We start from the raw sequence: 48,998 nt of genomic DNA, 5'->3' as shown, positions 1-48,998 counted from the left end.
CGGCTAAAGCCGGTCCCACTGAATGCACGCGATCCCACAGTGGGACCGGCTTCAGCCGGGAAGAGGCCTGTGCTGGCGCCTCAATTTTGCAGTGTGCCCACCGACGCCTTTCCGGCTGAAGCCGGTCCTACAATGGCGCAGGCATCAGCGACGGCGTCGGCAACGGCATTAGCGGTTGCAACGTTGCTCGGCGGTGACGTCTGCGGGTGGCAGTTCGTTTTCGGTGTAGCCGTATTTCTGCAGGATCTTCAGCAAGTCGCCGGAAGCGCGCAGTTTCGCCAGTTGCTCGTTGAACGCCTGGGTGAACGCCGGATCGTTTTTCGGCAGGCCGTAGGCGTGGTAATTCCAGGTCGGTTTGCCGTCGGCGTCCGGGATTTGCTGGAACGGCAGTGCCCGTTCAACCGGCGTGCCTTCGGCTTTCTTCAGCAGGCCGATGATCTCGGCATCCGGGAAGTACACCACGTCGACGCGATCGGCCTGTAGCGCGGCGAGGGCTTCGGTGTCCTTGTCGAACAGCACGACGTTGCTGTTGCTGATGCCGCTGTCCTTGGCTTCCTGCACCTGATTGCTGCCGGGCTGGGTCGCCAGGCGTGCCTTGCCGTTGGCCGCGACGTCCTTGAGGCTGTGCAGCTTCAGCGGGTTGCCGGCCTTGACCAGAAACGCACCGCCCGAGCGGGTGACCGGGTTGGAATAGCCAATCACTTTGCAGCGGGCAGGGTTGATGAACAGGCCGGCACCGATCAGATCGAAACGACCCGCCGCGAGGCCCGGCACCAGCGAACCGAACTCGGTGATCGGCAGTTCAACCTTGCTGATGCCCAGGGGCTCCAGAATGGCCCGGAGGATTTCGACGTTGGCGCCGACGATTTTCCCGTCGGTGCCCACGTACGCATAGGGTTGCTCGTTGGCGATGCCCGCGGTCAGGCCCTGGCTGCGGCCCTTTTCCAGCAAGCCGGCGACAGCAGAGAAGGAGAACACGGCGTTCAGCAACAGGGCGGAGCCGAGCACGGCTGACAACGACAGGGATTTTCCAGCGATTGTGCGAGGGAAGGGCATGGCTGACTCGTGACGTGGATGAGGCGCAGGAGGCGCAAGCCACGAATCATAGGGTTACAAAAAGGATCGGATAAATATCGTTTGGTTATTAGGTTATGCGCAGTTGAAAGGACGTGGGCGGTCTTCGACAAAAACCGGTGATGTGTAAGGGACCGCTCTGGCACGCGGTCCCCCACTCAAGTGACCTCAATCAGGCGGTCGTAGCTTTGTCCCGCGCTGGCAATGTCCAGTTCGGGCGAATGAAGTGGCAGGTGTAGCCGTTGGGGATGCGCTCCAGGTAATCCTGATGCTCGGGCTCGGCTTCCCAGAACGGGCCGGCCGGGGCGATTTCGGTGACAACTTTACCCGGCCACAGTCCCGACGCATCGACATCGGCCACGGTGTCCAGCGCCACGGCTTTCTGCTGTTCGTCGAGGTAGAAAATCGCCGAGCGATAGCTCACGCCGCGGTCATTGCCCTGGCGGTTCGGAGTCGAAGGGTCGTGAATCTGGAAGAAGAATTCCAGTATTTTGCGGTAAGAAATCTGCTCGGGATCGAAGACGATTTCGATGGCTTCGGCGTGGGTGCCGTGGTTGCGATAGGTGGCGTTGTCAACGTCGCCACCGGAGTAGCCGACTCGGGTCGACAGCACGCCGGGGTAGCGGCGCAGCAAGTCCTGCATGCCCCAGAAGCAGCCTCCGGCAAGCAGCGCAGTTTCGGTGTGGGTAGTCATGGGCAAGTCCTTCCAGCAAGTGAACGGTGTGTGTCAGCCAAGCAGTTCAATGCTTGTCTGCGAGCGTGTTTGCGAGTTTGTTGCGAGTGTGCGGCGCAACGCTCGCCTTGAAGATCAGATGATCAACGTGCGCACTCGTTCACTCGCCGCCGAACTGTTGCCGGTATTGGCCGGGCGTCACGCCGATGCGCTCATTGAACGCCTTGCGCATGTGCCGCGCGCTGCCGAAGCCGCAGCGACTGGCGATGACCTTGAGGGGCAGGTCGCTGCCCTCGAGCAGTTTGCGCGAATGATCGATGCGCGCGTTGAGCAGAAACTGCATCGGCGTCAGGCTGACTTCGCGCTGGAACGCCCGGGCGAAATTGCGCGGACTCATCGCTGCCAGGTCGGCCATGCGCTGCACGGTGTACGCCTCATCGATGTGATCGACGACGTAGGCCTGCACCCGGGCAATTGCGCTGTCATCCCGGGGCACCGCCGCCAGCAGCGGGCCATAGGGCGTCTGGCCGCCCTGACGTTTCATGACCACCAGCAGCACCTTGGCGACTTCCAGGGCGATCTCTTTGCCGTGGTCTTCGGCGACGATGGCCAGCGCCATGTCGATCCCGGCGGTAATCCCCCCGGAGGTGATCAGGTTGCGATCGACGACGTAGATGTGTTCGTTTTCGACCCGGCAGGCAGGAAAGCGCCGGGACAGACGTTCGAGGTAGTTCCAGTGGGTGGTGCAGCGGCGCCCGTCGAGCAGGCCGGCGTCACCCAGCAGAAACGCGCCGGTGCAGATCGCGCCGAAACGCCGGGCGGCCTGAGCGGCGGCGGGCAACCAGGCAGTGATTTGAGGGTGGCTGACGCCGTAGGCGCCTGGTCCGCCGGGGACCAGCAGCAGATCGATGTCGGCTGGCAGATCGGCCAGCGCCAGGTCCGCCTGGACCTTGAGCCCGCAGGAGCTGCGGATCAGCAGCGGGGGCTCGGCCACGGTGATCAGTCGGTACTGTTTTTCCGGTGCCAGCAGTCGATTGGAGATCGAAAAGACGTCCATGGGACCGGTTACGTCGAGCATGAGCACGTCGTTGAACAGCACCACCGCCACTGTTTTCTGCCCTGGAGTATCGCGCATGCCTTGATCGCCTTTCTGTTGCCGCCACTGTCAGCGCAGGGGGGGCACGTGCCTGAAACCAGGCGGCATTCTAGGGGATTGTGCGAACGAATGTGAACGAGGCGCGCGCTTGCCCGCGAATGGGCGTTCGATACCGTGCGCCCTGTTTATCGACGGTGAGCGGACAGGGGTGGCCAACGCGTTGTCGGGATTGCGGGTTGAGGGACAGCTTGACGGCAGCGGGTCAGTAACAGCAGGTCGGCAGCTGAAAGCGAATGCGTGCGCCACCGCTGGCCGAGGCTTGTGCCCAGATGCGGCCGTGATGCGCGTCGACCACCGAGCGACAGATCGCCAGCCCGACGCCGAGTCCGCTGCGCTTGGTGGTGTAAAACGCGCCGAAGATCTGCTCGCGACGCTCCGCTGGAATGCCGGGGCCGTTGTCCTCAATGCACACTTCGACGCCGTCATCGAGGGTGAACGAGGTGATGCGCACGACAGCCGCGTCGCGGCCAGCACCGGCCATGGCTTCCACGGCATTGGTGATGAGGTTGACCAGCAGCTGCTGCAACTGCACGGCGTCGGCGACGATGGATTGATCGACGAACAGCCCGGTGTCGAGTCGCACGCCCTGGGCTGTGAGCGCAGGTTGTGTGAGCCGAATGGCGTCGCGAATGACGTCGTCAATCTTGAGGATCTGCAGCTTCAAAGGCGCCTGACGGGCCAGCGCGCCCAAGGCCTTGACGATGTTGGCGGCACGTTCGCAGCCGGCGCGTATGTCCGTCAGACCGGCGATGGCTTCTTCGATATCCGGTACGTCGCGCTGCAGCCAGCGCAGGCTTGCGGCGGCGTTGGCGGCGATGCCCAGCAGGGGTTGGCAGATTTCATGGGCGATGGAGGCGCTGAACTCGGCCATCTTTCGGGCGTGAAGGCTGTGGGCGTAATCGCTTTGCGCGGCGGCGTCCTGATGGCAGGCGCTGGCGAGACAGGCTGTCGGGTGCCCGAGGGCGGGCAGAGAAGGGTGCCGAATCGCATCCGGCCAGTGTTGTTCCGCTGGCTGCGGGAAGCGGGTGTAGAGAGGAGATTGATGTTCGTCCAGCATCGTGGCCCCCGGTGGTTCGACGTCCTGTGCTGCGTCGCGCTTGAGTATACGCAGCGTGCCAGACCGGGAATGGCGGGGAGGACGCTTTGGCAGAAACAGACACCCTGATGTCTGTCAGGGCCCCCACACGGGGTGAACTGAAGGCCGACGATGCCGACGGGCAAGCGCGAAACCTGTAGTGACCGGCTTGCTGGCGAAGGCGGTGTGTCAGGCGATGGATCTGTCACAGACACACCGCCTTCGCGGGCAAGCGCGCTCCTACAGTGGATCTCGGCAAGCCACAAATTTTGTGGAGGACACAGAATCCGTAGGAGCCGGCTTGCTGGCGAACGCGGTGTGTCAGTCACCCTTGCAGCGCCTGGACGGCCGCATTCGCCAGCAAGCCGGCTCCCACAGAGTTAAAGCGTCAGGCTGCTTTCTCTCTCAAACGCTGCCCTCGCTTTCGATCACCAGAATGCGAGCCTCACCCAGCGGATGGGCGACGTGGGCCGTGCCGATGGAGGCGTAGAAAATATCGCCGGTCTGCAGCACGGTTTTCTCCTCGACGCCGTCTTGCTTGAAGCGCATCTCCACTTGCCCGTCCAGCACCACAAAGACTTCTTGACCGTCGTTGACGTGCCATTTGTAAGGCTGATCCGTCCAGTGCAGTCGCGTGGTGATGCCGTTCATGTTGGCAATGTCCAGCGCGGCCCAAGGGCGGTCACCGGTAAAGTCTTTGCTGCGGATGATGTTCATTGGGGTGCCTGCTCAAGTGCGGGTGGGCGACGATGAACCGCGTTGTTGCGGTACCAGCGCCTGACGTTCGATGCGCGGAATCATAAGCGCGCGATGGCCGAGTGCAACGGGTTGCCAGGGCAGGACGGATCAAAACCGCAAGATTCTGCAAGTGGCTGTGTGTGCGGCGATGTCCGGAATCATTGCGGATCTGACATTGCCGGGTCCGCAGGTGCGCTTTAGACTCGCGGCCATTCACTAGACGACTGGTCTACGCCAGTTGATCTGGTCACCACTCTTAATGCCTTGATCGGAGTATTACCCATGTCCACACAACCCTTGCTCACCCACGTCACGCTGGGTCGGCACGTGCTGAAAAACCGCATCGCTTTCCCGCCATTGACCCGTCAGAGAAGCCTGCAACCGGGCGATATCGCTTCGGACCTGATGGCGACCTACTACCAGCAGCGTGTGTCCGCCGGTTTCATGATCACCGAAGGCACCCAGATCGAGCCGCGTGGTCAGGGTTATGCGTGGACGCCGGGCATCTACAGCGCCGAGCAGGTTGAGGGCTGGCGCAAAGTGACTGAGGCGGTGCACGCGGAAGAGGGCGTCATCTTCGCCCAACTCTGGCACGTGGGCCGTGTGTCCGACCACGCGCTGCAGCCCAACGGCGAAGCACCGGTTGCACCTTCGGCGATCCCGGTGGCCAACGCCAAAGCATTCATCGAGACCGCGCCGGGCGCAGGGCAACTGGTGGTGCCGCCGACGCCTCGCGCACTGACTGTCGAGGAAATCCGCGAGCTGGTGAAGCTGTACGCCCAGGCGGCGAAAAATGCCATCGAAGCGGGTTTTGACGGCGTGGAAATTCACGCGGCGAACGGTTACCTGGTCAACCAGTTCATCTCCGAACACGCCAACCACCGGGACGACGAGTACGGCGGCTCGCTGGAAAATCGCCTGCGTTTCCTGCGCGAGATCGTCACTGCCGTCGCCGAAGCGGTAGGCGGGGACCGTCTGGGTGTGCGCTTCTCGCCACTGTTCGCCAGCACCGATGAAGAACGCGTCTACATCGGCCTGGTGGAAAGCGACCCGCACCACACCTACGTCGAAGCCATCAAGGTCCTGGAAAACGCAGGCGTCGCCTACGTCTCCATCGCCGAAGCCGACTGGGACAACGCCCCTGAACTGCCGGAAACCTTCCGTAAAGCCATCCGCGAAGCCTTCAGTGGCCGCATCATGTACGCCGGACGCTACACCGCCGAACGCGGCAACCGCCTGATTGACGCCGGCCTCGCCGACCTCATCGCCTTCGGCCGCCCCTTCATCGCCAACCCCGACCTGCCCGCTCGCATCGCCAACGGCTGGCCCCTCAACCCTGTCGACCCGGCCACGTTGTATGGCGGGACTGAAGTGGGCTATGTCGATTACCCGGTTTATAAGGCGGGTGAGTAAAGGCTGACCGGCCTAGCTGGTTGGGGCGACGCGGAGCGTCAGATCCTGCATTCCCACGCGGAGCGTGGGGAACGATCAGCGCGTGCGGTTAGCGGGATAGGGTTTGAAGATCAAAATGCAGTGGCGCCTGAACTGGCCCCTTCCCGGCTAAAGCCGGTCCTACAAGGGAAGCGTCTGCTGTGCCTTTGATTTTCGTACACAGGAGGTCAAGTCACCGCCGAACGCGACTTGGGTGCAGGCTGAACGCAGGTCTCGCGCAGTGGGCCGAGCGGCATGGATGCCGCGAGAGCTGCCCCCCGCCATGGATGGCGGATGGCAGCGGGCCCACGGAGCGGGACCGGAGTGAAGGAACCCTGACGAAGGAAGGGCCAAACCAGGAGCAGGCACTTTTGCTTACTTTTGGTGCTTTTCAAAAGTCAGTCGCCGAAGGCGAAACAGTCTGCCCCCAGGCAGACGCCCTTGATCTTGATCTTGATCTTGATCTTGATCTTGATCTTAAAAAAAGCTGCAAAGCTACTCGCGCGTAGCGATCTCATCAAGGTGGTTGAGCAACGCCAGCGGATCCTCATATACCCGCAACGCCCCGGCCCGCTCCAACTCGCTCACGTCATACCCTCCGGACAACAGCCCGATGCCCGTCGCCTTGCACCGCCGCGCCGCCAACATGTCCCAGATCGCATCACCGACCACCAGACAATCCTCGATCCTCGCGTCAATCCTCTTTGCAGCCGTCACAAACAAATCCGGGTCCGGCTTGCCGTTTTTCACATCATCCCGCGTAATCAAATTGATCTTCTTCGGGTCCAGCCCCAACGCCTTCAAATTGATTTTCGCCGTCGACATCTCCCCACTGGTCGCGATGCACCAGGGAAAGCCCTCGTCATCCAGTGTCTTCAGCAAATCAACAGCGCCCGGCAAGGCGATGATCTGATCCTGTGTTCTCTCGTACGCCTCGGCGTGCCGTTTACTCAAACGCTTGGCCTGCGCCTCACTGATCTCCATCCCGGTTTCCCGGGACAGCATCTTCAGCATCAGGCCGCCGCTCATACCGATCTTGCGGTGGATCCGCCACATCGCCAGCGGAATGTTCTCCGAATCGAGGGCTTCTTTCCACGCCGTCACGTTCTGATAAACGCTGTCGGTCAAGGTGCCGTCGAGGTCGAAAAGAAAGGAAGTATTGGATCGCATGGTGTGGCTCCGTTGGTCAACCTGTCATCCGCTGACAATGGCTAAAAAGTAAAAAGGGGTGCGCCCGGCGCACAGGCAAGCTGCACAACGTCGGCTCAGGACAACCCGAGTGTCAGCCGCTTCAACCGCGACGCCACGACAGCGTCGTAGAACTCGGAAAGCTGCTCGGCCTGCTGCGCGTCAATCCCGCCGCAGCAACGCAGACCAAGCACGAACCCATTGGCCTGAGCGCCGTTCTTGACCACATCGATGGTCGAGCGAGAGGCGCGTATGTCGGCCAGGATCATTTCGCTTTGCGGTCGCAGTACGGGGGGCAAGTGATCAAGGATGTCGGTCATGGGGAAGGCTGCCTTTCAGTTCTCTGTCCGCCTGTCAGTGCCTGCACAGAAGCGGGCGAATGCTCATGCAAGACCTGACCGGGAGAGGGACGCAGCGGTTCCGACAAATTTGCCGAAATGGCCGCGAACGGCAGGGGATACTGTCGCGGCCATCTGTTTGGATAAGTGGCTGTCAATCTATACGCGGGTGCTGCTGAACCAATGTCTCGCGTTTGGCTTGCAACTCGGCAATCTGCGTGTCGATGTCTTCGATCTTCTGCTCAATGTTGTCGTGATGCTCCTGCAGCAGCTCACGGGCTTCGTTGAGGTCCGATGCCGCCGGCGCAGCGCCACGCAGAGGCTTATTGGCGGTTTCCTTCATGGTCAGGCCGGTGATCAGGCCCACCACAGCGACGACCATCAGGTAGTACGCCGGCATGTACAGGTCCTGAGTGGTTTCCACCAGCCAGGCGACCACGGTCGGGGTCAGGCCGGCGATCAACACCGACACGTTAAAGGCACTGGCCAGCGCGCTGTAACGGATGTGGGTGGGAAACATCGCCGGCAGGGTCGAGGCCATGACACCGATGAAGAAGTTGAGGATCACCGCGATCATCAGCAAGCCGGCGAAGATCAAGCCGAGCTGGCCGCTGTTGATCAGTTTGAACGCCGGAATCGACAGCACCAGCAAGGCGATGCTGCCGGCGATGATGAAGGGGCGACGGCCGATCTTGTCGCTGAGGAAACCAATCAGCGGCTGCACGAACAGCATGCCGACCATGATGGCCACGATGATCAGTACGCCGCGGTTCTCGCTGTAATGCAGGTTGTGCGAGAGGTAGCTGGGCATGTACGTCAGCAGCATGTAATACGTGACGTTGGTCGCCGCAACCACGCCGATGCAGGTCAGCAGGCTGCGCCAGTGTTTGGTGGCGACTTCCTTGAACGAGACCTTCGGGCCGTGGGCCAGGCCTTCGCGGTCGCCTTGTTCGAGTTTTTCAACGTGCTGCTGGAATGCCGGGGTTTCCTCCAGCGCGTTACGCAGGTACAGGCCGATCATGCCCAGGGGTAGGGCGAGGAAGAACGGCAGACGCCAGCCCCACTCGAGGAACTTCTCCTCGCCGACCACCGACGAGATGAGCACCACGACGCCGGCACCGAGCACGAACCCGGCGATCGAGCCGAAGTCCAGCCAGCTGCCGAGGAACCCGCGTTTGCGGTCAGGCGCGTATTCAGCCACGAAGATCGATGCGCCGGTGTATTCGCCACCAACCGAAAAACCCTGAGCCATTTTCGCCAGCAGCAGAAGGATCGGCGCCCAGATGCCGATCGATTCATACGAGGGAATCAGCCCGATGGCAAAGGTGCTGAGGGACATGATGACGATGGTGGCGGCGAGGACTTTCTGTCGCCCGTACTTGTCGCCGATGGCGCCGAAGAACACGCCGCCGATGGGGCGAATCAGGAAGGGCACGGAAAAGGTCGCGAGGGCCGCAATCATCTGCACGCTGGGGTCGGCGCCGGGGAAGAAGATCTTGCCCAGTGCGTAGGCCACGAAGCCGTAGACGCCGAAGTCGAACCATTCCATTGCGTTGCCCAGGGCAGCGGCCGTGATGGCCTTCTTCATCTTGGCATCGTCGACAATAGTGATGTCTTGCAACCCGATCGGGTTGACGGTTTTCTTGCGTGATCTCATAAAAGTCTCGGCAGCTGTAAGTGTGACGTTGCGACATTGTGGCGATCAGGTCTCTGGCCTCGGCAGCGGGCACACTCGTCTGGAGGGGCCGTACTGTCGTAATAGTGGCAGGCTCATCAGCATCAGATAGGCGCAGAGCCTGAATAATTCAGAAACATCTCTAATTTATTCAAAATCCATACAAATGAGTGTTTCATAGATCAGATCGATCAATTGATAGATCCATATAGATTGGATCCAATAACCTGAGTGCATTACCGCTAGTCAGGCGGTAGTTACACTCTATTGCCAGAGTGATGGCGCAATGACATATTCGCTTCCGTCATCCACCCTCATACACGGAAAACCAGATGCGCCCCTTCAAGTCACTTGTTGCAGCCTCAGTGCTGATCAGCGGGTGCAACGGAATGCCCACCGCTTTTAACCAAGATCCTGTCTTTGACCAAGCCTTCGTCGTCCACTCCGGTGCGCCGCTGCCCTATCTGTTGATGGGCACCGCGATCCAGTGGAATGAAGATTACGCTGTGACGGTCAAGCACATTCCCTACATCTCGGGCGCGGTATTCCAGGGCCAGGGCGACGTACAGTTCTTCAAGCACAAGGCCGATTCCGTGCCCGTGTGGCGCTCGTACCAGCCGGGTGAAGAACTCACCTCAGTGGGCTACAACTCCGCCTACATGTCGGTGAAAGGCACTGGCCATGCGTTGCCGGCGATGATTCGCCTGGACGCGAAGGAAGGCAACGTGATGTACGGCACCCATGATGGCCCGGTAGCCAAGGGCATGTCAGGGGGACCGGTGTTCGCGGCAGACGGCAAGGTGGTGGGCATCACCGTGGCGTTGCTGACCTCCAGCGACCTGGCCAAAATCAAGCGCCCGGACCTGGCCAACCAGCCACGGGTCAGCATTTTCATGCCGTACAACGAAATCAACCGCGAGTGGACCCGGTATATGGCTCAAGCCAAGCCGGGCACGCCCGCGCATGTGAACCTCGCGGTCAACTGATCAACGCTCGCGCAGCGCTTCCCGGGCGCGGTTGAGGGGCTTGATGAGGTAATCCAGCACGGTCTTCTCACCGGTGCGGATGTCCACGGTGGCGATCATCCCGGGAACGATGGCAAAGGTCTTGCCCGCTTTGTTGCGCAGCACATCAGCGTCCGTGCGGATGAAGACGCGGTAATAGAAAATTTCCGGCTTCACCTCATCCTGAATCGTGTCCGGCGAGATGGTCACCACTTTGCCGTCGAGGCTGCCGTAGATCGAATAGTCATAGGCCGTGATTTTCACCTTGGCCTGCTGCTCGGGGTGAATGAAGGCGATGTCCCGGGGCGAGATGCGGGTTTCGATCAGCAGTTGTTCATCCAGCGGCACGATCTGCATCAACTGCCCGTTGGGCGGCACGACCCCGCCGATGGTGCTGACTTTGATGTCCTTGACGATGCCGCGCACCGGCGAGCGCAAGGTCAGGCGTGACAACGAATCGCTGCGCCCGCGGATCACCGCCGACAGCATCTGCGCCTCGGCATTGGCCTTGGCCAGGTCTTCGCGGGCATGCACCATGTATTCGGAACGTGCCTCGGTGGCCTTTAGCTCAAGCTCGGAGCGCTGACGGTTCAGGCGCAATACTTCGACCCGGCTCGACGCGCCGATCTTCGCCAGGTTCTCGGTGATGGTCAGTTCGCTGCGCACCAGCTTCAGCGAGCTTTCGATGCCGGTCAGCGTTTCGCTCAGGCCCCTGCGCCGGGCGTTGAACAAATCGGTTTCAGCGCGGCGCAGCTCCGGGTACTTGTCCAGCGACCCATCAAAGGTCAGCGGCTTCTCGCTGACTTCGGCCTGCAACCGATTGACGCTGGCGAGCGCCGCCCGGTATTTCGCCTCGCTCTCGCCAACGTTCGATTCACTCTTCACCGCATCCAGCTGGGCCAGCACCTGGCCGCGCTCCACCAGCGTGCCTTCGCTGACGTTCAGCTCCTTGATGATCCCGCCCTCCATGGACTGGATCAGTTGCTCCCTGGAACTGGGCACCACCTTGCCGGTGCCGGTAGACACTTCCACCACCTGAAACCAGGCGGCCCAGGCAAGAAAGCACGCCAGCATCAGCGCACAGGTCCAGATCACCCGCACGCTTCCGGTGATGCTGCGCTCGTCTTGGCCGTCGAGGTAGGTGATCTGATCGGCAAACCGTGGGGTTTGCTCCGTGGTCAGTGCGTTCATGCCTGCGCTCCTTGCGGCTGTCTGAGTCGGGTGAGGGCGGCGTCACGGTGGTCATCGATGACGATGCGGCCGTTGTCCAGCACGATGATGCGTTCCACCAGTTGCAGCAGACTGACCCGGTGCGTGGCGACGATCAGGGTGCGGCCCTGGCACCAGGTCGAAAGTTTTTCCAGCAACTGGCGTTCGGTGATGTCATCCAGCGACGCGGTGGGTTCGTCCAGCAGCAGCACCTGGGGCTGGCGAATCAGCAGGCGTGAAAGCAGCAGGCTTTGGCGCTGACCGCCGGACAGGCCCAAACCGCCTTCAAGAATCAGGTGGTCCATGCCCTTGGGCATCTGCCGGACGAACTCCAGCGCGCCGGTCACCGACAGGGCGGCGATGATTTCCTGATCGCTGGCCTGGCCCGCGCCGAGGGTCAGGTTGTCCCGCAACGTGCCGTGAAACAGCCGCGCCTGCTGCGACATCAGGCCGACGTCCCGGCGCAGGTCGGCCGGGTCCAGGTGAGCGAGGGAGATGCCGTCCACGGTGGTCTCGCCGCTGGACAAATCCATTGAGCCCGCCAGTGCCTGCAAGAGCGTCGACTTGCCTGCACCGTTGCGCCCGAGAATGGCGACGCGTTCCCCCGGCCGAATGTTCAAGTTGATGCCGCTCAGGGCAGGCGAGGCTTCTTCGCTGTATTTGAACCCGGCCTGACGCAACACGTAATCCCCGCGAATGGACGGCAGATGCACGCGTTGGCTCCCTTCGGGGTGATCGACCGGCATCTGCATCAGCCGATTGAGTCCCTGCAGCGCGACTTTCGCCTGTTGCCAGCGAGTCAGTACGTGGGTCAGCTGCGCCATCGGCGCCATCATCCGCGAGGCCAGCATCGAGGCGGCCACCAGGCTGCCGGTGGTGAGGTCGCCGGCAATCACCATCGGCGCACCGAACACGATGACCACGGCAAACACCGCGCCCTGCACGTTCTGTGTCCACGCCACCAGGCTGTTGGTCAGCGAGCGCAGTTTCAGGCTGCTGTCGGCGGACGCGGCGTTGTAGTGATTCCACTGCTGCTGGAAACGTTGCTCGGCCTGCAGCGCCTTGATGTCGTCCATGCCCTGAACGGTTTCCACCAGCATGGCGTTGCGCAGTGCGGCCTCGCGCATCGACGCATTGGCCAGCCGCGCCAGCTTGCGTTGGGCGAGGATGCCCGGCAGCACCATCGCCACCAGCGCAACCAGAGGGATCAGCACCAGCGGCCCGCCGATCAGGTAGAACACCAGCAGGAACAGGAAGAAGAACGGCATGTCCGCCAGCGCCGTTGCGGTGCTGGAGGTGATCAGGTCGCGGATCTGCTCCAGCTCGCGCAGCTGCGAAATGAACGATCCGGTGGATTTCGGCCGGGCCGAATTACGCAGGCGCAGGGCGTGGCCGAAGATCAGGTCCGACACCCGCAGATCAGCGCGCTTGCCCAGCACGTCGGTGATGCGCAGCCGCATGATGCGCATGACGAAGTCGAACACCAGCGCCAGCATCACGCCGCCGAACAGCACGTACAACGTCGGCAGAGACTCGGCCGGAATCACCCGGTCGTAGACTTGCATGGAGAACAGCACGCCGGCCATGCCCAGCAAATTGGCGACCAGCGACGCCAGCATCACTTGGCGGTAGGGGCGCAGGTCACTGAGAACGATGCGCCGGAACCAGTGCTCGTCGTAGGGCTTGATGTAATCGTCGGTGCGCACGTCGCTGAGGGGCTGAATCGGCCGCAGGATCACCGTGCGCAGGGCGTGTTCGGCGAGGACGGCAGGGTCGATGCGGCTCTGCAGGCCCTGATCGCCGCTGTAGGCGATGCCCAGTTCGCCTTGCTCGCTGACACTTTCGATCACGCCGACCTGGCCGTCGCGCAGTTGCACCAGCAGCGGCGTGCGCCAGCGCGACAGGCTTTTGCGATCGTAGTGGGCGAACTTGACGCTCAGGCCCGCCTGACGCGCCATGTACCGCACGACTTCTTCAACGCGGCCCTCGCTGTTGGTCGAGGCCAGGCGAATGCTTTCCGGTGACACATCGAGTCGGTAATGCCGGGCGACGGTGAGGATGGCTTCCAGCCACGGCGAATAGTCCGGACGCTCAGGGCCTGCCGCAGGCGCTTCGGGGATGACAATGGTGTCGGTCATGGCAGGATCTCCACGTGCTGAATGGTGCTGTGATCGATGCCGAACGCGCGACGCAGCGCGCCGCTGTTGTACAGGCAGTCGATTTGCAGGCGGCGCAGGTCGGCCTGGGTGTTGGCCAGGTCGAAGCGCGACTGGTGGATTTCCTGCTCGGCGTTGAGCAGATCAAGCAGCGGCCGGGTACCCAGTTCCAGGTATTGCCGGCCGTACAACTCACGGGCTTCGGTGATGCTGCTCTGCCGGGATTCCAGCGAGCCGAGCCGGCGCGTCAGGCCGGACGTTTGCGCCTGTGCTTCGCCCAACCCTTGCCGCGCCTGCAGGCGTGCGGCGTCCTCGGCGGAATCAGCGGCGGTCAGCGCATAGTTGGCGGCGCGGCTGCGGGCACTGGTGGCGCCACCCTGATAAATCGGCACCTCCAGATTGAGAAAGATCCCGGCCTGGGTGCGATTGATCGTCGAGTTCTGGTCATCGTAATGGTCGTCCAGAAACTGGTTGATCGAGGGCTGCAACGACAGCGTGGGATAGGCTTCGGCCTTGGCCTGGGCCAGTTCGGCCTGGGCCTGGGTGCGCTGGGCGGCGGCCTGCAGCACGGCGGGGAGGGCGTCGGTGCTCACTGGCGCGCTGCAGGCGTCGGTCATCGAGGTGCTGAACGTGCTGCTGACCTGGGGCGGGGTCTGCCGACCGAGCAGGTTGGTCAGCGTCGACTGCCAGCGCGCGTACAGCGCTTTGTACTCTTGCAACGTGGCCATGCCGCCCTCGGCGCGGGACTGCGCCTGAACCACATCGGAGCGGGTGCTCGCGCCCATATCGCTGCGCTGTTTGGCCAGTTCGACAATGTCGCCAATGCCGCGGATCTGCTCGCGGGCGATGTCTACCAGACGCTGATAGCGCTGGACTTCAATGTAGGCGAATGCGGTGTCACGGCTGACCTGATCGATCGCCAGCAAAATGCTCGCCTGACTGCGCGCCGCCTTGGCGCGGGCGGCCTCGACCGCGTTCGAGACCTTGCCGAAATCGTAGAGCATCTGTTTGAGGGAAATGCTCACCGACTGGCTGCCGGCGTCGCTGCCGTAGCCGCTGGTGTAACCGCCTTTCACTCCGCCGGAGATTTGCGGGTAGTAACCGGCTTCGGCCACGTTGATGCCCTCGGCCTGTTGATAAAGGGTGCCGATCGCTTCGCTGATGCTGGGGTGCCAGTCAACGGCGAGCCGGACCGCCTGTTCGAGGCCCAGGGTCTGGCTGTCTTCCTTGACCATGACTGCTGCGGGACTCGCGCCGAAGCTGCTCTTGGAAGGGCCACTGCCTGCCTTGCGCCGCTGATCTTCCGGCGTTGCCTGAAGGCGTGAAGGGCTGATGCTGCGCAGGCCTGGATCGATCTGATCCTCCGCCAGCGCAACGGAAAATATCGGGTGACACAGGCCGACGGTCAGGACGACCGCCGGCCATTTCTGCTTGCGAACGCGCTTCACATGGCTTCCTTACTGTACGAATACAGAGCTTCCCTTTTGTTGAATCAACCGGCCGAGCGCATTGATCGGCCGGTTGAACCCCGCCGCTGGCAGCGCCAGGCGGCGGGCTGATCAAACGACGTGAATACCGTTCTGCACCCACAGATGATGGGTTGGATCTTCTTGCGGCGTGTACTGGGTGTAATCGACGCCATCGGCTTGTAGCGCACCGCCGGCAACCCAAGTGTTGGTCATGTGTACGCTGTCTTCGCTGCCTCCCTTGATGATCAGTGTGTTGTTGTCTGCCGAGGTAATGGACACCAGGTCCGCCAGGCTGATGGTCAGCGCGACGGCGCTGGTGTGGTTCAAATCCAGCACCTCGATGTTGTGGATCCTGCTCTGCAGATCGCCCAGGTTGATGGTCGCGTCGCCCCCGGCCCACAGCAGGGTATCGGTGCCCGTACCGCCATCGACCGAAGCGAAATGCTGATCGGCGATGATCAATGTGTCGTTGCCGGCACCGCCTTGCAGCGTGACTGCACCGCCATGGGACCCGTCCAGCGTGTCATTGCCCGCCGTGCCTTGAATCAGCTCGGCACCGGTGGTGGCAACCGCAGTCGCGCTGTGATCATCGACGCTCGCTACGGTGGACAGCGCGGCGAATGAGGTAGTGGCGACGGCACCGGCCTGTTCCAGATCAATGGTCAACGTCGCCGTGTCGGTGGTGCCGTTGGGGTGCTTGAGCTGGTAAGTGAAGACGTCCTCACGGCCGATAACCGCATCGGTCTGCCCCGGCGTCAGCGTGTAGGTATACCGACCGTCAGCCTGGACCAGCAGCGAACCGTAGGTGCCGACAATCGTGGTGCCGTTGTAGCCCGGCGTCACGTAGCTGCCAGCCGCCAGCACGTTGAGCACGGTGTACGCCGACCCCAGCACATCAGCGCCGCCGCCAGCAGTGTCGGTGAGCAGGTTGCCCGCCACCGGGGTGTAGCTGCCGACCACGAACTGATTGGTGTAGGTGGCGTCGTTGATCAGGCTGATGTTGACCGTACTGGCGACACCGATGCCCCCGGCGGCAAGTCTGACCTGATAGCTGCCGGGCCCCTGATCATCGAAGCGCGCGGCGTAATTGCCGCCGCCCAGGTTTGCCAACGAGCCACCGGCATAGCTCTTGACCAGCACGTATTGGCCGGTGGTGGTGTTGAGCTTGTACAGGCCCAGGTTCAGCGACCCGAGCAGGCTGAGCAGGTTAGAGGAGCTGACCACTACGGTGAGGTCACTGATCGCACCTGCCGCCACGCTGGTGCTCCAGGAGCCATTACCGCCCAGCAGCGGCACGAGGAACGGCCCCAGCGTGGAGGTGGTGATGACCTCCTTGTTGACCAGGGTGATATCGCTGACCGCGATGTCGTTGGTGGCGTCGACCAGAAAGGCCGGGCTGGCCAGGTTGGTATTGCTCCACACCTCGGTGGCCTGGGGACTGTCGATGCGCACGTACAGATTGGCCGTGTCGCTCAGGCCATTCGGGTGCACCAGCTGATAGCTGAAGACATCCACTTTACCGACGCTGGCGACAGCTCCGTCGGGCCGATAGCTGTAGTTGCCGCTGGCGTCGATGGTCAGCGTGCCGTACAGCCCTTGCACCGTAGTGCCCGCGCTGGCGGTGACGTAGCTGCCGTTTTTCAGGACCTGCAACACGGCGCCGTTGTCCGGACCGGTCACGTCCGCCTGGCCGTCAATTCCCGGATTGGTGATGACATTGCCGGTCACGGCGGCACCGGCCACCCCGTTGAACTGGGTCAGGCTGGTGACGTCCAGCTGCAACTGCGTGGTGACGTTGGTCACCACGCCGATGCCGGTGCTCGACACGATCAGCCGGTAGTCGCCACCCAGCAGATCACCGATGTTCACCCGCACGCCCTGGCCGGTCAGGGCCACAAGGTCGAGCAGGCCACCGCTGCCGTTGACGTCCAGGGTCACCCAGTTGCCGCTGGCGTTCTTGACCTGCAGCGTATAGACCACGCCATCGAGCAGTGACACCGCGCTGCCCGTGGTCAGCGTCAGGGTCGGATCAAGGCTGGTGCCGCTGTTGACCGTGAACACAAACGCCTTGGAGAACCCGGCCAGCAGCGTGGTGAAGGAGTCCGCGAAGTTCTGCGTGCTCTTCACCGGCACCAGGCTGACCGTGGCGGTGGCCAGGTTGTCGCTGGCGATCACCGGCGTGTTGACGTCGATGTCCGGCGCGGTGACGTTGGCCACCACCGACAGATTGCCCTTGATGTCGGTGAGGCTGACCAGCAGGGTTTCGCCGTTGATCTGCGCGGGGGCGAGGGTGACGTTGAATACTCCCGTGGCCCCAACGGTGCCCGTCCCCAGCACCGCGCCGCCGGTGGATTTGATTTGTACCGTCGAACCGACTTCGCCCGTGCCGCTGACGCTCAGGCCATCGACACTGACCAGCAGAGCAGTGGGTGCAGCGGGTGGTGTCAGGTCAGGCGCAATAGTGCTCGCCGAAAGCGACACGTTACCCGCAGCATCCGCCTGGGTGATGCTCAGCACCTGGTTGTTGATCTGCGCGGCGTTCAATGCCACCGAGAAGCTGCCGTTGGCGGCCACCGTCGTGGTGCCGAGGACAGTGCCGACCGCATTGCGCACAGTGACTGTCGAGCCGGCCACACCGGTGCCGGTCACCACCGAACCGCTGGCATTTACGGTCACCGCTGTAGATGCGCCCGGCGCCGTGGTATCCGGCGCCACAAGGCTACCGGCGGCAGACACGTTGCCGGCGACATCCACCTGACGCACCGTCAACGCCTGGCCGTCCAGCTGCGCGGCATTGAGGGTGACGCTGAACGTTCCGCCCGCGCCTACCGTGGTTGTGCCCAGCAGCGTGCCGCTGGCGTTGACCACGTTGACCGTCGCGCCCGCTTCACCGCTGCCGCTGAGGGTCAGGCCGTTGGCGGCCAGTACCAGCGCGGAAGGGGCGTTGGGCGCCTGAAGGTCCAGGGCAGTGACGGTCGCCACGGCCGAGGCGTTGCCCGCCACGTCCGCTTGCAGGACGCTGAGCACCTGGCCATTCAATTGAGCACTGGAGAGCGAAACGACGAATCCGCCTGCCGCGTTGACAACCGCAGTGCCCAGCACTACGCCTGCCGCAGTTGTCACGCGTACGGTCGCGCCAGCCTCACCGTTGCCGCTGACTTGCAAGCCCGCGCCATTGAGGGTGACGTTGGTCAGAGCGGCGGGTGGCGTGGTGTCGACAGCGCTGAGGTTCGCCAGCAATGAGACGTTGCCTGCGGCGTCCCGCTGGCTCACCGACAGCAACTGACCGTTGAGCTGAGCCGCCGAGAGGTTGGCGTTGAACGTGCCGTCCAGTGCAACGGTTGCCGTACCGAGTACGACGCCCAGGCTGCTGCGCACCGTGACCGTCGCGCCGGCTTCGCCAATCCCGCTGAGCACAGTGCCGGCGCCATTGAGGGTCAGCTGCAACGGTGCATTCGGCGCGGTGATGTCGGGCGCGGTGACCGACGACGTGGCCGATTGCAACGGCACGGCGTCGGTCTGATACGCGTTGAGCACCTGACCGTTGGCTTGCGCCGAGCTGAGCGTGACGCTAAACGTGCCGCCGGCATTGACCACTGCAGTGCCGAGGGGCGCGCCGGCGGCGGTGGTGATGGTCACCGTCGCCCCGGCTTCGCCACGACCGGTCACCAAGGTGCCGGTGGCGCTGACCGCGAGATCGGTCAGCACCGCCGGCGGCGTGGTGTCCGCCGCCAGTACCGCAGCCGGCAAGGATGCGCCGCCTGCTCCGGTACTGGCCGTCACGCCAAGGCTTTCGCCGTTGGTTTGTGCGGTGTTGAGGGTCACCGTGAACGTACCGCCAGCATTGGTGGCGGCCGTCCCGAGCACGGCCCCTGTTGCGCTGTACACCGTGATGGTGGTGCCCGTTGCGGCGTTGCCGATGACCGTCAGACCGTCGGCGCTCACCGACAGGTTGGTCGGCGCGTTCGGTGGCGGGGTCACCGGGACGGTGAGGTCGGCATTACCGGAAACATTCCCGCTGGCGTCCGCTTGACTGACCGTGAGGACGTTGCTGGCTGTGATGCCAGCAGCCAGGGTGACCACGAATGTGCCGTTGGCTGCCACCTGGCCGCCGCCAACCGTCGCGCCCACGGAGTTTTTCACCGTCACCGTCGATCCCGCTTCACCGCGCCCTGCCAGCAGCAAATAGTCGGCGCTGATGGTCAGGTTGCTGACCGCGTCAGGCGCCTGGGTGTCTGGCACTTGATACACCAGCGGCGGGGAAGGGTTGTTGGCCCCGTCCGTTGCGATGACGGAGATGACCTGCCCGTTGGTTTGCGCAGGATTCAGCGCAATTTCGTACCGTCCACCCGTATCCGTCCGCGTGGAGCCCAGCAACGTGCCGTCGGCGGACCGCACAGTGACGGTGCTATTGGCCTCGGCCGTGCCTTGCAGGATCGTGCCGTTGCCAGTGAGCGAGGTGATGACCGGAACCGCTGGCGGCGTGATGTCCGGTGCGTTGACCGCCACCGGCGTGGAATCGTTTTGTGCGGGGTCGACCTGCACCACCGACAGCGACTGGCCATCGAGCTGGGCAGTCGTCAGCGGAACGCTGAACGAACCGTCCGCGCGCACGGTGGCCGTACCAAGTGCGGGCGTACCTTGGGGCGCCCCCGTCACTGCGACCGTGACCGTCGCACCGGGTTCGCCGCGTCCAGTGAGGGTCAGACCGTCCTGGCTGACCGCAAGGTTGGTCACGGCGAGGGGATCGGTAACGTCGGCGGCCTGGAAAGGCAGCGTACCGGACACGTTGTTGGCCGCGTCGGTCTGGGTAAGGCTGAGGGTCTCGCCATTGAGCTGGGCAGACGACAGCGTGACGCTGAACGTCCCGTCGGCCAGCACCGTGGTGGTGCCGAGGCTGGCGCCGGCAGCGCTGGTGACCTTGATCGTGGCGCCCACTTCACCGGTGCCGTTCAGTGTCAGGCCGTTGGCACTCAGCGACGTCACCACCGGCAGGGCTGGCGGGGTGTTGTCCGGCGCTGTGACGGGCGTGCCCGCGGAAGGGTTGCCCGCCGCATCACGCTGCGCGATCGACAGCAACTCGCCGTTGATTTGTGGTACCGACAGCGAGACGGCGAAATTACCGTCCACACCCACCGCGCCGGTGCCGATGATGTTGCCTGCCGCATCGGTGACCAACAGGCTGGCACCTGGCTCACCGCGACCGCTGACCACTGCGCCGGCGTCATTGATTTGCACGTTGGTAACCGCTGCGGGAGGCGTCAGATCAGGTGATGCCAGGGAGCCTGCAGCCGAGGCATTGTTGGCTGCGTCGGTGAGCACGATAAACACCGGCTGACCGGTGTTTTGCGTCTGGGTCAGGGTGATCAGGAACTTGCCGTCGACGCCCACGGTGCCGGTGCCGACTTGCGTGCCATCGGCCAGGGTAATGCGCACCCCCGCGCCGACTTCGCCGCTGCCGCTGAGCACACTGCCGGAGGCATTGAACTGCAGGTCGGTGGCGACCGCTGGCGGCGTCAAATCCGGAGCGATGACCGTGGCCGGCACGCTGACGTTGCCGGGTGGGTCGGCCTGCTGAACGCTCAGCACCTGGCTGTTGATCTGCGGCGTGGAGAGGGTGACGCTGAAGGTGCCGTCCGTCAGCACCAGCGTAGTGCCGAGCAGGCTGCCGCTGGCATCGCGGACAGTGACCGTGGCGCCGGCTTCACCGGTACCGGTCACCACAGCACCGGCGGCGTTGATGCGCACGTTGTCCAGCGGGTCGGGCGGGGTGAAGTCCGGCGTGATCAGGCTGGCCTGGGGTGACACGTTGCCGACCGCATCGCGTTGTACCAGCGTCAGCACTTCAGCATTGGAGAGCGCCGGGGCCAGCACCAGGGTAAACGCTCCGGTACTGCCTACGGTTGCCGTGCCCAGCACAGTGCCAAGGTTGTTGGTCACCGTGACAATCGCTCCGGCTTCACCGCGGCCTGTCAGCGTTGCGCCATCGCTGGAAATGTTCAGCTGGGTCAGGGGCAGCGGCGCCGTGGTATCGACCGAGGTCAGGCTGGCGGGCAGGGAAATATTCCCGGCCGCGTCGGTCAGGGTCACCGCCAGCAGTTCACCGTTGGCTTGCGCAGTGGTGAGGGTGAGCTGGAAGGTGCCGTCGATGCGCACGCTGCCGGAACCGACCAGTGCCCCGGACGCATTGAACACGTTGACCGTGGCGCCGGGTTCACCGGTGCCGGACAGCACCGCGCCGTCTGGGGTAACCGCGAGGGCGAGCGGCGCATTCGGCGCGATCACGTCACGGGCGGTCAGCGCCAGGCTGGCCGATTCATTACCGGCGAGGTCGGTCTGGCTGATGCTCAGGGACTGGCCGGCAATCTGCGGCGGGTTCAGGGTCAGCGAGAAATTGCCGTCGGCGCCCACCTGGCCGGCGCCGAGAATCACCCCGCCTGCGCCAAGCACCGTGACGGTTGCGCCCGCTTCGCCGTGGCCGGTGAGGGTCACGCCGTTGGCGTTGAGGACCAGGTCGGTGAGCGTTCCCGGGGCGGTGACGTCCGCCGCCAGGTAACCGGTGGCCAGCGAGTTGATGCCGTCGCTGGAGGTGGCGATGGCCGAAAGCGACTCGCCGTTGAGTTGCGCGGCATTGAGCGGCGCGCTGAACGTGCCGTCGCCATCGACCAGCGCCGTGCCCAGCAGCACACCGGAGGCGGTGCGGATGCTGACGGTGCTGCCCGCGTTGGCGGTACCGGTCAGGGTCAGGCCGTCCGCACTGAGGGCCAGATTCTGCGGCGCCGGCTCGGCCAGATTGCCAGGAGCAACCACTGTGCTGGCATCGGAGGCATTGCCCGCTGCGTCGGTCTGGACCACGGTCAGGGTGATGCCGGCAACTGCCGCCGGGGCGAGGCCGACGGTGAAGCTGCCGTTGGCCGCCACGGTCGCGGTGCCCAGCGCGTTGCCATTGGCATCGCGCACGACCACCGTCGCACCGGCCTCGCCGGTACCGCCCAGGCCCAGGCCATCGGCGCTGATGGCCAGGTTGCTGACAGCGGCGGGCGCGACGGTGTCGGCGGCTTGATAAGGCGCCGACACCGAGACATTGCCGGCCGCATCAGTGGCCGTGACGCCAAGGCTCTGGCCGTTGAGCTGAGGGCTGGACAGGGTGACCTGGAACACGCCGTTGGCCCCGGCGACGCCCGAACCCAGCACGTTGCCGGCTGCATCGCGCACGGTCACGGTGCTGCCGGCTTCGGCGTTCCCCGCCAGTTGCACGCCGCTGCCGCTGAGCAGCAGAGCGGTCGGACTGTCCGGTGCCGTGAGGTCGGCGGACGTCACGTTGACCGCCGTCGAGACGTTGCCGGGCGGGTCTTCCTGGGTCACGGTCAGCACTTCGGCGTTGAGCTGCGCGGCATTCAGGGTGACGCTGAACGCGCCATTCGCCGCCACCAGCGCCGTGCCCAACAGGGCTCCGCCGGCGGTCCGCACCGACACCGTTGCGCCGGGTTCGCCCCGGCCGGTCACGGTCAGGCCGTCGGCGTTCACCGACACTTGGGTGAGGGCGGCGGGCGGGCTGATGTCCGGCGCCGTGAGGTTTACCGACGGCGAGACATTACCGCTCGGGTCGGTCTGGCTGATGTCCAGTGCCTGGCCGTTATTCGGCGCCGGAGCGAGGGTAAGGGAGAAGGTGCCGTCACTGCCTACCAGGGCAGTGCCGAGCAACGTGCCGGTGATGTCGAGAACGTTGACGGTCGCGCCGGCCTCACCGGTGCCGGTCAATGTGCTGCCGTTGGCGCTGATCAGCAGGTTTTGTGGCAGGGCCGGCGGCGTGGTGTCCACCGTCGCCAGGCTTGTCACGCCCGAGACATTGCCAGCTGCGTCGGTCAAGGTGACGGTCAGCGGCGCCCCGGTGGTGACGGCGTTTGGCAGCGTCACCTGGAACTGGCCACTCTGGTTGACGATGCCGCTGGCGAGGACGTTGCCGGCGGCATCACGAATGGTCACGGTCGCGCCGGCTTCACCGAGGCCGTTGACCACGGTGCCGACGTTGTTGATGGTCAGACCGGTGGCGGCATCGGGCGCCTTCAGGTCCGGCGCACTGATGCTGCCGGTTTGCGAAACGTTGCCCGCCAGGTCGGTCTGCGTGGCCGTAAGTGGCTGGGCGTCCAGTTGGGGCGGCGTCAGTGCGATGGCGAACGTGCCATTGGGCGCAACCGTGCCGGAGCCCAGCACGGTGCCGCCGCTGTTGGTAATGGTGATCGTCGCACCGGCTTCACCGCGCCCGGTGACGGAGCTGCCATCGGCATTGATGGTCAGGCCAGCCGGGGCTTCGGGGGCGGTCAGGTCATTGGCGACCACCAGCGCGGTGACCGAGGTGTTGCCCGCGTCATCGGTCGAGACGACGTGCAGACTCTGCGCGTTCAACTGGGCGAAACGCATCAGGATACTGAAGCGGCCGATACTGTTGACCCTGCCGCTGCCCAGACTGCTGCCGTTGCTGTCGAGAATGGTGACGGTGCTGCCCGGGGTTGCGGCACCGGTGAGAATGAAACCGTCGCTGCTGATCGCCATGTCGCTGGGGGTCGCCAGTTGGGTGCCGTCCGGGCCTGGAAGGGTGACCGCGTTGGAGGCGTTGCCTGTGGCGTCGGTGCTGATGACGTCGACGTTGGTGTTGTTTGCAGCAGGCGGAGTGAGGCCGATAACGAATGTACCGTCCTGGCCAACGGTGCCGGTGCCGAGCACGACATTACCCGGCCCGCGAACGGTGACGGTGGTGCCGGGCTCGCCGACGCCGGAAACGCTCGTGCCGTCCGGACTGATCGCCAGATTCGTCACATCGACCGGTCGTGTGGTGTCGGGTGCGAGCACCGGAGTGGCCAGCGAATCGTTGGCGCCATCGGTGGCGACCACTTGCACCGTCTCGCCGTTGCTCAGAACCGGCAGAACGTTGAACGTGAACGTTCCGTCGGACCCTGCAGTGGCGCCGCCGATCTGAACGCCGTTGGCGTCGAGGATTTTTACCGAGCCGCCGGGCACGGTGGTGCCAGTCAACAGCCCGGCGCCATCCAGCGTCAGGCCGCTTGGCACAGGCGGCGCGGTGATGTCGGGTGCCGTGACGGATCCGGCCGGCGAGGGCAGGGTGCTGGCGTCGGTCTGGGTCACGCTCAATACCTGACCGTCCAGCTGCGCCGGACTCAGGGTCACCACGAAACTGCCGTTGGGGGCGACGACAGCCGAGCCCAGCAGGGTCCCGCTGACATCACGCACCTGAACCGTATCGCCCGCAACGCCTGTCCCGGATACGGTCAGGCCGTCGTTGCTGATGGTAATTCCGGTGGGCGCGCCCGGCGCAGTGGTGTCTGGCGCGTTTAACGAGGCGGCGGGGGATAGGTTGCCGGCGGCGTCGGCTTGCCTGACCACCAGTACCTGGCCGTCTGCCTGGATCGCGTTGAGGAGGACGTCGAAGCGACCGGTTAGCGGGTCAGCCGTGGCGGTGCCCAGCACGTTGCCGTTGGCGTCGCGCACGTTGACGGTGGCGCCGGGCTCGCCCTGGCCGCTCAGCGTCAGGCCATTGGCGCTCAGGGTCAGGCCGGTAGGCGCATCGGGCGCCTGGATGTCCGCCGCCTGCAATGGCGTAGAGGGAGAGGCCAGTGTCGAGCCATCGACTTGGGTGACGCTCAGCAGCTGGCTGTTGATCTGCGCGCTGGAAAGCGTCACTTCAAAGCGTCCGTCACTGCCCACCACCGCGCTGCCCAGCGTTGCGCCGAGGTCATCCTTGACGGTGACGGTGGCGCCGCTCTGGCCGTTACCGGTGACGATCAGGCCGTTGGCCGACAGAGTGAGGTTGGTCACAGGTCCCGGTGCGCTGACGTCGGGCGCAGTGACCGGAACCGCCACCGATTGATTGCCTGCAGCGTCCACCTGGGTGATTTGCAACAACTGACCGTCGGTTTGCGCCGCGCTCAGGGTCAGGGAGAAGCTGCCGTCGGGACCGGCCTGGCCGCTGCCGATGACGTTGCCGGCAGCATCACGCACGGTAAGGCTTGCACCGGCTTCACCGGTACCGGTGAGGATCAGGCCAGTGCTGTCGAGGATGACGCTGGTCAGCGACCCGGGCGCCTGGGTGTCCGGGGTGACAAAGGTCACGGGCGACACCGGGTTGCCGGTGGCGTCACTGGCGCCGACCAGCAGGGTCTGGCCGTTATTCTGCGGGCTGCTCAGCGTCACGCTGAAGCGACCGTCAGCGGCGGCGATCGCCGTGCCGAGCACCGTGCCGTTGACGCTGGTGACAGTGATCGTCGCCCCGGCCTCGCCGGTGCCGGTCAGCGTTGTGCCGCTGGCGTCGATGCTGATCGCCAAAGGTTGCAGCGGGCCGTCAAGGTCCGGTGCGCTGATGGGCGTCACAGGGGACGGATTTCCGGCGGCGTCGCTGAGCACCACCTGCAGTGCCTGGCCATTGGTTTGAGCGGAAGCGAGGGTGACGCTGAAGTTGCCGGTCGCGGAGGTCACGCCGGTACCGATGACATTGCCCAGGGCGTCACGTACTGAAACGGTCGAGCCCGGTTCGCCACGGCCGGTCAGGGTCAGGCCGTTATTGGCCACGCTGAGCTCGGTGGCAGCCGAAGGGCCGGTGATGTCGGGCGCGTTGACGGGAAGGGTCACCGAGCTTTCGCCCTGACCGTCCACCGCGACCACGTCGAGCACTTCGCCGTTGGCCTGGGGCGGGTTGAGTACCACGGTGAAGCTGCCGTTACTGCCCACTGTCGCGCTGCCGAGCAGCACACCATTGGCGTCGCGCACCTGGACAATCGAACCGGCGTTCGCGGTGCCGGTCAGCTGGGTGCCGTCGGCACTGATGCCCAGACCGGAAGGCGTCGCCGGACCCGTGGCGTCGGGCGCCGCGACCGCCAGCCCGGGGGAAGGCAGGCCTGCAGCGTCGGTCTGGGTGACTTGCACCAGATCACCGGGGTTGACCGGTGGTGTCAGGGTCGTAGAGAAGGTGCCATTGGCGCCGACAACCACGGAGCCAATGGCCGTGCCGTTGGCGCCGATGAGGGTCACCGTCGCGCCGGCTTCTCCTTTGCCCGAGACCTGCGTGCCGTCCGCGCTGATCACCACGTCGGTGACTTGGGCGGGTGGCGTGGTGTCGGCGGCGGTCAGCTCGGCCGAGGCTGAGTTGCCGGACGAATCGGTGGCGCTGACGTTCAGTTTCTCGCCGTTGAGCTGCGCGGTGTCGAGGGTCACGCTGAACGTGCCGTCCAGACCGGCGCGGGCGGCGCCGATGACCGCCCCCGACGCATTGCGCACGAGGATGCGCGCACCCGCTTCGGCCCGGCCGCTAAGCGTGAGGCCGTCAGCCGACAGGACGAAATTCGAAGGCACCGCCGGCGGCGTGGTGTCCGGTGCTTGCAGTGCCACGTTGACGGAGATGTTGCCGGCTGCATCGGTAAGAGTGAGCTGCAGCGGTTGACCGGCGATTTGCGACACGTTCAGGGTGATGTTGAACAGCCCGTCAGTGCCCACGACAGCCGTCCCGAGCAGGTTGCCATTGGCATCGATGACGCTCGCAATGCTGCCGACTTCGCCACGGCCACTGACGATCAATCCATTGCCGCTGATCGCGATGCCGGTTGGCGCATCCGGCGGCGTGACATCCCCGCCGGGCGGAATGACGTCGATGTCCGGTGCTTGCGCCTGGGCGGGCAGGGAGACGTTGCCGGCGGCGTCGACCGCATTGACGGTCAGCGACTGGCCGTCGGTTTGCGGCGGGTTCAGCCCGAGGCTGAAGGTGCCGTCTGCTGCGACAATGGCACTGCCCAGCAACGTGCCGTCAGCGGCGCGTACTTGAATGGTCGCGCCGATTTCGCCAGAGCCTGTGAGGCGGGTGCCGTCGGCGCTGACCAAAAGATTGCCCGGGGCGTTGGGCGCGGTGGTGTCGATCGGTGGGGTGACGTCGATGTCCGGCGCCAGCGTCTGGGCCGACGGGGAGACGTTGCCGGCGGCGTCGACCGCATTGACGGTCAGCGACTGGCCTTCGGTCTGCGCCGGGCTCAGGGCAAGGCTGAAGGTACCGTCTGCCGCGACGATGCCGCTGCCCAGCAGCGTGCCATCGGCGGCGCGTACTTGAATGGTCGCACCTGCTTCGCCGGAGCCGGTCAGCCGGGCGCCGTTGGCACTGACGGCGAGGTTGGCGGGTGCATCGGGTGGCGTGGTATCGCCGGGCGGAGTGATATCGATGTCCGGCGCTTGCGCCTGGGCAGGCGGGGAGACGTTGCCGGCGGCGTCGACCGCATCGACGGTCAGCGACTGGCCGTCGGTTTGCGGCGGGCTCAGCGACAGGCTGAATGTTCCATCCGGCGCCGCAATACCGCTGCCGAGCAGGGCGCCCGCGTTATTGCGCACCCGAATGGTCGCGCCGGCTTCACCGGTACCGGTCAGCAGCGTGCCGTCTGCACTGACGAGCAGGTTGGCGGGTGCAAGAGGCGCCGACGTGTCAGCGGGAGTTCCGCCGCCGCCACCACCACCACCACCGCCGCCGCCTGCGACGCCGCCCGCTGCCGCCGCCGCACCGCCGGCACCCAACAAACCGAGCCCGGCAATCGCAAAGGTAGGGGTCGTACCCCCTACCACGCCAGCTCCTGCAATGAGCTCATCCAGAGAGCTCACTTCGTCGAAGGTAAAACCGGTGAAGGACTGAGCATCGTACTGAGCCTGCCAGAGGGTGCCGTCTTCGCCCTGAAATACCATGTCGCTGTTGGCGACATCCGGCGCAGCATTAAAGAAGTTGGCAACTTTGATTTGTTCGCCATTCTTCAAATTCACCACCAGGTCTTGCCCGTTTCGGGTGACCGAAGCAACTTGACTGGGGGGGACCGGCATTTGAACGACGGACGGTGAATTGAGTGAAAGATCTCCCCAGGTGTTGGCAGTAAGTTCGGAGGTTGCTTTATTGGCTACAACGATATTGTCCATGCTGACAGTCCCTTTCTTCGCTTTTAGCACTACAACAACGCGGTTAATGGCGTGTCATACCAGCCGCCTGATTCACTGAGCCAGGAGCAACTTTGTTTCTTGTTTGAGTGATATCTGCTTGCCACTAATTTAGGTCGAATCCATCCGAGATCAACGGATAATACTTTGACGTTTGTCTATATGACAAAAAAGATATTTTCCAAGTCATTGGTCTATATGGAAAAAACAAGCGTTAGATGCCGATCTACCGATCGTCGGCCCGTTTGCGCAAACGTGTTCGTATGGGGGGAAACGTTTGCACATTGCGGTGTCAATGAGTGGAAGGCGAACAATGACTGCGTGTATTTCATCGATCGTGTTGCGCACACTCAGCCGAATAACGGGCGGGGATTGGAAGCGCCGCTTCTTTTCTGTCTGATGAGGGCACATCGGGGGAGGGCAGGAATTAAAACCGGGTGACTGTGATGCCGGCCAAATATTCGTTCGCTCATGTTGCAAACGCTGTAAGGTGCTGAGTTCCCACCGTACGAGGCTGTTTCGCTAACCCAGGAAGCTCGCACTCCAGCCCCCCATTGCACCCACCGCTCCATCGTGTGGCGTGAATTCAGCAGGAGTTTGCTCATGGAAAAGCTTGGATCGCGTTTGAGAAAAGAACGCAAACGGTTAGGCCTGACGCAGATAGCGTTCGCCAGAATCGGCGGCGTCGAACCTAACGCCCAAGGTCACTACGAAAGTGGCCATCGATCACCCAAGGCCGATTACCTTCAGCGCGTCTGTGACGCTGGCGTCGACATGCATTATCTGTTCTCCGGCAGCGCCCTGCTGGGTACTGCGGGCAGACTGGATGCCGATGATCCGACGTCTTCAGACAGGACGCTCCCGAGCAATAACCGCGAGGTGATCATCTCAAATCGCAATGCGGTCGGGATTCTGGGCACGCTGCACCAGAGCCTCAACGACACAACCCAGGTCATTGCCGACGTCGCCACCTTTTTCAGCCCGCGCCACGTGGACGTCAGAGAAGAGCAGTTTGCCGCCCAGGTGCGGGACTTTCAGGAAGACTCACGCCGCTTCATCGGCCTGGCCATGATGAAAGTCCAGCAAAGCGCTTGATCGCAACGCCCGTTGCGATCCTGGCCTGGTAGCAGCCGTGGGCGGCGCTGATTCCTTAACGTAACCGTCTCACAGAACGATCGCCGCGGCAGGCACGCCTGGCGGTGAGCCGACCCACTCAAGGGTCTGCTCAAGGGGCATCGGCCGTGAGAACAGGTAGCCCTGAACCAGGGTGCAGCCCAGGGTCCGCAAGGCCTCCAGCTCCGCCTCGGTTTCCACGCCTTCGCTGACGCATTGCAATTCCATGTCCTGACTCAACGCCAGCAGCGATTTGACGATCTTGAAACTCGCGGGGTTCTGGTGAATGTCGGTGATGAACGAGCGGTCGATCTTCAGCTTGGTCAACGGCAGGGCGTGGAGCTGGGTCAGGCTTGAGTAGCCGGTACCGAAGTCGTCCAGGGAAATGCCGCAGCCCAGTTCACGGAACGCGTTGATCGCCCGTTGCGCCTGAACGAGGTCCTTGATGACGGCGGTTTCGGTGATTTCCAGGTCAAGCCGCGTGGCGTCGAAGCCGCTCTGGCGGATCACCCCGATCAGCTGTTCCACAGCGTCCATCGACGAGCAATCGTGAGCCGACAGGTTGAACGCCAGCCTCACATCGGCAGGCCACAGCAGCGCGGCGTTCAGGGCTTTTTCAAGCAGCGGCGGTGTCAGTCGGTTGATCAGACCAATCCGCTCGGCCACGCCGATGAAGTGCCCCGGCGCGACGTTGCCCAGCTTTGGACTCATCCACCGGGCCAATGCTTCGAACGCCACGGTGCGTGATGTGCGGATGTCGACGATGGGCTGAAACACCAGGGTGAATTCTTCGGCGACATTGGCCTGGCGCAAGCCCTGCTCGGTGAGCATGTCGCGCTTGAGACGCTGATGCTGGCTGGCGGAGAACATGCACAACTCGCCGGGCGTCTCGCGCTTGCTGGTGTAGAGGGCGTAATCGGCGAATTCGTAAGCCTCGGTCGGTGTGCTCGCCAGGTCCGGAAACACCACGAGGCCCATTGAAGCGCTGATGCTGACCTGTATGTCGCCGATCACGAAGGGCAGACGCATGGTGCGGCACAGCGACTGGCCCTGTTTGATCAGCTCGCTTTCGTCACCGGCCCTGATGACGATCAGCCCGAATTCATCGCCGCCCAGCCGCGCCACGTGCAGTTGCTCACTGGCAAACGCCCGCAGACGCTGGCCGACCTGACGCAACAGCTTGTCGCCTACGCCGTGGCCATAGGAGTCGTTGATCGGCTTGAAACCGTCCAGATCAATCATCCCCACCGCCAGTCGCGTGTCGTCTTGTCGGGCCTGTCTGAGCGTACGATCGAGCAGGTTGAAAAACTGTCGTCGGTTGGGCAGACCGGTCAGGCTGTCTTCGTTGGCCAGCCGTTGGTTTTCATCGCTGAGCTTTTCCGTCTGGATCTGCATGTTCACCAGCCGGGTGAACTCACCGTAATGGTTCTGCAGGACCACGATCATCGCCAGGGAGACAAGGAACACGTTGGCCGCCATGGCGGTGTACGTCGCGTTGCCGGCATTGGCAAAAAACGCGACGAAGGCGATGTTGACCACCGCCGTGGTCATCATCGCCGAGGAGGGCAGGTGCATCAGACAGAAGATGCAGACGATCACCGTGATCGCCATGTAGAAGGCCACATGGGACTTGGTGTACGTGTCGCCGTAGGGGAACAGCAGCAGCGCCCAGATCGTAAAGCCGAAGGCGATGACCACCGTCAGCTGATTGGTGCGGGTCAGTTTTCTGAAGATCTGCTCGGTGGTAATGGGCTGACTGCGGCTCTGCCACCAAAGGACCGCTCGCACAGCACCCACCAGGGTCAGCAATAGCGGGATGTAGACCGTCAGCCACAGCGGCGCGACGCCGTAATGGGTTGCGGCGAGGGCCAGGGTGTTGATCAGCAGAATGACGTACATCATGGGCAGCTGTCTGGACAGCGCGATGTATTGCGCTTCCATCAGCCGCGTGTTGCCGCGCTGGACGCACACCAGCGCTTTCAATTGATCTAGAGACGGGAATTTCATAAATAGGGACCCAACGCGCGCAATTTCAAAAAAATGACAACCTCACAACTTGCAGCGCTGCAAAACGTTATGACTATCCCGAGCTATCGGCGGCCCAGCGAGATTCTGTAGCGGCAGGGGTTTCTGTCACAGGAGCAACTTGTCACCGTGGGGATTTCTGAAGGGGCAGGGCGCGGAGAGTGAAGCCACTTGCCACGTGGCGAGTCGCTATGACACTGACTAACGCCTGGAATGAGTATTCGCGGGAGCGGGTTTGGCTTCACTCGATTTCAGGTGTCCAACCGCGTAACTAATCAAGCGGCGTATCGGGCCGGACCCACGCAGTGCTTCTGCTCGGGTTTGATCGCTGGAATCATTCGCTGTCGCCCCAGTCAATGCTATTGACCAGTATCCATAACGATCAGACCAAGGAACATTTCATGTTTGCGCGCGGCGATGTTTATAACGAGTGGACGCAGTTACCGGCGAGCGATGAGAACTACACCGAGGCTGCAGAAAATGGCTGTCAACTGGAAGTCAGGGCGCGTATCAATGGCGACGTCGTCGACGTACTGGTGTGCGTTTACGCAGCGGACGGAGAAAGAGTGGTGGAGCATAGGGAGAGTCTGCCGGTGTCGCAATGGACCGTCGAGCAGGGGCTCGAGCGCGGACGTGATTATGCCGAGCGCATTGCGGCGGGTGAGTCCGTGGGCCTGCCTTACGCTGACTAGAACCCCCGCACACCCGTCCGCATCTGTTTCCGGCAGATGATGATTTTGGTCGTCCTATGGACTGGCTGGATGGTTGTTGAGGGTTGTAATGATGGCTCTTCAATATCAAATGAGGGGCTGGGCACTTTTTACAGTTGGCAACTAAGGCGGTGAGCGGCGCTGTTTAAGGCGAAGAGGGCTTCATGCATCGTGGATGAGCACGCGCAGTATAAGTCGTTGGCCCTCTGTACCTATTCGAACGAATGAGTTGCGCGCGTCGATCTACTTAATACATCTCTTTGGTTGAAGCGCGAGTTCAACTAAGGAGGGAGTAGCACAGCTATCAAACCGCTCGTCCCGAAATGTTAAATCCAGGATGAACATCCGGAGATCTGATCCGGTCAACGTTTTACCGGGCTGTTGCAGGGCCTGTTTGTTGGCATCTCTTGACTCAACGTATTCGCAGCCCGGTCATAAAGCGGCACGAAGCCGCCATTGGAAGCTTGAGGCCTCAATGATGGAGACTTTCAATGCGGTTATCCCCTGAGAAGAACCTGACCTGTTTCAGTCCGACCTTGTCTTTATTGGACTCATCGGCTGCGGCGCATTGGATGACGGGCTTCACAACGGACCGTTGGACGCACCTCTTCGGCCGCGCCCACGTCACGCATGCCCCTAAGCCCTCGCGCCCGGGCGCCGTTAACCTGTCCACAGCACCACAGGCGGATCCCTAGTCCGCAGCGCTACCCGTGCGGTGAGTCAGTTGTCCACCCGAGATGGAAACCAAACAACGACATCAAGCCTGTGAACGAGATCAAGACCATGCAACATACCCAACACTACCGCATCGAATACCTTTTCCATGGCAAGGCACGATGGTTCTACGTGTGCGCCAAGCAAATGGACAACGCTGAGGCGTGGCACTGGGCTGGAGTGGACGCTGGCGTCGCTGACATTCCCAAGTACCGGAGCGACAGAGCCATCAAGCTGTCCAAGCCCAAAGCCGAGCGATTGGGCATAGATGCGGTGATCTGGAAACCGGCGTAGGTCCGACGCCCTATGCAAACCGGGGACAGCGCAGGTTTACGGTCAAGGGCTGTAAATATAAGCAGTCCCTGGAAGTTGCCATTTCATCCCTTTGCGCACACGTGTCCCGTCCCGGCTACAGCTCGTCCTGGGTGAATAGCCTTGCGCCGGTGGGATCTGCTTTAGCCGGGAAGGGCCGGTGCCAGCCTTCTCCAACGCTATAAAACCACCGCTAATCTCCCCGACACTCCTGAACCCAAAACTTCCGTCGTCCAGTCGGGTCAGCCTTGACGTTAATCCCCACCCCGCCACACCGCCGGAGCTACCCATGACATCGCAGCCGCCACAACCCAGCCGAGCACTGAAACGTGCGGTCACAGGGCCGATGCTCTTGCTGTTCATTCTGGGCGATGTTCTGGGCGCCGGGGTTTACGCCCTGGCCGGGACCATTGCCGGTGAAGTGGGCGGGGCGATCTGGGTGCCACTGCTCATTGCGCTGTGCTTCGCCCTGCTCACCGCAGGTTCCTACGCCGAACTGGTCACCAAATACCCTCATGCCGGCGCCTCCGCCGTGTTTGCCGGTAAAGCGTTTAAGTCGCCATTGATCTCGTTTCTGGTGGGCTTCTGCATGCTGGCCGCGGGCGTGACCAGCGCAGCGGGGCTGTCTCTGGCGTTTGCGGGCGATTACATGGCCCCCTTCATCGAGCTGCCACCTCATATCGTGGCGTTGATCTTCCTGGTGGTCATTGCCTTGCTTAATGCGCGCGGGATCAAAGAATCGCTGTCCGCCAATCTGGTGATGACGGTGATTGAAGTCTCGGGCCTGTTATTGGTGATCGTCGCCGCTGTGTGGTTCTTCCGCTCCGGCGACGCGGATTTGTCCCGCGCCGTGCAATTCAAGGAGGGCGTCAACCCGGCATTCGCCGTGCTCGGCGCGGCGTTACTGGCGTTCTATTCCTTCGTGGGCTTCGAGACCTCGGCCAATCTGGCGGAGGAAGTGCGCAACGTGCGTAAGGTCTACCCCCGCGCCTTGTTCGGGGCGCTGCTGATCGCCGGGGCCATCTACATGGGCGTCGGCATTGCGGCCGCCACGGTCATGCCCATCGAGGAACTGGTGCATTCCTCAGCGCCGCTGCTGGAAGTGGTCAAGGCGTCGCACCTCGGCATCCCGCCGCGGCTGTTCGCCTTCATCGCGCTAGTGGCCGTGGCCAATGGCGCGCTGTTGACCATGATCATGTCCAGTCGACTGGCGTACGGCATGTCGCGCCAGGGCCTGCTGCCAAACGCGCTGTCGAAAGTGCTGCCGGAGCGGCGGACACCGTGGGTGGCCATCGTCGCGACCACAGTGGTCGCAATCATTCTCACGCTGACCGGCTCGCTGGCAACACTGGCGGAAACCGTGGTCCTGCTGCTGTTGTTCGTGTTCATCAGCACCAACCTGGCGGTGCTGGTGTTGCGTCGTGATGTTGTCGACGCTGACCATTTCCGCGTACCGACGTGGGTGCCGGTGCTGGCGATCGTGTCCTGCGTGGTTCTGCTGACCCAGCAAAGCGCCGAAACCTGGCTGCGTGCCGGGGCGCTCATGCTGGTGGGGGTGGCGCTGTATTTCCTTGCGCGACTGGGCGGGACACGACCTCAGTTCAATACCCAACTGGCCGATGCCGACGCCGAGTATTGATCTGGTGTTAAAGGGATCGGCGCCGCAATGGCGCCGATCCTGTCCGCGCCACTGAATCCGCTTTAGCCACTTAGCCCGCTTTAACAATCCTTGCTTCCGCGTCATTTCCCATCGCCATCATGCGCAAGAAGTTGCGCAGTCAATCCTCGGTCATTACCTGCTCACCACCCTACAGGCCGCGCCGTTCTTGGCCTGTAGGGGAGTGCGCAAGAAGTTGCGCAGGGGTGCGCAACTTCTTGCGCACATTCCCTCGGGATCTCTGACCGAACATCGCGTTTCCCTGCAAGCATCCCCGCAAACCCTTGTTCCATAAGCGCTGGGCCATGTCTGGCACGGCGTTTGATATCTCCGTCGTCCTCTGGGCACGCGATCAACACGATCAGTGCCGATGTTCAGACCGCGGACAGCACCACTGACGCCTGCAAAGGCGAGGCGGTTCGCTGTCCTTCATGCATTCGTACTCGCAGCCGGTGATCGCCCTTTGCATCAACGTCTGCCGCATCAGCGCATAAGGAACAAAGGATGTTCGCACCGGCCAACCAAGCCCAATTCAGCCTGACCCTCAACGGGCAGGACACGCTGTTTCAAGTGCTGTCGTTCACCGGCCTGGAGCGCCTCAACCAACCGTTTGAATTCGAGCTGGAACTGGTCAGCGAAAACGCCGCGCTCGACCTTGAAAGCCTGCTGCACGGGCAGACATTCCTGCAGCTCGCCGAGGACGGCACCGGGGTTCACGGGCTGGCTTACAGCATCGCCCAGGGTGATGCCGGCAAGCGGCTGACCCGCTACCGGATTTCCCTGCGACCGCAGTTGGCTTACCTGGCGCACCGGATCAACCAGCGCATTTTCCAGCAGATGACGGTGCAGCAGATCATCAGTCAGGTGCTGGAAGAGCACGGTATTCTCTCCATCGATTACCGGTTCCAGCTCGGTGCGACCTACCCCGAGCGGGTCTACTGCGTGCAGTACGACGAGTCTGACCTGCATTTCATCCAGCGCCTGTGCGAAGAGGAAGGCATTCACTTTCATTTTCAGCACAGCGCCAAGGGCCATTTGCTGGTGTTCGGCGACGACCAGACGGTGTTCCCGAAACTGGCGCCGGTGCTCTATCAGCAGGACACCGGACTGGTCGCCGACGCGCGGGTGATAAAGCGCTTCGGCCTGCGCATGAACACCCGCACCAGCCGCACCACGCGGCGTGATTACGACTTCACCAAGCCCAGGTTCCAGCTGGAATGCAGCGCCAAAAGTGCCGCCGCCCCGGACCTCGAAGATTACGACTATCCCGGCCGTTTCGCCGATCGCGAACGTGGCCGACACCTGGCCAATCGCGCCCTCGAACGACATCGCAGCGACTATCGCCTGGCCGAAGGCAGCAGCGATCAGCCACGACTGGTCAGCGGCCACTTTCTCGCCCTGACCGGACACGCCAACCCTGTGTGGAATGACCTGTGGCTGCTGACCGAGGTCTTCCATGAGGGCAAACAGCCTCAAGTGCTTGAAGAAGTCATTACCAGCGACGTCACTGACTTGAAAAGCGATTTCCATCAGGGCTATCGCAACCGTTTCACCGCGACGCCGTGGGACGTGCACTACCGGCCACCGCTGGAGCATCCGAAGCCCAAGGTGCCGGGCACACAAAGCGCGGTGGTCACCGGCCCTGAAGGCGAAGAGATTTACTGCGATCAGCACGGCCGGGTGAAGGTGCAGTTTTTCTGGGATCGCGAAGGCGAGCACAACGACAAGACCAGTTGCTGGATGCGCGTGGCTTCGAACTGGGCCAGCCAGAACTTCGGTGCGATCAACCTGCCGCGGGTCGGCATGGAAGTCCTGATCACCTTCCTCGAAGGCGATCCCGATCAGCCCCTCATCACCGGTTGCCTATACCACGGCGCCCACTTGCCGCCCTACAAACTGCCGGATTTCAAGACCGTGGCGACGGTCAAGAGCAAGGAATACAAGGGCAGCCGCGCCAACGAATTGCGCATCGACGACACCACCAGCGAGATCAGCATTGCCCTGCGCAGCGATCACGGCGCCAGTGCCATCAACCTAGGCTACCTGACCCATCCGCGACCCGCCGGTGGCCAGCCCAGAGGCGAAGGTTTCGAGCTGCGCACCGACCGCCACGGCGCCGTCCGGGCCGCGGCGGGTTTGTTGATCACCACCGAGCCGCGTCCCAACGAATCGAAACACCACAAGGACCTGCCGGAAACCGCCGAACGCCTGGCCACTGCCGCCGATCAGCAGGACGGCTTCGCGCTGCAGGCCAAGGAATTGCAGGCCCAGGAGCCCGGTGATCAGGATGACGTTGCCAAGGCCCTGCACGCCCAGCATCAAGGCGTGCTCGGCAGCGGCCCGGTGAACACGAGTGCCAACGAATTTCCCGAATTCACCGAACCCCATCTGGTCCTCGCCAGCCCGGCCGGTATCGCCCTGACCACGCCGCGTTCGAGCCACATCGCCACCGGCGAACACCTGGCGTTGAGCAGCACGGGACACACCAGCTTTTCCGTGGGTAAACGCCTGCTGGCGAGCGCCAGCCAGGGCATGCGCCTGTTTGTGCAAAGCCTAGGCTGGCGCCTGGTCGCGGCGTCCGGCGACATTGACGTGCGTGCCCTGAAAGACAGCATCAACCTCCTGGCCAAACTCAATATCACCGCGAACGCCGAGCGCATCACCCTCACTGCGAAGACCGAGCTGGTGATCCAGGGCGGCGGCAGCGCCACCACCTACAACGCGGCCGGCATCACCCACGTCACCACCGGCCCGTACACTGCCCACGCTGCCAACTTTGCTTACACCTCGGCGAAAAGCCTCGCGGGGGTGTTCCCCGAGCCACTGAAACCGGGCGAGGGCGACCTTCAGTTGTTCAACCAGTACGCGGGTCAGCAAGGCATCCAGGGCGGCGGCTTCGAGGTGATCGACGCCCTGGGTCAGCGGCTCAAAGGCTCGCTGGATGCCCAGGGATTCGCCACCGTTTCCGGTGCTGCACCCGGGCCTGGCAAAGTGGCCTTCGGCAAGGACCCGGCGGACACCTGGACCCAGGGCAGCTTTATCGGCGAGCCAGAATGGCCGGTCATGCCGCCCAGTGCAGGCGATGTTCCGGCGCAATTAGAGGCCACAGTCACTGAGGGGCTGCCGAGCAAGAACTGGGATGTTGCGCAAGTGGTCACGGACGCGGTTGACGCCCGTGCAGCGGGTTTGGGTTTGCCAGTGCTTGCTACTGCGGCCCTGCCAATGGCCTCGAGCCTCCTCGCCGGGATAATCAAAAGCGGGAAGCTTCCGAGCCTGCCAGTGCCGACGGCGGACGAGAGCTTGCTGGAGTTGCCGGATCTGCTGGCGAGGGACTAATTGTCATGAGGGCGGGCATCGACGGGTGCGAGTCTCAAGTGGCGGTTGTGCACTTCGATCAGGTTTTAGCTTGAGGTGCGCTTGATGGCTTCGTCACTCAGGCGCAGGCCAGCCATCACCGGGATGCTTGATGGTGGATCGGGGTTTAAACCTCGATCCTGATCACCGCGCCTTGCGGAACGTAAAATTAATCCGCTGCTCCCCCAACTGCGGGTGCTCCGCCTGCCGAACCGGCATCACCCCATGAAAGCGCAGCCGGTCAACCCCGCCCCACACCACAACGTCCCCATGAAACAACGGCACCCGCTGGGTCGGATCACTGCGCTCATGCCCGCCAAACAAAAACATCGCCGGCAGCCCCAGTGACACCGACACCACCGGCCACTCATAACCGCGTTCATCCTTATCCTGATGAAGCGACATCTTGGCCCCGGGGATGTAACGATTGATCAGGCACGCATCAGGCACAAAGGCCGCAAACCCGGCCGCCGCAGCCGCCGCCACTGCCAGCTCCATGAACACCCCGGGCATCGCCGGCCATGGCTGACCCGTGTGGGGATCGATCGGGGAATACTTGTAGCCACTGCGGTCGGTGGTCCAGCCGAAATCCCCACAACTGCTCAGCGCCACCGACATCGTGTAACCACCGGGCGTGACCATGTTGCGGAACGGCGCCTGCGTCAGAACTGACGCCAAGGCAGGCAGCAATTGCTCGATAAACGGCAGGGCAAAGCCACGGAACACGAACGACTGCGGCCCGATCTGCTCCCGCGAAGGCGGTTGCGGCGTATCCTCCGCGAACAGATCAAGGGTCGTCGGCGTCGTGCTTTTGTGCCGCATTACCATGGGCTTCCCCTGTCCGGATTTCGCCTACAGCGCTTTGCTGACCTTCACATCGCTGATGACATCGTCACCGTCGGCGTGCATCTTCTGCAGGGCTGCCAGCGCTTCATCGGGGGAAGGCGACTGCAACAGGGCAAACTCGAAACGACGTTCACCGTTGAGTTTGTAGCTGATTGCATATTTGACGACGGGGGCAGGGGTGCTCACATTTGACTCCTTGGAAATGCTGACCGGATGTTCGCAAAAAAAACACAAAGATTTCACGCCAACCGGTATTCAATGGCGCATCAGCTCAGACGCGAGGACGAGCGGCGGACGATCTTGATCGAATGGGTGAACGCGGTTTTGCGCCCGCCATTGCTGTCCAGTTTGCGGCCAGCGGTGTCGATGGTGATGTTCCAGAAGCCGGTGCTGGGCACCGCGATTTTGGCAGGGAAACGGTCGAACGCGCCGCCGTGGTAGGTGTGACGACCGCCGTTTTTGAAGCTGCGGAAGTTGGCATCACTCATCAGGCGTATGTTGCAAAGCTGGGAGCACTCGATGACGACCATGTCGTCTTCGTTGAGGTGCTCGCGCTGGTGGACGAATTTCATGGGTGTCTCCGGAGACAGCGTTCTCGAAAACCCGAAACCATAGCACGGCGAGCCTGGGCGTTGATCATCCCGGCGGGTTTTATTGCGCGCTCCTCAGCCCCTGTCGACGCAGCGCTGACAGCGAAGCGGGGGGTAAAAAAGCAGACGCGCGGGATTTAATCCGGGTCAGGCTTGTCGTAAGCACCTTTACTGGAGGGATTGTATGAAATTGGCGGTTGTTATTCTGGCCCTGGCGATGACCGGCTGCGCCACAGTCACTGACATTGAACACACCCCGGCGACCATGAGTGTCATGTCCGGCAAGTCGCCAAAGGACTATGCGGCATGCTTCGTCGGACGCATCTCGGACAGCCGCAAGCCGCCGCAGATCGAGCCGCACCATGAAGGGCTGCGTATCATCGTTCCACAGAAGCTGTTGAGCAGTGACCCTGCTGCCATCGTCGACATCGAGAACCGTTCCAGCGGCAGCTCGATCAAGCTGTTCGAGCGCATGTCGAACAACCCGCTGCGGCCCAAAGATGTGCAGCACGCCGTGACGGCGTGTATCTCGGGCGAGTGACGCGGTTTGCAGGCGATTGAAACGTGACCCGGTGCAAGCGGTAAACGGCGAGGGATGTTATTTGCAGACCACCAGTACCGTGCGGTTTTTGTAATTGCCGACATCTACACCCAGGGTCTTGTCATCTTCCTTGGGTTGCGGCGTGCCGTTGGTGCTGACGATGTTGTAGCCGGTGCCCGCGCAGGAGGCGTCAGCCTTTTCGTAACAGGCGGCCCAGGACATGGCTTCGCCGGAGCAGTCGATGCTCAGCGCTTGCTTGCCGTCTTTGAGGTAGGTGTTCTGCGCGGTCGCGCAGCCGGTCAGGGCCAGTACAGCAATGACGGATAAGATCTTGATCATGGTGGAATGCTTCGCGATGAGGGCCGGTGTGGGGTGTGCTGCTTTGAGATTGCTAGTCTCAGACTTGGGGTGAGTGCCATCGTTCCGGCATCACCCGACATTTTTTGCAGGGTGCGCGCGCTGATTTAACCGCGCATGGGCACCGCTGGGTCTGACGTGCGCCTGGGCCATGCCCCATTGCGGGGCTGGCCGGGCGAGGTTATCAGTCTTTCTTGTCAGCGCGGCGGCGCGGGGCCGGCGTGTCTTCGAACACGGCGGCGACTTCAATGGCGCTGCTCTCGCTGGAGAACGGGCCTGCCACGGCTTCACCGTCGTGGCCGACCAGCCACCACTGGCCGTCCTGGAGTTTCTTGATCTGGTACCCGTTCACGCTTTTGACTTCAGACATCGACTTGTCTCGATTAGTGATTCAGGCGCCCATGATAATCGGCAAATGCCAAAGGGCAATCGCACAATTTCCCACGGTCGATGGCGAACAGGGCTACGCTTGCGAAGGTCACCGAACGGCGGTTACGCGGCGCTGGATGCCCTCGTACGAAGGACAGCATGGAATTCCAATAATCAGTGGGTGAAGCGTGGCGAGGGAGCTGGTTGCTGAGTTGTCTGCGGAACTATTTGCGGAACTATCTGCGTCAGCGTTCCTCTACCTAGGCAGCGAACGGCCAGTAGCGGCATTGTAAGGTTATCGCCGCCTCATTAGACTGCGCCGCAACACCCCCAGCTCATCAAGGATTTATATGATCAAGAAATGCTTGTTCCCTGCAGCCGGATACGGCACTCGCTTTTTGCCAGCGACCAAGGCCATGCCCAAAGAGATGCTGGCAGTTGTTAACAAGCCACTGATCCAATACGGCGTGGAAGAGGCGCTGGAGGCCGGTCTGACCGAAATCTCCATCGTCACCGGCCGCGGCAAGCGCGCGCTGGAAGACCACTTCGATATCAGCTACGAGCTCGAACACCAGATCAAAGGCACCGACAAAGAAAAATACCTGGTCGGCATCCGTAAACTGATCGACGAATGCAGCTTCTCCTACACCCGTCAAACCGAAATGAAAGGTCTGGGCCACGCAATTCTCAGCGGCCGGCCCCTGATTGGCAACGAAGCATTTGCCGTGGTTCTGGCGGATGACTTGTGTGTCAATCCCGGCGGTGACGGTGTCCTGGAGCAGATGGTCAAGCTGCACAAGCAATACAAATGCTCGATCGTCGCCATTCAGGAAGTGCCTGCCGATCAGACTCACAAATACGGCGTGATCGCGGGTGAAGAGATCAAGCCTGGCCTGTTCCGCGTGACCGACATGGTCGAGAAGCCAAAGCCTGAAGATGCTCCTTCGAATCTGGCGATCATTGGTCGTTACATCCTGACGCCGGACATTTTCGAGAAAATCGAAAACACCGAGCCGGGCAAAGGCGGTGAAATCCAGATCACTGACGCCTTGATGAAGCAAGCTGCTGAAGGCAACGTACTGGCCTACAAATTCAAAGGCACGCGTTTCGATTGTGGCGGTGCGGCCGGCTACGTCGAAGCCACCAACTTCTGCTTCGAGCATTTCTACAAAGAACTGTAATCAGCGCATGACAGCAGGTGTACTGGCTTTTGCCACGCCGCTGTATGTAAGACAAAGCCACCTCCGGGTGGCTTTGTCGTTTCTGTCCTGCGGAACTTGCCGAGCGCGCTCAAGCGGTTATGCTAACGCCTCCCTTAGGAGATCCACATGAGTTACGACTTTGACCTTTTTGTAATTGGCGCAGGCTCGGCCGGCGTCCGGGCGGCGCGTTTTTCCGCCGGTTTCGGTGCGCGCGTGGCCGTGGCCGAGAGCCGTTATCTGGGGGGCACGTGTGTCAATGTCGGTTGCGTACCGAAGAAGCTGATGGTCTATGGCGCGCACTATTCCGAAGACTTCGAACAAGCGAAAGGCTATGGCTGGAGCAGTGGCGAGGCGCATTTTGACTGGCCCACCCTGATCGCCAACAAGAACCATGAAATCAGTCGCCTCAATGGCGTCTACCGCAAGTTGCTGGACAGCAGCGGCGTCACTTTGATGGAAGGCCACGCACGGCTGCGCGGCCCGCACGAAGTCGAAATCAACGGCCAGGTCCACACCGCCGAGCACATCATGATCGCCACCGGTGGCTGGCCCCAGGTGCCGGAGATCCCGGGGCGCGAGCACGCCATCACCTCCAACGAAGTGTTTTTCCTCGAGCAGATGCCCAAGCGCGTCGTCGTGGTCGGCGGAGGCTACATCGCCGTGGAGTTCGCCTCGATTTTCAACGGCCTGGGCGCTGACGTCTCGCTGATGTACCGCGGCGAGTTGTTCCTGCGCGGCTTCGACGAGAGCGTGCGCACCCATCTGCATGAAGAACTCGCCAAGCGCGAGATGGACATTCGCTTCAAGACCGAAATCAACAGCATCGAGAAGCTGTCCGATGGCACCTTGCAACTGAGCCTGAACGACGGCAGCACGTTCAACACCGATTGCGTGTTCTACGCCACCGGGCGCCGTCCCATGCTCGACAACCTGGGCATGGACACCGTCAACGTCGAACTGGATGACAAGGGCTTCATCAAGGTCAACGGCGACTATCAGACCACCGAGCCGTCGATCATCGCCGTCGGCGACATCATCGGCCGCGTGCAGCTGACGCCAGTGGCACTCGCCGAGGGCATGGCGGTCGCGCGGCGCCTGTTCAAGCCCGAGCAGTACCGTGCGGTGGATTACCGCCACATTCCCACCGCCGTGTTCAGCCTGCCGAACATCGGCACGGTCGGTCTCACCGAGGCCGAAGCCATGAAGGACGGGTATGAGGTGCAGGTGTTCGAGAGCAAGTTCCGGCCGATGAAGCTGTCGCTGACCGACAACCAGGAGCGCACCCTGATGAAGCTGGTGGTCGACGCCAAGACCGATCGCGTGCTGGGTTGCCACATGGTCGGCCCTGACGCAGGCGAGATCATTCAGAGCCTGGCGATCGCACTCAAGGCCGGCGCCACCAAGCAGATTTTCGACGACACCATCGGCGTGCACCCTACGGCGGCGGAAGAGTTCGTCACCATGCGCACACCGACGCGCTAAGCATCACCCGCCACGTGCTGCCGAGCATCGCGCCGCACACGTGAACGGTCCGGCCTCCATGGAGGGAGCCGGGCCAGCCATTGTTTTTAGGGACGGACCCACTCTTTGACCAGCACGAGTTTTTCGGCAGCCATGCCCTTGAATCCAGCAGGACCTGATGACCAGGCGCTTTCCCGAACCGAAGCGCTTGAGGAAAGTGAGCGGCAGTTTCGCAGCCTCGCCGACAACATGAGTCAGTTGGCCTGGATCGCGGACCCCGCCGGGCGCATCCACTGGTACAACGAACGCTGGTACAGCTACACCGGCACCTCGTACGAAGCGATGATGGCGCTGGGCTGGCGATCGTTGCATCACCCTGACCATGGCCAGCGGGTCGAGTCGCGCCTGCAGCGCTGCTTCGCCACCGGCTCGTTGTGGGAGGACACGTTCCCGCTGCGCGGCAAGGACGGCCAGTACCGCTGGTTCCTGTCCCGTGCGTTGCCGATCCGCGACGAGCGCGGCAGCATCATTCATTGGTTGAGCACCAGCACGGACATCACGGCGCAGGTCAGTGCCGAAGACGCGTTGCGCGAGCTGAACGAGAGCCTCGAGCAGCGCGTCGCCGCGCGCACCCGCGAACTGGCGGAAAGCAATGAGCGCCTGCAGGTCGAAATCAACGAACGTGCCCAGGCTGAAGAGGCCTTGCGCCACGCGCAGAAAATGGACGCCATCGGCCAGCTCACTGGCGGCATCGCCCATGACTTCAACAACATGCTCACCGGCGTGCTCGGCGCGCTGGACCTGATTCAGCGTCGGGTGGCCGCAGGGCGCGTGTCGGAGATCGATCGTTACATTGAGGCGGCCATGGGCTCGGCCAACCGCGCTGCGTCGCTTACCCATCGGCTGCTGGCGTTCGCCCGTCGCCAGTCCCTCAATCAGAGGCCCGTCGACGTCAACCACATGGTGACGTCGATGGAAGAACTGCTGCGCCGGACCATTGGCGAAAGCATCGAGCTGGAGGTCGATCTGCACACGATCTCGTGCCTGACCAACACCGATGAGCATCAGCTGGAAAACGCTTTGCTCAACCTGGTCATCAACGCTCGCGACGCGATGCCCGATGGCGGTCGGCTGCTGATTCAGACCGAGCTGACCCATATTGCCTTGTTGCAGGATGCGCTGGCGCCGGGTGACTACGTGCGCCTTCGTGTGCAGGACACCGGACAGGGCATGTCCAGCGAAGTCATCGCGCGGGCGTTCGATCCGTTCTTCACCACCAAGCCGATCGGGCAGGGCACCGGGCTGGGCCTGTCGATGGTCTACGGCTTCATCAACCAGACTGGCGGCCGGGTCAGCATTGCCAGCGAAGAAGGGCGGGGCACGCGGATCGATTTGCTGTTGCCCTGCCATCACGACGATGCCGAGCGTCCGCCCTCCGTTGAGCGCAGCATCGAGCCGCCCCGCGCCAGCCTGGGGGAGCGCGTGCTGGTGGTCGAAGACGAGCCTGACGTGCGCATGCTGGTGGTGGATGTGTTGAAGGATCTGGGCTATCGCGTAAGCGTGGCCTGCGACAGCCATGAGGCGCTGATCGTTCTGCAGGGCGCCGAGCCCATTGATCTGCTGGTCACGGACGTCGGACTGCCGGGTCTGAATGGGCGCCAGTTGGCGGAAGTGGCCCGCCAGCATCGCGCGGGACTTAAGGTGCTGTTCATCACCGGCTATGCGCGGGAGGCCGAAGTACGGGGAGACTTCCTCGACGATGGCATGGATCTGCTCACCAAACCCTTCAGTATCGACGAACTTGCCGTGCGCATGCGAAGCCTCATCGAGTCGTCACCGGACCGGCTTTAGCCAGGATGCCTCCCGAATGAATTGACGGGCGGCACCACCGGATCCTGCTCTACAACGCCTTCTATTAATAAAGCGTCTTCATAGTCAAAACCAATCATCGGCATGAGCTTTGCCAATGAGTCCCTGCCGACGATTTTGCGTAGTATCCTCCCCATCGAATTTGTAACACCCCATTTTCACAACCCTCAGGAGATTCACTGATGCCTATCATCAACAGCCAAGTCAAACCGTTCACGGCAACTGCTTTCAAGAACGGCAACTTCGTAGAAGTGTCGGACGCCGACCTGAAAGGCAAATGGTCTGTGGTGTTCTTCTACCCGGCTGACTTCACCTTCGTTTGCCCAACCGAGCTGGAAGACCTGGCGGACAACTACGCCGAGTTCCAGAAACTGGGCGTCGAAATCTACAGCGTTTCCACCGATACCCATTTTGCCCACGCTGCCTGGCACAACACTTCGCCAGCCATCGGCAAAATCCAGTACACCATGATCGGTGACCCGACCCTGAAAATCTCCCGCAACTTCGACGTCCTGATCGAAGAAGCAGGTCTGGCTGACCGCGGTACTTTCGTGATCAACCCGGAAGGCGAAATCAAAATCGTCGAACTGAACGACGGCGGTGTTGGCCGTGACGCTTCCGAGCTGCTGCGCAAAATCAAGGCCGCTCAGTATGTTGCTGCACACCCGGGCGAAGTCTGCCCAGCCAAGTGGAAAGAAGGCGAGGCCACTCTGGCACCGTCCCTGGACCTGGTCGGCAAGATCTAAGTCGTCATGACCGGATCGGGGGCGATGAGCCCGTGAGCACGTAAACCGCATCGCCCCCAAAAAACGCCCGGGCGGTTATCGCTCGGGCGTTTTTTTTGTAGAACCCGCTAGATCCTGAAACGTATCCAGACCTGAAAGTGAAGAAGGAAGCCGAACCATGTTGGACGCCAATCTTAAAGCTCAGTTGAAATCTTACCTGGAGCGGATCACTCGCCCGATCGAGATCATTGCGTCCCTTGACGACGGCGCAAAATCCCAGGAAATGCTGGCACTGCTCAACGACATCGTCAGCAGCTCCGACAAGATCACCCTGGACACCAATGGCAGCGATGCACGCACGCCGTCCTTCGCCCTGAACAGCCCGGGCCAGGACATCAAGCTGCGCTTCGCCGGTTTGCCAATGGGTCACGAATTTACCTCGCTGGTGCTGGCGCTGCTGCAAGTCGGCGGCTACCCGTCCAAATCCTCCGAGGACACCATCGAACAGGCCCGCGGCCTGACCGGTGAGTTCAAGTTTGAAACCTACTTCTCGCTGACCTGCCAGAACTGCCCGGACGTGGTCCAGGCGCTGAACCTGCTGGCCGTGCTCAACCCGAACGTGCAGCACGTCGCCATCGAAGGCAGTCTGTTCCAGCAGGAAGTCACCGACCGCCAGATCATGTCGGTGCCAAGCATCTACCTGAATGGCGAGCTGTTCGGCCAGGGCCGCATGAACCTGGAAGAAATTCTGGCGAAGATCGACACCAGTGCCGGCGACCGTCAGGCCGAGAAGCTGAATGCCAAAGAGGCCTTCGACGTGCTGGTTGTCGGTGGTGGCCCGGCCGGTTCGTCGGCGGCGATTTACGCAGCCCGTAAAGGCATCCGCACCGCTGTGGCAGCCGAGCGTTTCGGCGGCCAGGTGCTGGACACCATGGCGATCGAGAACTTCATTTCGATGCAGCACACCGAAGGGCCGAAGCTGGTGGTTGCCCTCGAAGAGCACGTCAAGCAGTACGAAGTGGACGTCATCAACCTGCAGCGCGGCGAGCAACTGATTCCGGGCAAGAACGGCGAGCTGCACCAGGTCAAGTTCGCCAGCGGCGGCGTGCTCAAAAGCAAGACCGTGATTCTGGCGACCGGCGCACGCTGGCGCGAAATGAACGTCCCGGGCGAGCAGCAATACCGCAACAAGGGCGTTGCGTACTGCCCGCACTGTGACGGTCCGCTGTTCAAAGGCAAGCGCGTCGCGGTGATCGGCGGCGGCAACTCCGGTGTGGAAGCGGCTATCGACCTGGCGGGTATCGTATCCCACGTGACCCTGCTGGAATTCGACGCCAACCTGCGCGCCGACGCGGTCCTGCAACGCAAGTTGCACAGCCTGCCCAACGTGACGGTGCTGACCAGCGCGTTGACCAGTGAAGTAACCGGCGACGGCCAGAAGGTCAACGGCCTGCGCTACAAGAACCGCCTCACCGGTGAAGAAGTCACCATCGAGCTGGAAGGCATCTTCGTGCAGATCGGTCTGCTGCCGAACACCGAATGGCTGAAGGGCACCATCGAGCTGTCGCCACGGGGCGAGATCATCATTGATCAACGCGGTGAGACCTCCATCCCCGGCATCTTCGCTGCCGGTGACGTGACCACCGTGCCGTACAAGCAGATCGTGATCGCTGTCGGCGAGGGCGCCAAAGCCTCCCTCAGCGCCTTCGACCACCTGATCCGCACCAGCGCCCCGGCGTGATGGTTTATTAGTGGGACCGGCTTCAGCCGGGAAGGCGTCGGTCGCCATACTGCAAAAATGATGGCGTACACACCGACCTCTTCCCGGCTAAAGCCGGTCCCACTAAAGGCATCCCATGCATTCAGTGGGATTGGGTGTACGCCGACTTGTGGGACCGGCTTCAGCCGGGAAGGCGTCGGTTGCCATACTGCAAAAATGATGGCGTACACACCGGCCTCTTCCCGGCTGAAGCCGGTCCCACTAACAGCGGCCCATGCATCCAGAGGGGCAGCGGTTGTACGCCGACTTGTGGGACCGGCTTCAGCCGGGAAGGCGTCGGCCATACCGTTGAACCAAGGGCCAGAAACAGAAAAACCTCATGAGCGATCATGAGGTTTTTTTTGGTCTCTGGTTTAGGCGTTCAGGGAGCACTGCCTTCCGGGCCAGTTCTCCGTGATATTCTCGCGGCCGTTTTCAACTCTGCCGTGGTATCCCCGTGAAATTCATCCACCAACGCGAACACCTGAATGAAGGCGACATCGTGGTGATCGAGTCCTCGAACGCCTGCAATATCCGCCTCATGAGTGATGCCAACTTCCGCAGTTTCAAGAACGGCGGTCGGCACACTTATCACGGCGGCGCCTTCGACCGCTTTCCGGCGAAGATCGTCGTGCCCAGCACCGGCTTCTGGAACATCACCCTGGACACGGTCACCCAACGGGCGATCAGCGTGACCCGCAAGCCCAACCTCAAACACTCGATCAAGATCGTGCGCCGGTCAGGCTCGAAGCTTCAGAACTGAGTCCTGACGTCCCTGCATTCGCTGCGAATCAGGCCCGCCATGGCAGCGGGCCTGAGGCTGAACGATCAGAGCTTCGGCAGTTGCCCGATGCGGCCCATCATCTCGGTGACGATCTGCAAGTCCAGCAGGAACTGCTCGGTGGTCTTGAACTCGGCGTCGGTGTGACCGGTGTATTTAACGTCAGGTTTGGCAAGGCCGAACTGCACGCCGTTGGGCAGTTCATGCACTGAGGTGGCGCCGGCGGACGTGCCGAACTTGTGCTCCATGCCCAGGTTTTCGGTGGCCACGGCCAGCAGCGCCTTGACCCACTCGCCTTCGGGATTGCGGTACATCGGCTCGGCGATCGAGTAATCGAAGCCCGGCGTGATGTGGCTCTGCTGGGTCCACGCCGTCAGCTTCTGTGCGATTTCCGCCTTCAGCGCTTCCGGTGATTTGCCCCTTGGCACGCGCAGATTGACCGCCAGCTTGAAGGC

31 protein-coding genes and 2 pseudogenes (1 of these 33 only partly in view) are annotated in these 48,998 nt (G+C 62.5%); 14 read left to right on the top strand and 19 right to left on the bottom strand.

Translation table 11 applies throughout. The features are described from left to right. Nucleotides 1-168: 168 nt before the first annotated feature. From ehuB to BMY98_RS04985, 5 genes are all read right to left on the bottom strand, one after another. Complete coding sequence (ehuB, locus tag BMY98_RS05005) at nt 169-1,056, bottom strand: ectoine/hydroxyectoine ABC transporter substrate-binding protein EhuB (RefSeq protein WP_074885570.1); 888 nt, start codon at nt 1,054-1,056, stop codon at nt 169-171. Nucleotides 1,057-1,246: 190 nt separating this feature from the next. After that, the gene (msrA, locus tag BMY98_RS05000; RefSeq protein ID WP_074885566.1) at nt 1,247-1,768 is read right to left on the bottom strand and encodes a peptide-methionine (S)-S-oxide reductase MsrA; all 522 of its coding nucleotides are present in this window, start codon (nt 1,766-1,768) and stop codon (nt 1,247-1,249) included. 139 nt (nt 1,769-1,907) lie between these two features. Continuing rightward, nucleotides 1,908-2,882, bottom strand: coding sequence for a GlxA family transcriptional regulator (locus BMY98_RS04995; RefSeq protein WP_074885562.1), 975 nt, complete (start codon nt 2,880-2,882; stop codon nt 1,908-1,910). A 223-nt stretch (nt 2,883-3,105) separates the two neighbouring features. Then, nucleotides 3,106-3,960 carry a sensor histidine kinase gene (locus BMY98_RS04990; RefSeq protein ID WP_074885558.1) on the bottom strand — a complete coding sequence of 285 codons (855 nt, stop codon included), beginning with the start codon at nt 3,958-3,960 and terminating at the stop codon, nt 3,106-3,108. Nucleotides 3,961-4,383: 423 nt separating this feature from the next. Beyond that, nucleotides 4,384-4,695, bottom strand: coding sequence for a cupin domain-containing protein (locus BMY98_RS04985; protein WP_074885555.1), 312 nt, complete (start codon nt 4,693-4,695; stop codon nt 4,384-4,386). 303 nt (nt 4,696-4,998) lie between these two features. Between BMY98_RS04985 and BMY98_RS04980 the strand changes: the two genes are divergently transcribed. Continuing rightward, nucleotides 4,999-6,129 (top strand): alkene reductase, encoded by a 1,131-nt coding sequence (locus BMY98_RS04980; protein WP_074885552.1) that lies wholly within the window; start codon nt 4,999-5,001, stop codon nt 6,127-6,129. 513 nt (nt 6,130-6,642) lie between these two features. Here BMY98_RS04980 and BMY98_RS04975 read toward each other — a convergent pair. The 3 genes from BMY98_RS04975 to proP all read right to left on the bottom strand — a co-directional run bounded on the left by BMY98_RS04975 (nt 6,643) and on the right by proP (nt 9,330). Beyond that, nucleotides 6,643-7,317 (bottom strand): HAD family hydrolase, encoded by a 675-nt coding sequence (locus BMY98_RS04975; RefSeq protein ID WP_074885550.1) that lies wholly within the window; start codon nt 7,315-7,317, stop codon nt 6,643-6,645. A 95-nt stretch (nt 7,318-7,412) separates the two neighbouring features. Continuing rightward, complete coding sequence (locus BMY98_RS04970; protein ID WP_074885548.1) at nt 7,413-7,655, bottom strand: hypothetical protein; 243 nt, start codon at nt 7,653-7,655, stop codon at nt 7,413-7,415. Between the two features lie 172 nt (nt 7,656-7,827). Continuing rightward, entirely contained in the window at nt 7,828-9,330 is a 1,503-nt protein-coding gene (proP, locus tag BMY98_RS04965; protein ID WP_074885545.1) for a glycine betaine/L-proline transporter ProP, read from the bottom strand. A gap of 407 nt (nt 9,331-9,737) precedes the next feature. Between proP and BMY98_RS04960 the strand changes: the two genes are divergently transcribed. Beyond that, entirely contained in the window at nt 9,738-10,334 is a 597-nt protein-coding gene (locus BMY98_RS04960; protein ID WP_139214435.1) for a trypsin-like peptidase domain-containing protein, read from the top strand. On the opposite strand, the gene BMY98_RS04955 is transcribed toward BMY98_RS04960, so the two are convergent. The 4 genes from BMY98_RS04955 to BMY98_RS04940 all read right to left on the bottom strand — a co-directional run bounded on the left by BMY98_RS04955 (nt 10,335) and on the right by BMY98_RS04940 (nt 28,140). Next, entirely contained in the window at nt 10,335-11,543 is a 1,209-nt protein-coding gene (locus tag BMY98_RS04955; protein ID WP_074885542.1) for a beta-barrel domain-containing protein, read from the bottom strand. Continuing rightward, nucleotides 11,540-13,699 (bottom strand): type I secretion system permease/ATPase, encoded by a 2,160-nt coding sequence (locus tag BMY98_RS04950; RefSeq protein ID WP_074885540.1) that lies wholly within the window; start codon nt 13,697-13,699, stop codon nt 11,540-11,542. The genes BMY98_RS04955 and BMY98_RS04950 overlap by 4 nt, the downstream gene beginning before the upstream one ends. Next, on the bottom strand, nt 13,696-15,165 hold the full coding sequence (locus tag BMY98_RS04945) for a TolC family outer membrane protein (RefSeq protein ID WP_074885537.1): 1,470 nt from the start codon (nt 15,163-15,165) through the stop codon (nt 13,696-13,698). The genes BMY98_RS04950 and BMY98_RS04945 overlap by 4 nt, the downstream gene beginning before the upstream one ends. Before the next feature lie 111 nt (nt 15,166-15,276). After that, nucleotides 15,277-28,140 (bottom strand): BapA/Bap/LapF family large adhesin, encoded by a 12,864-nt coding sequence (locus tag BMY98_RS04940; protein ID WP_074885535.1) that lies wholly within the window; start codon nt 28,138-28,140, stop codon nt 15,277-15,279. A gap of 621 nt (nt 28,141-28,761) precedes the next feature. On the opposite strand from BMY98_RS04940, the pseudogene BMY98_RS27555 reads away from it, so the two are divergent. Further along, a pseudogene (locus BMY98_RS27555) lies at nt 28,762-28,956 on the top strand (helix-turn-helix domain-containing protein); the annotation flags it as partial. Nucleotides 28,957-29,322: 366 nt separating this feature from the next. Here the strand turns inward: BMY98_RS27555 and BMY98_RS04930 are convergent. Further along, entirely contained in the window at nt 29,323-31,278 is a 1,956-nt protein-coding gene (locus BMY98_RS04930) for a putative bifunctional diguanylate cyclase/phosphodiesterase (protein WP_074885530.1), read from the bottom strand. A gap of 323 nt (nt 31,279-31,601) precedes the next feature. Between BMY98_RS04930 and BMY98_RS04925 the strand changes: the two genes are divergently transcribed. The 4 genes from BMY98_RS04925 (at nt 31,602) to BMY98_RS04910 (ending at nt 38,025) form a co-directional block, all read left to right on the top strand. After that, entirely contained in the window at nt 31,602-31,988 is a 387-nt protein-coding gene (locus tag BMY98_RS04925) for a hypothetical protein (RefSeq protein ID WP_245760019.1), read from the top strand. A gap of 801 nt (nt 31,989-32,789) precedes the next feature. Further along, complete coding sequence (locus tag BMY98_RS04920; protein ID WP_074885799.1) at nt 32,790-33,014, top strand: DUF6555 family protein; 225 nt, start codon at nt 32,790-32,792, stop codon at nt 33,012-33,014. A gap of 307 nt (nt 33,015-33,321) precedes the next feature. Beyond that, nucleotides 33,322-34,671: an APC family permease gene (locus BMY98_RS04915; protein ID WP_074885522.1), complete on the top strand. Its 1,350-nt coding sequence runs from the start codon at nt 33,322-33,324 to the stop codon at nt 34,669-34,671. A 522-nt stretch (nt 34,672-35,193) separates the two neighbouring features. Further along, nucleotides 35,194-38,025, top strand: a complete 2,832-nt coding sequence (locus tag BMY98_RS04910; RefSeq protein WP_074885519.1) for a type VI secretion system Vgr family protein — start codon at nt 35,194-35,196, stop codon at nt 38,023-38,025. 162 nt (nt 38,026-38,187) lie between these two features. On the opposite strand, the gene alkB is transcribed toward BMY98_RS04910, so the two are convergent. From alkB to BMY98_RS04895, 3 genes are all read right to left on the bottom strand, one after another. Next, nucleotides 38,188-38,865, bottom strand: coding sequence for a DNA oxidative demethylase AlkB (gene alkB, locus BMY98_RS04905; RefSeq protein WP_074885517.1), 678 nt, complete (start codon nt 38,863-38,865; stop codon nt 38,188-38,190). A 30-nt stretch (nt 38,866-38,895) separates the two neighbouring features. After that, on the bottom strand, nt 38,896-39,075 hold the full coding sequence (locus tag BMY98_RS04900) for a hypothetical protein (protein WP_074885516.1): 180 nt from the start codon (nt 39,073-39,075) through the stop codon (nt 38,896-38,898). An 80-nt stretch (nt 39,076-39,155) separates the two neighbouring features. Continuing rightward, entirely contained in the window at nt 39,156-39,461 is a 306-nt protein-coding gene (locus BMY98_RS04895) for a DUF1883 domain-containing protein (protein WP_074885513.1), read from the bottom strand. 202 nt (nt 39,462-39,663) lie between these two features. Between BMY98_RS04895 and BMY98_RS04890 the strand changes: the two genes are divergently transcribed. Further along, complete coding sequence (locus tag BMY98_RS04890) at nt 39,664-40,020, top strand: hypothetical protein (RefSeq protein WP_074885510.1); 357 nt, start codon at nt 39,664-39,666, stop codon at nt 40,018-40,020. 57 nt (nt 40,021-40,077) lie between these two features. Here the strand turns inward: BMY98_RS04890 and BMY98_RS04885 are convergent, their stop codons facing one another. Together BMY98_RS04885 and BMY98_RS04880 are read right to left on the bottom strand one after the other, a co-directional pair. Continuing rightward, nucleotides 40,078-40,359, bottom strand: coding sequence for a hypothetical protein (locus tag BMY98_RS04885; protein WP_065987192.1), 282 nt, complete (start codon nt 40,357-40,359; stop codon nt 40,078-40,080). A 202-nt stretch (nt 40,360-40,561) separates the two neighbouring features. After that, nucleotides 40,562-40,747: a hypothetical protein gene (locus tag BMY98_RS04880; protein WP_065987194.1), complete on the bottom strand. Its 186-nt coding sequence runs from the start codon at nt 40,745-40,747 to the stop codon at nt 40,562-40,564. A 349-nt stretch (nt 40,748-41,096) separates the two neighbouring features. On the opposite strand from BMY98_RS04880, the gene galU reads away from it, so the two are divergent. The 6 genes and pseudogenes from galU to BMY98_RS04850 all read left to right on the top strand — a co-directional run bounded on the left by galU (nt 41,097) and on the right by BMY98_RS04850 (nt 48,525). After that, nucleotides 41,097-41,927: a UTP--glucose-1-phosphate uridylyltransferase GalU gene (galU, locus tag BMY98_RS04875; RefSeq protein WP_074885507.1), complete on the top strand. Its 831-nt coding sequence runs from the start codon at nt 41,097-41,099 to the stop codon at nt 41,925-41,927. A gap of 147 nt (nt 41,928-42,074) precedes the next feature. After that, on the top strand, nt 42,075-43,430 hold the full coding sequence (gene gorA, locus BMY98_RS04870) for a glutathione-disulfide reductase (RefSeq protein ID WP_074885505.1): 1,356 nt from the start codon (nt 42,075-42,077) through the stop codon (nt 43,428-43,430). Nucleotides 43,431-43,589: 159 nt separating this feature from the next. Then, a pseudogene (locus tag BMY98_RS04865) lies at nt 43,590-45,260 on the top strand (hybrid sensor histidine kinase/response regulator); the annotation flags it as partial. 200 nt (nt 45,261-45,460) lie between these two features. Then, on the top strand, nt 45,461-46,024 hold the full coding sequence (gene ahpC / locus BMY98_RS04860; RefSeq protein ID WP_065987199.1) for an alkyl hydroperoxide reductase subunit C: 564 nt from the start codon (nt 45,461-45,463) through the stop codon (nt 46,022-46,024). 157 nt (nt 46,025-46,181) lie between these two features. Continuing rightward, nucleotides 46,182-47,744 carry an alkyl hydroperoxide reductase subunit F gene (ahpF, locus tag BMY98_RS04855; protein ID WP_074885500.1) on the top strand — a complete coding sequence of 521 codons (1,563 nt, stop codon included), beginning with the start codon at nt 46,182-46,184 and terminating at the stop codon, nt 47,742-47,744. Nucleotides 47,745-48,219: 475 nt separating this feature from the next. Continuing rightward, the gene (locus BMY98_RS04850; protein ID WP_074885497.1) at nt 48,220-48,525 is read left to right on the top strand and encodes a DUF1883 domain-containing protein; all 306 of its coding nucleotides are present in this window, start codon (nt 48,220-48,222) and stop codon (nt 48,523-48,525) included. Between the two features lie 65 nt (nt 48,526-48,590). Here BMY98_RS04850 and BMY98_RS04845 read toward each other — a convergent pair whose 3' ends face one another. Beyond that, on the bottom strand, nt 48,591-48,998 hold the 3' portion of the coding sequence (locus tag BMY98_RS04845; RefSeq protein ID WP_074885495.1) for a dipeptidase. It continues 1,332 nt past the right edge of the window; 408 of the gene's 1,740 nt are visible here — the last part of the coding sequence; its start codon lies off the right edge, out of view — the gene reads right to left on this strand; the stop codon is at nt 48,591-48,593.

The sequence above is a fragment of the Pseudomonas graminis genome (assembly GCF_900111735.1).
Taxonomy (GTDB): Bacteria; Pseudomonadota; Gammaproteobacteria; order Pseudomonadales; family Pseudomonadaceae; genus Aquipseudomonas; species Aquipseudomonas graminis.
This window is presented reverse-complemented; position numbering and strand designations above follow the sequence as displayed.

Coding starts and splice junctions, on each gene's coding strand:
- ehuB (WP_074885570.1), bottom strand. CDS start 1,056: ATGCCCTTCCCTCGCACAATCGCTGGAAAATCCCTGTCGTTGTCAGCC.
- msrA (WP_074885566.1), bottom strand. CDS start 1,768: ATGACTACCCACACCGAAACTGCGCTGCTTGCCGGAGGCTGCTTCTGG.
- BMY98_RS04995 (WP_074885562.1), bottom strand. CDS start 2,882: ATGCGCGATACTCCAGGGCAGAAAACAGTGGCGGTGGTGCTGTTCAAC.
- BMY98_RS04990 (WP_074885558.1), bottom strand. CDS start 3,960: ATGCTGGACGAACATCAATCTCCTCTCTACACCCGCTTCCCGCAGCCA.
- BMY98_RS04985 (WP_074885555.1), bottom strand. CDS start 4,695: ATGAACATCATCCGCAGCAAAGACTTTACCGGTGACCGCCCTTGGGCC.
- BMY98_RS04980 (WP_074885552.1), top strand. CDS start 4,999: ATGTCCACACAACCCTTGCTCACCCACGTCACGCTGGGTCGGCACGTG.
- BMY98_RS04975 (WP_074885550.1), bottom strand. CDS start 7,317: ATGCGATCCAATACTTCCTTTCTTTTCGACCTCGACGGCACCTTGACC.
- BMY98_RS04970 (WP_074885548.1), bottom strand. CDS start 7,655: ATGACCGACATCCTTGATCACTTGCCCCCCGTACTGCGACCGCAAAGC.
- proP (WP_074885545.1), bottom strand. CDS start 9,330: ATGAGATCACGCAAGAAAACCGTCAACCCGATCGGGTTGCAAGACATC.
- BMY98_RS04960 (WP_139214435.1), top strand. CDS start 9,738: ATGCCCACCGCTTTTAACCAAGATCCTGTCTTTGACCAAGCCTTCGTC.
- BMY98_RS04955 (WP_074885542.1), bottom strand. CDS start 11,543: ATGAACGCACTGACCACGGAGCAAACCCCACGGTTTGCCGATCAGATC.
- BMY98_RS04950 (WP_074885540.1), bottom strand. CDS start 13,699: ATGACCGACACCATTGTCATCCCCGAAGCGCCTGCGGCAGGCCCTGAG.
- BMY98_RS04940 (WP_074885535.1), bottom strand. CDS start 28,140: ATGGACAATATCGTTGTAGCCAATAAAGCAACCTCCGAACTTACTGCC.
- BMY98_RS04930 (WP_074885530.1), bottom strand. CDS start 31,278: ATGAAATTCCCGTCTCTAGATCAATTGAAAGCGCTGGTGTGCGTCCAG.
- BMY98_RS04920 (WP_074885799.1), top strand. CDS start 32,790: ATGCAACATACCCAACACTACCGCATCGAATACCTTTTCCATGGCAAG.
- BMY98_RS04915 (WP_074885522.1), top strand. CDS start 33,322: ATGACATCGCAGCCGCCACAACCCAGCCGAGCACTGAAACGTGCGGTC.
- BMY98_RS04910 (WP_074885519.1), top strand. CDS start 35,194: ATGTTCGCACCGGCCAACCAAGCCCAATTCAGCCTGACCCTCAACGGG.
- alkB (WP_074885517.1), bottom strand. CDS start 38,865: ATGCGGCACAAAAGCACGACGCCGACGACCCTTGATCTGTTCGCGGAG.
- BMY98_RS04895 (WP_074885513.1), bottom strand. CDS start 39,461: ATGAAATTCGTCCACCAGCGCGAGCACCTCAACGAAGACGACATGGTC.
- BMY98_RS04890 (WP_074885510.1), top strand. CDS start 39,664: ATGAAATTGGCGGTTGTTATTCTGGCCCTGGCGATGACCGGCTGCGCC.
- BMY98_RS04885 (WP_065987192.1), bottom strand. CDS start 40,359: ATGATCAAGATCTTATCCGTCATTGCTGTACTGGCCCTGACCGGCTGC.
- BMY98_RS04880 (WP_065987194.1), bottom strand. CDS start 40,747: ATGTCTGAAGTCAAAAGCGTGAACGGGTACCAGATCAAGAAACTCCAG.
- galU (WP_074885507.1), top strand. CDS start 41,097: ATGATCAAGAAATGCTTGTTCCCTGCAGCCGGATACGGCACTCGCTTT.
- gorA (WP_074885505.1), top strand. CDS start 42,075: ATGAGTTACGACTTTGACCTTTTTGTAATTGGCGCAGGCTCGGCCGGC.
- ahpC (WP_065987199.1), top strand. CDS start 45,461: ATGCCTATCATCAACAGCCAAGTCAAACCGTTCACGGCAACTGCTTTC.
- ahpF (WP_074885500.1), top strand. CDS start 46,182: ATGTTGGACGCCAATCTTAAAGCTCAGTTGAAATCTTACCTGGAGCGG.